Here is a 57,671-nt window from a genome sequence, read left to right on the forward strand (position 1 = left end):
AGCAGTTGAACAGAGTCCGAGACCACTACTCCCGGTTGAGGGCGGTACTCCAACGCAAAGCCAGTAAGGGCACACGCAGTTCGCGGCGCAGATGCCGTCAACTGCTGCAACGGCTGTCTGGCAAGGAGAGGCGCTTTCAAGCGTGGGTCAATCATCGCATCTCCAAAGCTATTGTCTCTAGGGCAAAAGCCACAAACAGCGCTATCGCCCTGGAAGACCTGACAGGGATCCGGAAAAGAGTCAATCAACAACCCCGCAGCAAAGCCGAGCGGCGCAGGACCAACAGTTGGGCGTTCTACCAACTACGTCAATTTCTGGAATACAAGGCAAGGGTTGCAGGGGTTTCTCTGGTTCTTGTGCCGCCTGCTTACACGTCGCAGACCTGTCACAAGTGTTTACACATCCATCCCGATCCTGCGCAATCCTACCGCAGTGGAAAGAAGTTTAAGTGTGGGCACTGTGGATGGGAAGGGGATGCGGATTTGAATGGTGCGAATGTGATTGCGCTCTTGGGGGCTGCCGTAAACCAGCCTAGAGGTTCGGGCCTGTTTTGTTCTCTGGTAGAGCAGAGCAGGCTCAGGGCTACTGAAAGCCCGCTCCGTACCGCTTAGCGGTCGGAGCCGGGTAGTTTACACGCCCGTCCATTCCAAGCCCCGCTACAGCTATCTGCAAAACTATCCGCTCTCTCCCACCCCCAAGGCAACAACAGGCGGTCAGGGAAAGAGCGGTCTAGCGGGCCTTCAACTGGAACCTGACTGCCGGGAGGAACTCCAAGCGAGCCAGAACGCGAAGACTCTTCAGCAGACTGAAGGATCTAAGTTCAGACCGTTAGAGAACAGCCCCGGCGCACAGCCGGCTGAACCCAACTTGACGACCCTTACAACTACTACTATCTGGCATCCGCAGGAACCTCCCTTACTAAACGACACCCTGAGACTAGCACAAATCTTTTCTTGTTTTCTCGATCAGGGAGTTCATGCGGTGGTTTGTTGGAGCCGTTTGAGAGCTCCAGGCGCTCTGGGTGACCGTGGGCTTCGGATCCCCTGTCCCACAAGAGGGGTGAGGGATGGACTGCTGAGGATAAGGCAACAGCGTAGGATAGAAGGACGCCCTCTAGTTGGCTCGAGTTGCCGTGGACTACAAAAGTACCCTCAACCTGCCCCAAACTCAGTTTCCCATGCGGGCAGAGGCCGCCAAGAGAGAACCCGCCATTCAAGCCTTTTGGCAGGAAGAGCAAATCTACCAGCGCCTTGCCGACCACAATCCTGGGGATCCCTTTGTCCTGCACGATGGACCGCCCTACGCCAATGGCGATATCCACATGGGCACCACCCTCAACAAGATCCTCAAGGATATCGTCAACAAGTACCACATCCTGCAGGGGCGCAAGGTGCGCTACGTGCCCGGCTGGGATTGCCACGGCCTGCCCATCGAACTGAAAGTGTTGCAAAGCCTCACCCCGCAGGAGCGGGAAAACCTCACCCCTCTGCAGCTGCGACAAAAAGCCAAGGAGTACGCCCTGCACTACGTTGATGTGCAGCGGGCCAGTTTTCAGCGCCTGGGGGTATGGGGATCCTGGGATCGGCCCTACCTGACGCTGTCGCCGGAGTACGAAGCCGCACAAATTGAGGTGTTTGGACAAATGGCCCTCAAGGGCTACATCTACCGCGGCCTCAAACCCGTCCACTGGAGCCCCAGCTCCCAGACGGCTCTGGCGGAAGCCGAGCTGGAGTACCCCGACAACCACATCTCCCCCAGCATCTACGTGGCCTTTCCCCTGCAGAGCCTCAGCCCGGCGGCGCAGCCGGTTTTGGAGCCTTTCATGCCGGGCCTGCGGGCAGCCATCTGGACCACCACCCCTTGGACGATCCCGGCCAACCTGGCTCTCTGCTTTAACCCCAAGCTCACCTATGCAGTGGTGGAGTCTCCCCGCTTCGGCCTGCTGTTGATCGCTGCCGATCTGCGGGAGCGGCTGGAGAAGGTTCTGGAGACGCCTCTGGAGATCAAGGCCACCCTGCCGGGATCCGCCCTGGAATACAGTCAAGGACGGCACCCCCTCTTTGACCGCGCCAGCCTCTGCGTGCTGGGGGACTATGTCACCACCGAGTCCGGCACCGGCATTGTGCACACAGCTCCGGGGCATGGGGAAGATGACTTTAAAACCGGCCAAAAGTACGGTCTGCCCATTCTCAGCCCTGTGGACGATCAGGGGAGATTTACCGCCGAGGCCGGATCCCAGTTCGTCGGGTTGGATGTGCTCTCCAAGAAGCCGGAGACCAGCGGCAATGCTGCTGTCATCCAGGCTCTGCAGGCTGCGGGGGCTTTGCTCAAGGAAGAGCCCTACAACCACAAATATCCCTACGACTGGCGCACGAAAGAGCCAACGATTTTCCGGGCCACCGAGCAGTGGTTTGCGTCTGTAGCTGGCTTCCGGGAGCTGGCCCTGCAGGCCATTAAAACCGTGAAATGGATCCCGGCCATCGGGGAGAACCGCATCACTGCTATGGTGTCGGAGCGCTCGGATTGGTGTATTTCCCGCCAGCGGGCTTGGGGCGTGCCCATCCCCGTCTTTTACGACGAAGAAACCGGCGAGGTTCTGCTCACCGCCGAGACCCTCGACCACATCAAGGCCATCTTCGCCCAAGAGGGATCCGACGCCTGGTGGAAGCGCCCGGTGGAGGAGTTGCTGCCGGAGAAGTACCGCCACAATGGCCGCACCTACCGCAAAGGGATGGACACCATGGATGTCTGGTTTGACTCCGGCTCTTCCTGGGCGGCAGTGGCCAAGGCGCAGGGGTTGGGCTACCCGGTGGATCTGTATTTGGAAGGCTCCGACCAACACCGAGGCTGGTTCCAATCCAGTTTGCTCACCTCCGTGGCCGTCAACGGCCATGCCCCCTACAAGGCGGTGCTCACCCATGGGTTTGTGCTGGACGAGAAGGGCCAGAAAATGAGCAAGTCCCTGGGGAATGTCATCGATCCGCTGGTGTTAATCAACGGCGGCAAAGATCCCCAGACGGATCCCGCCTATGGGGCAGATGTGCTGCGCCTATGGGTCTCCAGTGTGGACTACTCCGGGGATGTGCCGCTGGGTAAGACCATTCTTGGGCAAATGGCGGATGTATATCGCAAAATCCGCAACACAGCTCGCTTTTTGCTGAGCAACCTCTACGACTTCAATCCAACTCAGGATGCCGTTCCTTTTGCAGCCTTGACGGAGCTAGACCGCTACATTTTGCACCGCCTGCACGAGGTAGGATCCGAGATCGGCGAATCTTTTGCCAGCTATCAGTTCTACCGCTTTTTCCAGGCGATTCAGAACTTTTGTGTGGTGGATCTCTCCAACTTTTACCTGGATATTGGCAAGGATCGCCTCTACATCAGCCATGCCCAAAGTCTACGGCGGCGCCAATGTCAAACGGTGCTCTCCCTGTTGCTGGAGAACTTGGCCAAGGCCATCGCCCCCGTTCTCTCCCACCTGGCCGAAGAGATTTGGAGCCATCTGCCCTATCCCAAGCCCACCCGTTCGGTGTTTGAGGGGGGGTGGATGAAGCTGCCGGAGCACTGGCGGGATCCCCAGTTGGCGGCCATTTGGGAGCAGCTGCGAGAGGTGCGCCAAGAGGTGAACAAGGCTCTGGAGCAAGCCCGTACCGGTCGCGTTAGCGGGACGGAGTCCTTTAAGCCCATCGGCGCTTCCACCGAGGCCAAGGTAATCCTGAAGGTAGCGGATCCCAGCCTATACGCTCTTTTGCAGGAGCGGGCTGCCGAGTTGCGCTACTTGTTCATCACCTCACAGGTGGAACTGGAGAAAACCTCAGGTCAAGGCTTGCAGATCTCTGTTTTTCCGGCTGACGGCCAAAAGTGCGTGCGCTGCTGGAACTATTCCACCCGTGTGGGGGAATTTGCCGAGCATCCAGAGCTGTGTGAGCGTTGCGTAGCCGCTCTGGCCGGGGAGTTTTGAATTCGGGACCCCGTCCCGCTGGCGGGAAGGGATCCCCCTCTTTGAATTGGCTCTTTCTCCGGACAGGTCTTGTCGGCCTTCTTCGGGATCAAGGGGCAGAGCTGCGGGATGGGATCCCCTCGACATGGGTGTGCAACACCTTGCCGCACAGGGTTTTCTCCAGCCAGGGAGTCGCTGGCGATCGGGAGTGGAGGGTGGCCGCAGAAACCGTCCAAGGGTGGGTGGGATCAAACAGCACCCAGTCGCTGTGGGGGGTAAGGGTGGGCGGATCTAGGTTTAGGCAGCGGGCCGGGTACAGGCTAAGGGCAGACCACAGTTGCAGCGCTGTCAGGGATCCCGTTGCCACCAAATGTTGCCACAGCAGCGGCAGAGCCAGCTCCAGGCCCATCGCCCCCGGCGGGGCATCGGCAAAGGGCAGGGTTTTCTCTTCATGGGTGTAGGGGTGGTGATCCGTCGCGATCCCCAGGCTGCCGGAACGGATCCCGGCGATCAGAGCCTCCCGGTCGCCGGCGCTGGGAAGAGGGGGCAGGAGACGAAGGTGGGGATCGTAGCGATGCTCAAGGACGGCCTCTTCGGACAAGATCAGGTGCATCCAAGTGGCACTGGCGGTAACCGGCAGTCCTTCGGCTTGGGCCTGTTGGATCAGCTCCAGGCTGCGGGCTTGGCTCAGGCGCATAATATGCACAGGCGGAGGGGAAGGAACGCTCCTGATCACCTCCAAGAGACGGGCCAGAGCGGCAGTTTCGGCACTGGCAGGGATCCCTTTCAGCCCCAGGCGCAGCGCCCAGATCCCTTCGTAGAGGCTACCTTGCCCGGCCAAGGTGGGATCCCAGGCCCAGAGCAGCAGGGGTTTCTTCCCCGGCCGCAAATACTCCAGAGCCCGCCGCACCAAAGCCAGGGAGCGCAGCGGCTGAACTTCTGCAAAACCAACTGCTCCCGCTTGCGCCAGTTCTCCCCAGGGGGTTGGAGTTTCTCCCTGGCCACCCACGCTCAGGGCAGCCCAGGGCAGCCAGCGGGGATCCCCACGTTGGCGGGGGTAGCGGTTCAGGTGTTCCGGGTGATCCAGCACCGGAAATAGGCCGGTTCCAGGAAGGGGGGTGGGCAGAAGCCCCACCTGGGTAAAGCCTCCCGCCAAAGCCGCTGCAGCCAAAGAGGTCAGGGTTTCCCGACTGTGGGCCAGAAAGTGCTCCGCACCGCTTACGCGACCGCTGCCAACCATCTCGCCGCTGTGGGCATACAGATCCAGCAAACCCGGCCCCACCACCCAACCTGAGCCATTGATGGTGGGGATATCGGCAGGGATCCCTGCTGGCTCGGTGGCCCGCAGGCGACCCTCTTGCAACCACACATCGGTTACTTCATCCCGCTGGCGCAAGGGATCCAATAGGCGCACTCTCTGGAGACACACATCTGGTAAGGACTCCGTCCCGCTAACGCGACCGGTCAGCTTGCGGAGAGGAGAGGATCCCATCTTCACAAAGCTCCGGCAGTGGTGCAGTCCAGGATCTGGCCGGACAGATGGGTGGTGAGGTTCAACACCTTCAAAACCGGGGCACCCTCCTTGCCTTCTGGATAGTCGATCACCGTAATGGCGCCATTCCCCTGCTTGAAGATCCAAAAGGCTTGGGGGGAAAGGTCGAACAACTGACAGATGATCGCCTTGTTGATGGCATCGTGGGCAACAACAACCGCCGTGCCCTGAGGAAACTGGGCTGCGGTGATGGCCAAAAGCTCCTGCCAAGCGGAGCGAGTGCGCTCCCACACCTGGTGAAGGTTTTCCCCATTGGGCATTTGCACACTGGCGGGATCCCGTTGCCAGCGCTCCAGCTCGCCGGGGTATTCGGCTTCGACTTCGCTTTGCAGCTTGCCCTCCCAGTCCCCGTGGCAGATCTCCTGCAAGTCGGGCATTGGGCGCAAAATGAGGTTGCTGTGGTTGCTGCAGATGGCATCGGCTGTGGCCCAAGGGCGCTTCAGGGGGCTGGAGAAGGCCAGTTGCAGAGGTTGAGTGGCCAAAAATTCTGCCACCTTGGCTGCCTGTTCCTCCCCGGTGGCATTGAGGGGGATATCCCGCTGCCCCTGAAAACGGCGCTCTCGGTTCCATTGGGTTTCCCCATGCCGCACCAGCAAGATGCGCATCCCCTGCTTGCGCTTGGGCAGGGCTTGGCCGAGGTGAGCGGTGATGTTCAGAGATTCCAGTTGTGGTGGCCCCTGCAGGCCCTCGGGAAAATTGAGAACGCTGATGGCGCAGTTATCCTGCCCAAGGCGGTGATAGTGGTGTGGCCCCAGGCCGATGGCGGTGCTGACCAGGGCGCGATTGATGCCGCTGTGGCCCACGATGAGGATATTGAGGGGCTGCCTTGGGGAGGGATCCGCTCCATGGTTCCAGGGGCCCGAAGCCGATTGCAGATGGAAAGCCAGCATTTCCCAAAACCCCTGCGCCTGCTGCCAGAGATCCCGCACCGGAAAGCGGCCCTCTAGCTCCAGGGTGTCGGGATGGTGCCGCCACAGGTGGTAATCTTCGGGGTATTTCTCCTGCACCTCGGCAAAGGTCAGCCCTTCCCAGGCCGTCAGGTCGATCTCCCGCAGTTGATCGGTAACGTGCAGAGGGATCCCTTCTCGGTCTTTCAAAAGGATGCGAGCTGTCTCGAGGGCGCGAGACAGGGGGCTGCAATAGGCGCAATCCAACGGGATCCCGGCCAGGGCCTCGGCTACACGCTGCGCCTGCACTTCTCCAGTGGGGGTGAGCCGGGAGAGATCGGAGCGGCCTTGGATGCGATTTTCCAGGTTGAAGGTGCTCTCACCATGGCGCACGATCAAGATGCGCAGGGCAGGCTGGTCGCGGTAGCGGGACGGAGTCCTTGCCATCGCTTGCATGGACTTACTCATCGCAGTAGCGGGACGGAGTCCTTAGAACACCTTCTAGAGTACCGCCACTGGGCGGCGCTCGCCTTCGTCAATTCACCGGTTGGGCTGCCGACTGAGGCGTATTTGGGCTGGTCGCCGCTTGTGATGGGGGCATCTTTGGAGAATGGCCGCGCTGCGTTTCCGCTGGCAGAGGTTTTGGTTGAATGGACGTTGGCGAAGGGGGCCGGCTTGGTGCTCCTTGCCCTTGTTGTGGTGCTGTTGGCGCAGTTTTTCCCTCCACTGCTCCCTCAGGAGAGCCCCCTGCCACCGATAGAATCCGAGAAGACAAAGTGTAGGATCCCTGAAGGCGGATCCCTCTTGCCTGGACAAGCGCTGCCATGGTTTCTCCACAATTGGCTTGGGATCCCGGATCCCTGACCGAAAGCCCCAACCCGGCCACAGCCGAGATCGACCGTCTCAGCACCTGGGAACTGGTGAAACGGATCAACGCTGAGGATCGGCGGGTGCCGGAAGCGGTGGCTGCTCAAGCAGAGCCGATTGCCCAAGCCATCGATGCCATTGCCGAGCGGATGAGTCGCGGCGGGCGGCTGATCTATATCGGGGCAGGAACCTCAGGTCGGCTGGGGGTGCTGGATGCGGCTGAGTGCCCGCCCACTTTTGGCACTTCCCCCACCCAGGTAGTGGCTTTGATTGCCGGGGGGGAAAGGGCCCTGACCCAGGCGGTAGAAGGCGCAGAGGATGACGCGGAAGCGGCTGCCCGCGCTCTGGAGAGTCTCCACCTCCAAGCTCAAGATAGTGTGGTGGGAATTGCCGCCAGCGGTCGTACCCCCTATGTGCTGGGTGGGATCCAAGCCGCCAGAAGTATTGGGGCGCTCACGATTGGCCTGGCCTGCAATCACCCTTCTCCTCTAACCGAGCAGGTGGATATTGCTATTGCCCCTTTGGTGGGGCCGGAGGTAATCCTCGGATCCACCCGTATGAAAGCCGGCACAGCCCAAAAGCTGGTGTTGAACACGATCTCCACCGGGGTGATGATCCGCTTGGGCAAGACTTATGGCAACCTGATGGTGGATCTCCAGGCCAGCAATGCCAAGCTCAAGCAACGGGCGGAGCGAATAGTGGCTTTGGCCTGCGATCTGGATCCCACTACGGCTGCCCAATTGCTGCAGGCTTGTGATGGAGAGGTGAAAACCGCGATCCTTGTGGCCTTGATGGGGTGCTCTGCTCAGGAAGCTCGTCAGCACTTGCAACAGGCCCAGGGCAACATTCGCCAGGTGCTTGATTCCGTTCTGGCGCAGCGGCGGTGACAATAGTTGAATGGCTTGTCCATGAGCGTTTGCGGCTACCTCTACACGCCTTCCCATGCCCCTTTGCCGGAACAGGAGTTGGCCTGGCTCAAGTTGCGAGGGGCCGATCCCATCCTGCACGATTGGGGATCCCGAACCTATCTGGAGGAGCTGTTCCGGCGCATCACAGCCGGCTGGGTGCAGGAAGTGCTGCTCTTGCGCCTGTCGGATCTGGGGGATCGGGCGGATGAAATCCACGAGCGGCTGCTGCAAATCCAACACTCCGGGATCCGCCTCAGCTTGGTCACCGAATCCGGCCTGCAAACCCCCACCAAGGCTGCCGATTGGATCCCGCTGCTGGCCGAGATCCCCCATCAGTTGCAAAGCCGCCGCCTCTGCTGCAGCCAAGCCCAAAACCGCCTGGCGGGCAAACCCCCCCCTGGCCCTGCCCCCTTTGGCTACCGCCGCGAAGGGGAACGCTACGTGCTGGATCGCCGGCAGGCCAGCATCGTTCAGGATTTTTTCCAGCACTTTCTCCTCTACGGATCCCTGCGGCAGGCGGTGCGCTTCTTGGAGGAAAAACACCACAAGCGGATTTCTGTGGCCACCGGACGCAACTGGCTGCTCAACCCGGTATACCGCGGGGATCTGGCCTATGCCGACGGCACCACCCTGCGGGACACTCACCCGGCCCTTCTCAGCCGCACGGAAGCCGCCCAGATCGATCGCTGGCTCAAACGCAACCAAGGGATCCCGCGTCGCAGCGCCAGTGCTCCCCGCGCTTTGGCCGGCCTGGTTCATTGCTGCGCTTGTGGCAGCCTTCTGCGCATTGTGCAAACCACCCCTCGCAAGGGGAAAAAGAACGGATCCCCCTACCTCTATCTGCGCTGCCAAACCTGTCGCTACAGCCTCCCCTACACCGAAGTCCTGCAGGAGGTGATCCGGCAGGTGTGCGAACAACTGCCCCAACGCGCCCAGACGCTGGATCGACAAGCCCTCACCCAAGTCCGCCAAGAGCTGCAAGCCCAAATCCAGGCCAACGCCGAGCGGCTGCGGCAATTGGAAGAGCTGCAGCAATCTGGACTAATGGACGAGGCCTCCCTGGCCCAGCGTCGCTACCAGTTGCGAGCAGAGACGGCCCGCTTGGCCCAAAAGCTGGAGCAACTCCCCCCCGCCAACCTCACCCAGACCATCCAAACCCTCTCCATCCCGCCCTTCTGGCAAGACCTCAGCGAGACCGAACGGCGTGCCTACCTGCGGGAATTCCTGCGCCGTATCGAGGTGGATTCTGCAGGAGCGGTGCGAGTTACTTTTGCCTTCGATCCCTGAGAGCGAAGGGTTCTCCCCACCTTCCCCGGAGAATTGAGATCATTCTTGATTCTTTCTCGACTCAGCCCTGCCTCAGCGCCAAGCCAAGAGGACGGGATCAGCGCCATGGCATAGCTGAATCCTTCCCGATTTGGGTGAATTGTCATCTAGAATTGTTTTCTTTTGATCACTGATGAAAGTATATCTAAAACTAAAATCGGGAAAAACATCAAAAATCGACTTGAGAAGCCCTGGGAACTTTCTTAGAACCATTTGCAAGATCTGGGAACTTCTAGCTTTTTGAGGGATCCACCTTTATCCTTCGCAACAGTTCTCAGGGAGCGGGTTGGCTGCCGATAATGTCCCTTGTCTGCCCCATGGAGGAACGCGCTGTGAAATTGGCGGTTTACGGAAAAGGTGGGATCGGCAAATCCACCACCAGTTGCAACATCTCGGTGGCCTTGGCCAGGCGGGGCAAAAAGGTCTTGCAGATTGGCTGTGATCCCAAGCACGACAGCACCTTCACCCTGACCGGCTTTCTCATCCCCACCATCATCGACACCCTGGAAGCCAAGGGCTATCACCACGAAGACATCTACCCAGAAGATGTGATCTACCGCGGCTACGGCGGCGTGGACTGCGTGGAAGCGGGTGGGCCCCCGGCAGGGGCCGGCTGTGGCGGCTATGTGGTGGGGGAAACCGTCAAACTCCTGAAGGAGCTGAACGCCTTCGATGAGTACGATGTCATCCTCTTCGATGTGCTGGGGGATGTGGTGTGCGGCGGTTTTGCGGCTCCCCTCAACTACGCCGACTACTGCCTGATCGTAACCGACAACGGCTTTGATGCCCTGTTTGCCGCCAATCGGATTGCTGCCTCGGTGCGAGAAAAGGCCAAAACCCGCAAGCTGCGGTTGGCCGGGCTGATCGGCAATCGCACCAGTAAGCGGGATCTGATTGACAAATACGTCTCGGCAGTTCCCATGCCGGTTATCGAGGTGCTTCCCCTCATTGAAGATATTCGCGTCTCGCGGGTCAAGGGCAAAACCCTCTTCGAGATGGCGGAAACCGATCCCAGCCTGGAGCCTGTCTGCCAGTACTACCTGAACATCGCCGATGAGCTGCTGGCCCGCCCGGAAGGGATCGTGCCCCAACCTGCCGAAGATCGGGAGCTGTTTGCTTTGCTCTCCGACTTTTACAACACTCCAGCCCGTCAACTGGCCCTGGTGTGACGGATCCCCTGCCAGCGGGGGCAGTGTGTCCAAAAATGAAGCCACTGTTTCGGAAGACTGTCGCAAACCTTATCAATTTGTTGTCCGATCCGCTTTCCCCCCCAAGATGGATCCTGTAGGGATCTCGCTTTGGGAAGGAAATGGCACAGGAGTTGGATATGCAAGGACAAGAGCAACCCACCGTCGTGATTACCGGAGCTTCCTCGGGTGTTGGCCTATACTCAGCTTTGGCCTTGGCCAAGCGCGGCTGGCACGTGGTGATGGCCTGTCGGGATCTGGACAAAGCCTACCGGGTGGCCCAACAAGTGGGGATCCCCCAGGGCAGCTATACCCTGATGCAGATCGATCTGGCCAGCTTGGCCAGCGTGCGGCGGTTTGTCGAGCAGTTCCGCAACTGGGGCCGTTCCTTGGACGCCTTGGTCTGCAATGCCGCCATCTACATGCCCCTGCTCAAGCAGCCCCTGCGCAGCCCGGAAGGATATGAGCTGACCATGGCCACCAACCATCTGGGGCATTTCTTGCTCTGCCACTTGATGCTGGAGGATCTGAAACGCTCCACCTATCCAGATCGGCGGCTGGTGATCTTGGGCACGGTTACCCACAATCCCAAAGAGCTGGGGGGTAAGATTCCACCCCAACCCCACCTGGGGGATCTGCGGGGGTTTGCCCAGGGCTTCAAGGATCCCATCAGCATGGCCGATGGCGGCAAATTCGATCCGGTGAAAGCCTACAAAGACAGCAAAGTCTGCAATATCCTCACCATGCGCGAGCTGCACCGCCGCTTCCACGAGAGCACAGGCATCACGTTCCTCTCTCTCTATCCGGGGTGTGTAGCCACCACGGCTCTGTTCCGCCATCACTATCCCCTGTTTCAAAAACTTTTCCCCTGGTTTCAAAAAAACATCACGGGCGGATTTGTTTCTCAGGAATTGGCCGGAGAGCGGGTGGCCCAAGTGGTGGCCGATCCCGAGTTTCGTCGGTCGGGGTTCTACTGGAGCTGGGGCAACCGGCAACGCAAGAATGCCAAGCCCTTTAACCAAGAAGTCTCTGACGAGGCGGCGGACGATGCCAAGGCCAAACTGCTTTGGGATCTCAGCGAAAAATTGGTGGGTGTGCCCCAGTTGGCGGCCCTTTAGCCCGAAATGTTCCCCTCTTTATATGTTGTTAGGAGACGAGCATGAATGCTGCTTTGGATAGTGCCAACGCCCTTAACTTCCAGTGCGAAACCGGCAACTACCATACCTTTTGCCCGATTAGCTGTGTAGCCTGGCTTTATCAAAAAATTGAAGACAGCTTCTTTTTGGTCATCGGCACCAAAACCTGTGGCTACTTTCTGCAAAACGCCATGGGGGTGATGATCTTTGCCGAGCCCCGCTATGCCATGGCCGAGCTGGAAGAGGGGGATATTAGCGCCAAGCTCAACGACTATGAGGAGCTGAAGCGGCTGTGCCTGCAAATTCAACGAGATCGCAATCCCAGCGTGATTGTCTGGATCGGCACCTGCACCACCGAGATCATCAAAATGGATCTGGAGGGCCTAGCCCAGAAGCTGGAGGGGGAGATTGGGATCCCGATTGTGGTGGCCCGGGCCAATGGCCTCGACTACGCCTTTACCCAAGGGGAAGATACGGTTTTGGCCTCGATGGCTCAACGCTGCCCAGAGCAGGTGCGGGCAGAGGAGCAGGAAACCCGCGGGGGTCTCCAGGCGCTTTTTTACGGGCTCCGCTCTGGAACAAAGAAAGAGGAGGAAGGCTTCCACAAGCATCCTCCCTTGGTGATCTTCGGCTCGGTGCCCGATCCGGTGGTTACCCAACTCACCCTGGAGCTGAAAAAACACGGGATCCGCGTCTCCGGCTGGTTGCCGGCCAAACGCTATGGAGAGCTGCCGGCCATCGAGCCGGGCACCTATGTGGTGGGGGTGAATCCTTTCCTCAGCCGCACAGCCACCACGCTGGTACGCCGCAAAAAGGCTAAGCTCATCACCGCTCCTTTTCCCATCGGGCCGGATGGCACCCGCGCCTGGATAGAAGCCATTGCCCGCGAATTGGGGATCCCAACTCAAGGCTTGGCAGAGCGGGAAGCGGAAGTGTGGAACCATCCCCAGGTTCGGGATTATCGGGAGCTGCTGCGGGGCAAGAGCGTTTTCTTCATGGGCGATAACCTGCTGGAGATCTCGCTGGCCCGTTTCCTGGTGCGCTGTGGCATGACGGTGCAGGAAATTGGGATCCCTTACATGGACAAACGCTACCAAGCGGCTGAGCTGGCCCTCTTGGAGCGCACCTGCGAAGAGATGGGAGTGCCCAAGCCCACCATCGTAGAAAAGCCGGATAACTACAACCAAATCCAGCGCATCAAGGCCCTGCAGCCGGATCTGGTGATCACAGGTATGGCCCACGCCAACCCCCTAGAGGCACGGGGGATAACCACCAAGTGGTCGGTGGAGTTCACCTTCGCCCAGATCCACGGCTTCGGCAACACCCAGGCTCTGCTGGAGCTGGTGACCCGACCGCTGCGGCGCAATGCTGCCCTCAAAGGCTTGGGTTGGGAACGGTTGGTGCGGGAAGAAGCCCCTGTCTAATTCTCCGGCTCTTCGTTGTCGAACAGTAGGCCGTCCAGGTGATCCGGCAGTTGCTGCCGGTCGATCCAGACCATGCCCGCCAGAATAGCTTCGGCCTCGTTTTGAAAGTAGCCGTAGGCTTTGGTGCCAATCTCCGACTCGCAAGAGCCATCTTGCTGGAGCAGCCGGCAGCGAAAGATAAACCCCTTCTCTGTAGCTTGGGTGGTGATGCTCCAGTTGCGATGGATATGCTCGGCCATAGCAGGGATCCCGGCTCGAAAGAGGGTGAATTGCAGACTCAGAGGGTGCTCAACACCTCTCGCGCGGCGGCTAGAGTTTTCTCCACATCGGCCTCTGTGTGGGCCAGGGAGGTGAAGCCGGCCTCAAATTGCGAGGGCGCCAGATAGACTCCCCGCTCCAACATGCCGCGATGGAAGCGGGCAAATTTCTGCAGATCGGAAGTCTTGGCCTCTTCGTAGTTGCGCACCGGGCCGGCAGTAAAAAAGAAGCCAAACATGCCGGGCAGATAGCCCCCGCACATCTCATGCCCCGTTTCCCGCGCGATCTGCAATAGCCCCGTCGCCAACTTCTCGGTAATCCGCTCCAGATACTCGTAGGTGCCCGGGCGGCGCAAAATGTCCAGTGTCTGGATCCCTGCTGTCATGGCCAGGGGGTTGCCGGAAAGAGTCCCTGCCTGATACATCGGCCCCGCTGGAGCCACCATCTCCATAATTTCTCGCCGACCGCCATAGGCCCCCACCGGCAGGCCGCCGCCGATGACCTTGCCCAGGGTCGTTAAATCGGGGATGACCCCAAACTTGGCCTGTACACCGCCATAGCTGATGCGAAAGCCGGTCATCACCTCGTCAAATACCAGCAGGGCCCCGTACTTTTGGGTGAGATCTCGCAAGCCTTCCAAGAAGCCCGGCTGGGGGGGAATAAAGCCGGCATTGCCCACCACCGGCTCTAGGATGACTCCGGCAATGGAGTCAGGGTGCTGTTCAAACAGGGCCTTGACTGCCTCCAGGTCGTTGTAGGGAGCCGTCAGCGTAGCGCTGGTAGCTGCCTTGGGCACCCCCGGCGAGTCTGGCAAGCCCAGCGTGGCCACCCCCGAACCGGCCTTCACCAAGAACATGTCCGCATGGCCGTGGTAGCAGCCCTCAAACTTGATCACCTTTTCCCGACCGGTATAGGCCCGCATCAGGCGCAGCACCGCCATGCAAGCTTCGGTGCCGGAATTGACAAAGCGCACCATCTCCACACTGGGCACCGCCTCAATGACCCGCTCCGCCAGCTCATTTTCCAGAACGCAAGGGGCGCCGAAGCTGGTGCCTTTCTCCAAAGCTCGGCGCAGAGCCTCAATGACCTCGGGGTGAGCGTGGCCGACAATGGCAGGCCCCCAACTGCCGATATAGTCGATGTATTGGTTGCCGTCCACATCCCAGGCGTAGGCCCCTGAGACGCGGTCGAACACGACGGGATCCCCGCCCACCGACTTGAAGGCGCGCACCGGAGAACTCACTCCCCCCGGCATGAGGCTTTGTGCCCGGGCAAAAATCTGTTTGGAGCGGGCGGTGTTAAACGAAGTGGAGTGGAGAGTGCTGGTCATAGAGCAGGAGCTTTCAACGCATTACCAAGGCTAGCAAGCAAGGGAGCTTTCTGGTGAGCCCTTTTACGGACCCTGAACCTACAAACCCATTCCTGCCAGCGTGTCGATCACCTGCTCCAGGATCAGGGTAAGGTTGGGATGCGAGGTCTCGAACAGGCCCAGCGCCTCTCCGATGCGATCCCTGGGGCCTTGGCTCGGTTTGCTCTCGGTCGGGGATCCCAGATCGGCCAGCACCGCCTCCACTTCCTGGCGAATGGCGGCAATGTGCTGTCGCTGCTTTTCATCCAGGCCAGGGGTTTTTTGCAGCTCAACATCCAGATCGCGCAGCAGTTGTCGCAGTTTCGATTCGGCCATTCTTAAAGAGACCTTAACAAATTGAGAACAAATTAAGTTTTGACCACCCTGCCTCGATCATACGGCCTGATGGGTTGAAGCAGGGATCCCTCTACCTAGGGTCTAAGAGCGGGTAAGCGGCGAAGGTTAACTTTTGCAGCCGGGGATCCCAGCATTGGAGCAACTCACATAGGATGGGCAGTAGCCTTGCTGTCTACCCCCATGTCTGAGCTGGCATTGACCCTAGTATGGGTAGCGGTTGCTGTTGCCCTTTTCATGGGAATTTTTGTCTGGGAACAAAGACGCAGCCAAGAGCTGCTGCAGCGGTGGGCGGCAAAGCATGGCTACTCCATTTTGAGCCAGGAGGCACGGTACTGGCGGCTGGGGCCTTTTTCCGGGAGCACTTCCAAGTATCAACGGGTGTTCCACGTGCGGATACGGGATCCGTGGGGGCAAGAACGCACCGGCTGGGTGAGGTTAGGGAACTGGTGGCTGGGGCTTTTGTCGGATCAGGCTGAGGAGCGGTGGGAGTAGGCTGGGATTGAACCATGGAAAGGGAAAGCGATGAACGGGATCAAGGGGTGGAAAAAGCTGAAGGGGGTGGCGTGGCTGGGCCTGGTACTGGCGGTGGCACTGTTGGGTTGGAACATAATCGCCGGAGGTGGAGCGATGGCCAGTCCTGGTGAGGGATCCCGAATGTTGACGGTTACAGGACAGGGATCGGTCTCCGTAGAGAACTCCATTGCCCTCATTCGCTTGGGGGTGGTGATCCAGGGGGAGACGGCGCAATCGGTACAACAACAGGTGGCAGAACGCTCAGAGCGGCTGGTCAATCGCCTCAAGGAGCTGCAAGTAGGCGCTCTACAAACCACCGGCATTTCCCTCTACCCGCAATACGACTATCGGGATGGCCAACCTCGCCTAACGGGTGTACAGGGGCAAAACAGTCTGCAATTCGAGGTGCCTGTGGCCAGAGCTGGGCAAGTGCTGGACGAAGCTGTGGCCGCCGGAGCCACCCAGGTGGAATCGGTCAGTTTCCGGGCCGATGAAGCCACCCTGTTGGAGGCGCGCAGCCGCGCCCTAACCCAAGCCGTGCAAGATGCCCAACGTCAAGCCCAGGATGTGCTGGGGGCCTTGAACCTGAGCATCCGTTCCGTCGAGCGCATCCAGATTCAGAGCGATGGCTACATGATCCCGCCGCCGATCCCCTTTGCCCGCGCCGACTATGCCCGTCTAGAAACAGCATCCACACCGGTGGAGGGGGGACAGCAAACCGTGCGCGCCCAAGTCACCCTCGAGCTCCGTTACTGAGCCTCTGCTTTGCTGCCTCGAATAATTCACAAATGTTCACCACATAGATTTCAGCTCTCCCGCCAAAGGGCTTCTGGTCAGAGCAAGCCTTGGGCAGCAACAGACAGCGGCTCTGGACGAGCGAAGTCTCAGTGATTCAAGAGTGATTCAATCCATCTAACCAACTCGGCAAAGTTGAAGCGGCTGCTGTTTGCTACCGCATTAGAATAACGATGGAAAGTTGCGGGTAGTTTGCTTTCCCGGATTTTCTCGCCATCCTGCCTCAGTTTGTCTATGGATCCCAGACCGGAGAGCGCTAGTGCAGCTCCTGCGCCTGAGAAGGCGAAACTCGTCTCTGGCAGAAGTCAAGACGGCAGTCTGCAAGCCCGTGTACTGATTGTGGATGATAGCTACATGGTGGCAGAGATGCTGTCCAACTTTTTGGGCAAGCAGGGCTGCAGTATTTCTTATGCTTTGGATGGCCTCTCCGCGCTGGAGCAAATTCGCCGCCAACCCCCAGATCTGATCATTGCCGATTGGGTCATGCCCTCCCTGAACGGCCTAGACCTGTGCCGTCAACTGCGGCAACTGCCGGAATATGCTTGGGTGTACTACATCATTATGACTGCCCGCGAGGGCAACGATAGCATGGAGCGGGCTTTGGAGGCAGGCGCCGATGAGTTTCTTTCCAAACCCTTTCAGGCTGCAGAGCTGCTGACGCGGGTGCGGGCAGGGCTGCGCATTGTAGAAAGTCGCCGCCAGCAATATCTGCTCAAAACTGGGCAAAAATCTCCTCCCTCTCCCCCCAAGTCGATTGGTTTGGAGGTGGGTAACCGTCAGGATTTGGTGGCTCGTTTGCCGCTGCGGGTGGCCCAGGCCCGTGCCCAATCGGAACCCCTCAGCTTGTTTGTGCTGCGCTTGGCCAACCTCGGTTCTCTGGCACAAGGGCTGGATGCTGACGGTCGGGCTGATCTGCTCAAACTGTTTAGGGAGCGTTTGGCCAATAACCTGCGCGATGGAGACGACCTGTTTTGCTACGACGAGGGGCAGTTTATCATTCTGCTCTCCGGGAGCACCTTGGCTGCTGCGCAAATTGCTGCCGAACGCTGCTGTCAGCGGATGATTCAGGATCCCTTTGTGGTGAATGGACGGGCGCTGCCGGTACAGCTCCAGTTTGGAGCGGCCAGCCTCATGGACAGCGATGACCCCAAGGGGGTGGCTCTGTTGCGTCGGGCTGCCCAGGCTATGCGAGATAGCAGGAATGTGCACAGCTCGGTGGTGACTGCTCCCCATCCCATCCCAGTTTCCGACCGCGTCAGCGGAACGGAGTCCTCAGAGCTGCTGAAACGCCTGCAGCGTCTGGAAAAAGAAAACGCCGAACTGCGCCGAGAGCTGGAGACTCGCCTCAGGCAGATTGAGGATCTCCGCCAACACCATCAAGAGCTGAGTCGAAAGATGCAGGCTCCTGCACTGGAGTCAACCACAGCGGGATCCCTGGCCCATAGACCCTTCCGCTTGCGGCGGCGAAAACTCCGGCAGCTTTGTCTGAAGCGTCAACTGAGCCGTAGAAGACCGCGCCTGGCCTTGGGGCGGCTGAGCAGGTAGTGATGGGCTGAGCGAACGGGAGAGACGGAAGGGAGGTGCAAAAGGCTATGATGGGCATTCTTCAGGGTCAAGTGGCCGGATCTGGGATCTGGAGACCAGCAGGAAGATGGTTCCTAAACAACATTGAGCTCATCTTGACGGCGGTAGGAATAGGGGTGATTCTGCTAAGTGGTTTTGTGGCCAGCCGCAGCGCTTTTTCGCTAGAAACGGCAACGGCGGTCAGCGCCACTTTGGTAGGGGTCGTCCACGGGATCCTCTTTTGGCTGTTGCGACGGCGACAAAGATGGGTAAGGCAGGAGGCAATCCGACAGATTCGGGAAATGCTGGAAGATTTGGGCAAAAACCGCCTGCAAACCATCAAGATGAGCTTGTACATGGTGCAGGCGCGTCAACCGGAACAGGAAGAGCGAACCCGAAAAAGCTTTGACCGCGTTTATCAGATCCTGGCGGAGATGAGCACCTTGATCGACCACATTTCGGAAGAATCGTTGGCCGACTGGCGCCATCGCTACCGGCAGACTCTGCAGCGGGTTGAGTCGGAGTCTCAGTAGTTTTTAAATCGTCTTTAAATCTTGAGTGGCTTAAGGGATCCCTTGAGGAGTTGGCTGAGCCGGTGGACGGTCGGATTTCGGGAAGCACCCAATTGCTTGGTCTGGTTGGGGATCCGGTGGCCCACAGCTTATCCCCAGCCATGCACAATGCTGCTTTGGCGGCTATGGGGGAAAACTATTGCTATGTGCCGTTTCCGGTGGCTCCAAAACACTTGGCGGCGGCGGTGGCAGGGCTGGCGGCCATTGGGGTGCGGGGGTTTAATGTGACGATTCCTCACAAACAGGCCATTCTCCCTTTGCTCGATCAGATTGAATCGCGGGCAGCAGCGGTGGGGGCGGTGAATACGGTTTACCCCTTGCCAGAGGGCGGGTGGGCGGGCACCAATACCGATATCGATGGCTTTGTGCAGCCTTTGCTGGGTCTGGAAAAAGGGATCCCCACCCTCATTCTGGGATCCGGGGGGGCAGCGCGGGCGGCCATCCAAGGCTGTTTGGAGTTGGGGCTGGGGCCGGTGCGGGTGGCGGGGCGATCCCCCAACTCATTGCTGGCCTTGCGACAGACTTGGCCGCAGGTGGAGACGGTGAACTGGGCGGAGTTGGATTGCTATCTACCTCAGACGCGGCTTTTGGTCAACACCACCCCTGTGGGTATGCACAAGCCGGGATCCCCCGCCGGTCAAGGGCTTTCCCCCCTGAGCCGAGAGCAACTGTGCCTGCTGTCTCCAGGTGCCATCGTCTACGACCTGATCTATGTGCCGGATCCCACTCCTCTGCTGCGGATGGCCGCCGAGTTGGGACATACCCCCATCAGTGGACTAGAGATGCTGGTTCACCAGGGGGCCAAGGCTCTATCGCTTTGGCTGGGAGGCAAGCCTGTGCCAGTAGAGGTGATGCGGCAGGCAGCTCAACACCAGTTGGCCCAGGTTTAGGGTCACTCCAGGCCAGTTGGAAGCCCTCTCTCAAGGTGTAATGAGATAACAACAACTACCGGGCTAGCAATCCAAGGTTGTTTCCCGCTCCCAGGGCGTGATCTGACGGTTGTATTCCTGCCACTGTTGGCGTTTGAGCTTGAGGTAGGCATTCACAAAGGGATCCCCAAGCCTGCTACGGAACAGGGTGTTTTGGTCTAAATGGTTGAGGGCTTCGACCAAAGAGCCGGGCAACGTTTGGGCATTGGGGAGGGGATCGGTGTAGGCGTTGTTGTCACAGCGGGGGCCAGGATCCCGTTGGTGTTGGATCCCGTCCAGGCCGGCGGCAATGAGACCGGCAGCCAAAAGATAGGGATTGGCGGCAGCATCGGCCAAACGCAGTTCAAACCGCCCGGCATCCGGGATCCGAATGGCGTGGGTGCGATTATTGCCGCTGTAGCTGATCGTGTTGGGAGACCAGGTGGCCCCAGAGAGGGTGACAGGGGCATTGAGGCGACGATAAGAATTGACCGTTGGGTTGGTGAGGGCACACAAAGCAGGCGCATGGTGCAGCACCCCGCCGATGAAGTGATAGACCAGTTGAGAAAGCCCCAATTCCCCTTGAGGATCGGCAAACAGGTTTTGTTCGCCTTGCCAAAGAGAAATATGGGTGTGGCAGCCGTTGCCTGTCAGATGAGCAAAGGGTTTGGGCATAAAGGTGGCCCGGTAGCCATGCTTTTCGGCAATGCTTTTCACCATGTATTTGAAAAAGGCGTGGCGGTCAGCAGTGAGCAGGGCGTCGTCAAACCGCCAGTTCATCTCAAACTGGCCGTTGGCATCCTCGTGATCGTTTTGATAGGGATCCCAGCCCAGCTTCTGCATGCCATCGCAGATGTCCCGGATCACCGAAAAACGCCGCATCAAACTTTGCTGGTCATAGCAGGGCTTGGCCTGCTGGTCGCGCTCATCGGAAATGGCCCACTCTTCGGGCGACAGAAGCATGAACTCGCATTCGATCCCCGTCTTGACTTGAAAGCCCATGGCTTCTGCTTGGGACAACACCTTCTTCAATACCCAGCGGGGGGTTTGTGGCAAGGGATCCCCGTTGACCTGAATTAGATCGGCAGGCATCCAGGCCACTTCCGGCTGCCAGGGCAGTTGAAACAAGCGCTCGCGCTCCGGCTGGGCAAACACATCGGGGTCTGCAGGCGTCAAGTCCAACCAGGCGGCAAACCCGGCAAATCCAGCCTGACCCTCTGCCATGAAGTCGATAACTGAGGCAGGCACCAGCTTGGCCCGTTGGATCCCAAGCAGGTCGGTAAAAGAGAGCAGAAAGTAGTTGATCCCTTGGGCGCGGGCAATTTCAGAAAGCGGCTGTGTCATGTACCCAAGCTAGGTCTTGGCCTCAGGTAGAGGTGTGTCTTTCCGCACAAAAATAGATCTTTATCAAAAGAAACGGCCAGGAAGACAAACACCGCCATTTGTATTCGCCCAGGGTTGCGCAGCAATGGGAAAATTCTCCCCTGGCCAACAATTACCCGTTGATGTTCCTTCCCGCTTTTGAGTCAGCCCAGATGGTTGCCAAGGCGGGGTGGAAGTTGAATGCCAAGAGGGCCAGCAAGCCATCGTTTCGAGCAGTACCTCTGGGCATGAAGGCCGGGGCGTCTGCGCCGTGGCTCCCTCAGTGAATTAGGATGGGAAAGCGTGGTTTTGCCGTGTCGGCCCGCTTGTTCTTCTCTTGGGTAGATCTGGAGCAGCGTAGATGGCAGTTTACGAGGGCAATTTTGTTCAGACGGAGGATCTGCGTCTGGCCATTGTCATCGGTCGGTTTAACGACCTAATCACCGGCAAATTGTTAGAAGGGTGCCAGGACGCGCTGAAGCGGCATGGTGTGGATGTCGGCCCGGAGAGCAAGCAAGTGGACTACTACTGGGTGCCCGGCAGTTTTGAGGTGCCTTTGCTGGCCCACCAACTGGCCCAATCTCGCCGTTATGACGCCATCATCTGTCTGGGGGCAGTGATTCGCGGGCAAACTCCCCACTTCGACTATGTGGCAGCGGAGGTCTCCAAGGGCATTGCGGCGGCAGGATTTCGTACCGGCGTGCCGGTTATTTTCGGGATCATCACCGCCGATACCCTGCAGCAGGCTCTGGAGCGGGCCGGGGTCAAGAGCAACAAAGGTTGGGAATACGCCATGAGTGCCCTGGAGATGGCGACGCTGATGCGCCAAGTTGCCCCCGTGCTCCAAGGCAGCTACGGCCACAGCGGCAACGGGGCCGGATCCCGTCCGTCTCTGCCCGGTGGAGCGGAAGCCCTGCAGTCTACCCTGGACAGCGCTGCCTATTGAGGGCGGGTGAGCCGAGTCAGCACTTCGTTGGAGCGCTGCACAAAGGCCCGCGCGGCTGCTGGATCAAAGCTTTTCTGGGTAATCAAAGCCAGATCGTAGATGTGATTGCAGATGAGGTGAACCAAGTCGGGATCCCGACCCTGATCGGCAAGAGACTGCAGGTTTTGGATAAGGGGATGGGCCGTGTTCAGAACCAGGGTGTGCTCTTCCAGAAACTCCAGCGGCTTTTGCTGGATGACGGCGTTGAGCTCCTGCAGGCGCCGCAGCGTCTCCGGTAGCAAGATCATGGCCGGAACCGACTCTGATTTAAGAGCTTCTGCTTTGATCTGCAACTTGTCTTTGCCCAGGGCCTGCCGAAAGAGATCGACCAACTTTTGGCTGCGGGTTTTTTGCGTGACCGGATCCACAATTTCGGCGGCTTTGTCTTTATCTACCAGCGTTTCATCCAGCTCAGAATCTACCCGCTTAAATTGGATCCCTTCTTCTTTGTATTCCCGCTCCAAAAAGCTGCTGAAGTGGCTGTCGATCCAGCTATCCAGCATGATCACTTCCAGTCCTTGAGAGCGGTGGAGATCGATGTAGGCACTCTGGCCAGCCTCATCGGTGGCGTAGTAAACTCGCTTGTTTTGCCTATCGCGGGTGCGCTCCAGGTACGCTTTCAGGGTCACATATTCGGGTTTATCGGCAGGGGATCCGGCCACTCGGAAAATGAGAATATCCTTAATCTGGGCAAAGAACTTGTCGTTGTTCATCGCCCCAAACTTCATAAAGAGGCTGATGTCGGGCCAGACCTTGACGTATTTTTCGTAATCTTCCCTGTACAGTTCATTGAGACGATCCGCCACCTTTTTGGCAACGTGATCCCCAATGCGCCTTACGGTGCGGTCATTTTGCAAGAAGCTGCGAGAGACGTTGAGGGGAATATCCGGGCTGTCGATGGCCCCCCGCAGAGGTAGGAGGAACTTGGGGATAACTTCCTCACAGTTATCTTGGACAAAGACTTGATTGCAGAACAGCTTGACTTGACCCTTGGTGGGATCAATATCCGGGCGCAACTTGGGAAAATAGAGGATCCCTTGCACGATGAAGGGATAGTCGGTGTTGATGTGCACCCAGAAGTGGGGATCCTCTTGAAAGGGATAGAGGTAGCGATAAAACTCTAGGTAATCCTCATCTTTGAGTTCGGAAGGTGAAGTTCTCCACAGGGGCTTTTGCTTGTTGATCACTTCCCCGTTTAATTTGATGGGAACGGGGATGAAATCGCAGTATTTACGAACCAATTCCCGAATGCGGCTTGGCTCCAGGTATTCTTCGTTTTCGGGGGTGATGTAAAGGGTAACGGTGGTGCCGATGCTGGAGCGCTCAGAATCGGAGAGGGTAAAAGTAGTGGTGCCGTCACAAGCCCACTTCACCGGCGTGCTGCCGGGCCGATAGGAGAGGGTGTCGATCTCCACTCGCTGCGACACCATAAAAGAGGAGTAGAATCCTAGACCAAAGTGGCCAATGATTGCTTGCTCTGCGTCTTTGCCCTTGTACTTTTGAATGAACTCTTCAGCGCTGGAAAAAGCCACCTGGTTGATGTATTTTTTCACTTCCTCGGCAGTCATGCCAATGCCGTTATCGGCCACCGCTAAGGTCTTGGCCTCCTTGTTGAGGGCAATCGTAATCTCCGGCTCTGGGAGATCTGCCACTTCGCCGGCAAGGCTGGCCATCTTCAGCTTGGTGATGGCATCAGCAGCATTGGAGATCAGCTCCCGCAAGAAGATCTCTCGATCCGAGTAGAGAGACTGCTTGATGATGGGAAAGATGTTCTCGGTGTGGATGGTGATGGATCCCTGTTCCAGCACGGTCATAGGTGGCTCAGCACTCAAACAAGCTCAGTGCTAATCTACAGAGACCGAAAAGTCCCCGACAAGCAGGCTCTTTTTCGGAAATCCGTACTCGCAACCGAACCGGCTCTCTAGAGCTGAGCGGCTCCGGGCGGAGCTTGGGTTTGGCCGTTGGCGTCAGCGGCGCGGAGTGCTTCATCCAAAGCCAACTGTTGAGCCCAATCTTGGCCGACTCGAATGGTGACATCGGAGTTGAGAACGCCAGTAGATTCTACCCGCACTTCTCCCAGGCCAATGGCGGCGCGGATCTGTTTAGCCCCCTCCCGATCCCCGCTCTGGGCGAGGATCTCCGTTTGCTGCAGCACCTGAGTGCTGTCTTCCACGGCAAAAGCATGGGCGTATCCTTGTCTCACCAATTCTTGCACCATACGGCGGGCCATCCCGGGCTCTCCGGTCGCGTTTTGCACGGCTATGCGCAGGCGGTGTGGAGGAATGCGGGCTACCTCTGCCTCCAGGCCAAAGTGGGAGACGGCCACCCGTCGGATCCCGGCTGGATCCGGCAGCCAGTAGCTGGTGGAAAATTCTCCCGGCTGGCTGAAGCGGCCCGGCAACAGCACCAGGTCGATGCGATCGCCCCCAGAGGTGAGGACAAACTTGGCCAAGCTCAGAACCTCTTCCCAGGTGAGGTTGGTATCGAGGTTGGTGCGGATAACCTGCAAAATCTTTGGGATCCGCGGCCAGACGGCAGGAGAGAGCAGTTCCCGGCTCAGGGCCCGCAGCAATTCCTGTTGCCGTTGCACCCGACCGATATCCCCCAATCCCAGGTGATCGCGGCGAAAGCGGGCAAAGTGGTGGGCTTGTTCTCCATTGAGGCGTTGCCAGCCGGGCTCCAGGTGGATGAACAACTGCTGGGTGTGATCTGCGTACTGCATCGGTTCCGGCACGTAGATTTCCACGCCGCCCACCGCGTCGATCAGCTCTTCCAGAGCATCGGTATTGAGGCGAATGTAGCGGTCAATCGGGATCCCACCCATCAAGTGGCTGACCACCTGGGCCGCCAGCGCCGGGCCCCCTGCCAAGTTGGCAGCATTGATCTTGGTCACGCCAAAGCCGGGCAAGCGCACACGAGTGTCGCGGGGGATGGACAAAACGGTAATCCGCCGCGCCTGGGGATCAAAGCGGGCCAAGAGAATGGTGTCGCTGCGGGTGTGGAAGCGATCTCGCTCTGTGGGCAAGGGCAGGGTGGGATCCGGGTTGTCCGTGCCGAGAATGAGGATATGCAACGAGCGATCCAGAGCCGCAGCCCGTAAGGCATCGGGACGGAAGGCTTCTTGTTCTGCAGGAGTGAGGGAAGTTGGGATCACCTGACGGGGCAACATCACGGCCAAGAGGGCACCGGCAGAACCCGCCAACACAGCCGTGAACCCCAACAACAGCCAGAGGATCCCCTGACGAATAGCCTGCTGACGAGCTGCGCGGACACGGTCAGGACGGGGGGGATAGTGGAAGGAGGGCATCAGGTCAGACCAGGCCTCGCGAGCGCGTACAGGAAAGGGTGTACTGTCTGGGTGGTGTTGCCAACCCCACCAATTCAAGGCCATGTTACCCTATCCTCAGTTTTCAGAGTTGTCTGGATCCAACTTCAGCGAGGTAGCAGTCGCCACAGGGGGATCCCTGCAGCCGTTGTCGGGAAAGTCAGAGGTGCATCTTTGGCTGCAGACAGTCCCCCCGTTGGAGAAGTTGCTCCCCCAGCTCGGCCTTCTTTCCCCTGAAGAATGTCGGCGGGCAGAGCGTTTACAACTGCCGGCAGATCGGCGCCGCTTTCTGGCCGGTCGTCTTGGGTTGCGGAGCTTGCTTAGCCGCTACAGCGGCATTCCGCCCCAGGGGATCCCCCTCGACCACAGTTCTACCGGCAAACCCTACTGGCGGGATCCACCCCTGCCGCTGCAGTTTAACCTCAGCCACTCCCACGAGCGCGTCCTGATCGGCCTGAGATGGCAATACCGCATTGGAGTGGATCTGGAATGGGTTCGACCTGTGCTCCGCTGGCAGCGCATCGCCCAACGCTATTTTTCGGCTGCTGAGCAGGGCCGTTTGGCCAGCTGTCCAGCTCCAGAGCGGGATGCCCTTTTCTTTCAAATGTGGACACAAAAGGAGGCGCTCCTGAAGGGAACAGGCAGGGGTCTGGCCGGCTCCAGAGCTTTGGACGGGGACTCTTGCTGGGTAACCCTACCCCTTCGGGTTGCCGGTGGCTACGCCGCTGCGGTAGCCCTTGAAATAAGGAAAGACGGAGAGGAAGCCCCAGCCGTGCGGCTCTACGAGGATGTGGATGGCTAGACAGGGCAGAAGGGAATCAAAACCTCTCCGCCTAGAGATGCTATCTTGAGTTTCCAGGCTACTCGCAGAGGAGTGAGAAGGGAGGAGTGAGAAGTGAGAAGGAGGAATCTCTTCTCTTTGCTCTTTTCTCTCTCCTCGTTGTTGCAATGTTAAACAGGTTCTGTCATTTCCTGGTGCTGGGAATCTGGCTATCGGCCCTCATGATTGGGATCCCTGGCCTGGCGCAGGCGCGGGATCTCTCCAGACAAACGCCGCAGGAGAAGGTTATTGAGTTGGGCACTGCCGACAATCAGTTGGTGTTTGCGCCCAAGGAACTGTCTTTTCGCAACGGCAGCCTCTACCGTCTTCGCCTGAGCAACCCCAGCCAATTGAAACATTATTTCAGCGCCAAAGATTTTGCCGATGCCGTTTGGACCCGTAAGTTGGAAGTGGCCGGTGTGGAAATCAAGGGCCAGATCCGAGAACTGGAGCTGAAGCCAGGCGCTTCGGTGGAGTGGCAATTTATTCCTCTGAAATCTGGGGTCTATTCTCTGGTTTGCACCATCCCCGGCCACGCTGAGGCGGGCATGATTGGGCAGATTACCATTGGCGATTGAGATCCTCTTCCTGGGCTACCCGGCCAAAAGGGGATAGAAAAGAGAAAGACGCTGCCAGGCCAATCCATGAAAAACCCGCTCACGCCCAAAGCCCTTCGCGCTGCCGACGCGAACGCGGAACACTGGACTCGGGGATGCCAGGCAGCCCCCCCTCGAAAGAGCAGGCTCTCCCTTTCGGAACGGGTTGCTGGCTATGCCATAGCGCTTCTCTCCCTCACTGCTGTCCACGGGATCCGCTACTACAACGAACCACAACTGACCGTCGGCAGCCGCTCCCCGCAGACGTTTCTCGCCCCTGCTGCGGCGGAGATCGAAGATGTGGAGGCTACCCAGGCCCGACAAGCTGAGGCGCGACGGCGGGTGGTTCAGGCCCTCAAAATCAACAGCACCGCCAACGACAGCATGCGGCAAAATCTGGAGGCTCTCCTGGCTGAGGTGGAGGCCATCCGCCAAGAGGCAGGTTCTCTGCCCTATGTTTCTGTCCAGTTGCTGTCTCTGCCAACGCAGATCTATCTGCGCCAGCTTTCCCCAGAGGAGTGGGAACTCCTTCAGGCTCGCGCCCGACAAGAGGCCATCCGCGCCCGTGCAGCCACCCCATCTCCTTTGGAAGAGCCTTCTTCGGGGCGACCGGAGCAGCTTCCTCCGGAGCAGCGGGCCAAGCAAGAGCTTGTCGAGGTTTGGCAGCGGGTCTGGTTGGACGGATCGGCCACCCAGATGGCGGCGACGGATCCCTATACTCAGCTAATTGCCCAGGTGGAAGCGGCGCAGCAGCGCTATCGGGCAGCTTTGCCGGCTCTGGAGCAGCTCACCCCCCCTGTTCCGGCCACCGTTCTCAACTTGGCAGATGCGGATTGGCAGCATTTGCAAACCTTGAGCCGGCGGGTCTTAGAGCGCCTGCAGAAGATAGGGATCGTGGATGGCCTGCCCCGCGAAGTTCGCGCCGAAGGGATCCAAGCCCAACTGGACGATTTGATTTTTCCGGGCAGCGCCGCCCAACGACAGGAGCTGCAGGCCCTGGTCTATCAGTGGCTGCAGCAGGTGCTCATTCCCAACGTGGAGGTGGATCCCCAGCGCACCGAGCAGCGCATCCGCGCCGAGCTGGAAAAAGTCGAGCCGGTTCTGATCTCGGTTGCCGAGAACCAGGTGATCGTGCGAGCAGATCAGCTCATCACTCCCGAAATTTTTCTCATCTTGGACCACTTTGGGCTTACCCAGCGCGGGATCAACATCTGGGGCTTGGTGGGAGTGGCCGGAGTGATGGGCATGGGCCTGGCTGTCTTTGTGCCTCTGCAACAACGCTTGAGGCCGGGATTGCGCCGCCGGGATCGGGTGTTGATCCTCATAGTTTCCCTGACCGCTCCCCTTTTGGCGGCCTTGTTCAAGCTGGAGTTCAGCTCCCTGCCGGCAGTGGGGCTGTTGCTGGGCAGTTTTTACGGGGCAGGGCTGGGCTTGGTGGTGGTGGTAGGCCAGGCGCTGTTTTTGCCCTTGGTCTCCCCTGTCAACCTGCTCACCCTTGTACCCTTGCTCTCCGGCAGCGTGGTGGCCTCTGCCCTGGCCGGGCGTTCCCGTTCCCGCGAAGAGCTGGCCTTGTTGGGAGGAGGAGCGGCAGCGGTGCAGATGCTGGCCTACGGGGCGGTTAGCTTGGCCACCACCGGTGGCATCGACCTGTTGGCCATGGCTTTGGCAGGGGGAACCAGCTTGGGATGGAGCATTGTTGCCCTGGGAGCCAGCCCCTACCTGGAGCGCCTGTTTGACTTGGCCACCCCCATTCGTCTGATCGAGTTGAGCAATCCCAATCGCACGCTGCTGCGGCGGCTGGCTGCAGAGGCCCCCGGCACCTTCCAGCACACTCTGCTTGTGGCCACTTTGGCAGAACGGGCTGCCCAGAAGCTGAACCTCAACGTGGAGCTGGTGCGCACCGGCACTCTTTACCACGACATCGGCAAGATGCTGCAGGCCCGCTACTTCATCGAGAACCAGATGGGCAGCCTCAACCCCCACACCCAACTGGACGATCCCTATCGCAGTGCTCAGATTATCAAGGCCCACGTCAGCGATGGCTTGCGCCTGGCCAAGCAATATAATCTGCCTACCGCCGTCCAGGCGTTTATCCCTGAGCACCAGGGGACGATCCTGATTGCCTATTTCTACCATCAAGCCCAGATGAAAGCCGGGGGTCAGCCCGTACCCGAAGAGCCGTTCCGCTACGATGGCCCGATCCCCCAGAGCAAGGAGACGGGGGTGGTGATGATGGCCGATGCCTGTGAAGCCGCCCTGCGCAGCATGACTCTGAGCGATGGCTTCGGCCCCGATGTGGTCGAGCGGGCAAAAGCTGTTGTCCGCAAAATTGCCCAGGCCCGCTGGCAAGATGGCCAGTTGGTTGATAGTGGGCTGACGCTGGAGGATTTGGAGGTGGTGGCAGACGCTTTCGTGGAGGTCTGGCGGGAATCCAACCACGAGCGCATCCCCTACCCCAGTTTCACCCCTGCCCCCTCGCTGCCTGAGACTGCCTCTGCTCAGGCCCAGATCCCGGTGTTGATGAGCCACTCCACGGGATCCCCTTAGCCAGGTGACCTCTCCCGTTCGCGTCAGTGAGACGGAGTCCTCAGAAGCTAAGTAGGTAGAGAAAGGTCTAGCCCTGCGGCTCATCGATCAGTACGATAGGGGATCGTTCTGTGGACCCAGTATGAACCAAGGCAGTCCTAGGATTTGCAGCCCTAGGCGGAGGATTTTTGTTTTATTGTTTTTGGATGGCCTGCTGAATGCTTCATGAAGCTCCTACTTCCTCTGCCGATCCCAAAGCTTCTGCAGCTCCTTTTCAGATTTCACCTCTGTCTCAGTCCAGCCCTGTCCAACTGTCGCTGGTCATTCCCACCTACAACGAAGCCTCCAGTATCTGCAGCCTGATCCGGCAGTTGTGTGCCCACCTAGACACGATTCTGCCTGGAAGCTATGAGTTGATTGTGGTGGATGACAATAGCCCCGATTACACTGCCAAAGTGGCCCAAGGATTGCAAAAAGAATTCCCTCAACTGCAAGTCATTTGTCGCCACCACGAACGAGGCCTGGCCACTGCCGTGCTGCGGGGATGGCAAGCTGCCCGCGGCGAGGTGTTGGGGGTTATGGATGGGGATTTGCAGCATCCGCCGGAGATTGTCCTCAAATTGTGGCCGCTCATCCAGAAAGGGGCAGATTTGGTGGTGGGCAGCCGCTATGCACCATCGGGAGGGGTGAGCCACTGGAGCCTGGGCCGGCGCATTGTCTCCCGCGGGGCCCAATGGATCGGGTTGGCTCTGCTGCCAGGGATCTTCAGCCGTGTTTCCGATCCGTTGAGCGGACTGTTTCTGGTCAGACGCCAAGCCATTGCCGGGATCCCGCTCAACCCCAAGGGTTACAAGCTGCTGATCGAGGTGCTGGCGCGGGGCCGGGTGAAAACCATTGCTGAAGTCGGCTACATCTTTCAGGAGCGCCAAAACGGGGAGAGCAAAATCCAACTGCAAACTTGTCTCCAATATCTCCACCACCTGATGGTGCTGCGCTTTTCGCTAGGGCAGGTGGGATCCTTTTTGCGCTTCAGCACGGTTGGCCTATCCGGCACCTTGGTGGACATGGCTTTGCTCTATGTTTTGCACGATCCCACCAACTTAGGATGGGATCTCATAACCAGTAAGCTGGTTGCTTCGGAGGTGGCCATTCTCAATAACTTCCTCTGGAACGACCTGTGGACTTTTCGCCATGTGACCCGCTTGCAGCCGGGGCTCTTGAATCGCCTGAAGCGGTTGGCGAAGTTTAACGTTATCTGCTTAATTGGCTTGGTTCTCAACACTTCACTGGTGACCTTGCTGAGCGAGCGCTTGGGCATTCATTATTTGTTGGCCAACTTAATTGCCATCGGTATTGTTGTATTCTGGAACTTCTACCTCAACTCCAAGCTGAGCTGGAGGAGTGCAGAGGTTAAGTCGGACTCTGTGGGTGGCCAGTCTTGAGTAGGGCTTTTTCCAGGAAGAGCCAATCCGGAGGTATGGGCATTTCGCTCATTTCCTCACGGTCTGGGCCCCCTTTGGCATCCACCTTCGCCCCTTGTTCCTATGGCTGCGCTAAGTAGAGTTAGGGCGGATCCCCTCTAGGGCGATGATCTCCTGGATCACCGAGCGAACAACGGGAGCAGCCGTCGTCGAGCCGAAGGCATCTTCCCCCTGGGGCTCGTCGATCACCGCCAAGATCACGTAATTGGGGCGAATGGCCGGGAAATAGCCCACAAAACTGGTGATGCGCTTGCCGGGCAAATAGCCCCCCCGTGGCCCGGCTTTCTGGGCAGTGCCGGTTTTGCCGCCGATCTCATACCCCTCGATCTTGGCCGATTGCCCCGTGCCAAAGTCCACCACATCCCGCATTTGGATACGCACTGCCAGGGTGGCTTGCTCGGATAGTACCCGCACCGGCTGGGGCTGCGGGGATCCCCAAACCAGAGTATCCGTATCCTTTTCCACCAAGCCTCGCACCACATGGGGCTGCACTTTCAGTCCGCCATTGGCAATGATGCAATGCATGGCAGCCAACTGTAGAGGGGTAAGGGCCAGCCCCTGGCCGAAAGCGACAGTGGCCCGCTCCACCGGCACCGTAACAAACTGTCGCAGCGGTTTCAAACGGCTGGCCGGCTCAAAGGGCAAATCCACGCCACTGCGCTCGTTGAACCCCAGCCGCACCAAGGCATTGTAGTACTGGCGGGGATCCAGCTTGCGCATTAGATGTACCATGCCCACATTGCTGGATTGCCGCAGGATATCCGTGACGCTCATCCAGCCATGGGCCCCTCGTTGGTGGTAGTCGTAATTTTGAATGGGCCACTGACCGATGAGAATCCGACCCTCGTCATAGACCCGTTCATCTGCTGTAAAGGCTCCAGCATCCAACCCAATGGCAATGTTGATGGGCTTGAAGGTGGATCCCGGCTCATACAAATCCGTTACTGCCCAGTTGCGAAAAAGACCGGGGTCATACTCAAAGTAGCGGTTGGGGTCATAGGTGGGCTCGCTCACCAGAGCCAAAATCTCCCCCGTGTGGGGCTGCAAGATGATCACCGTACCCCGCAGCGCTCGAAACCGTTGCAGTTGGGCTTTCAGGGCAGCGCGGGCAGCTCTTTGCAGGCGCATATCTAGGGTAAGTTGCAGCACCGTCTCGCCAGATTGCAGCAGCCCTTCCGGCACCTCGGCAGCCAACAGTCGTCCGTAGCCATCGCGAGGAATAGTAACAGGCTGAACAGTACGCTCCAGCAGCTCTTGCCGGGAATATTCCACTCCCGCTTGGCCCTGATGATCCAGATCCACATAGCCCACCACCTCGGCGGCCATCTCTTTTTGGGGGTAAATGCGTTGCCGCTCGCTCACCAGCTCCAGGCCATCCAGATGCAGAGCCTGAATTTGATCCGCCACCTCCTGGGATACCCAGCGCTCCACCCGCACTGCCTGATTGGCCGACAGCCGCTGCGTCAGTTGCTCCACCGGACGCCGCAACAGGGGAGCAAGGGCAGTGGCAATTTCCTCTGGAGTGCGTTTGCCAAAGAGGCGGGGATGGGCCCAGAGAGTATAGACGGGGCGATCTACGGCCAGCAATTCTGCCTGCTGCTTGGCAATAGAATGACGATCCAGAATCGAGCGACGAGGAATGAAAGGTCTTAGCTGGGCTCGCTGCTGGGCTTCGGCTCGCTGCTGCAATAGGGGTGCCTGTTGATGTTGCAAATAAACCAGACGTGCTCCTGTTACAAATACGGCGATGATCAAAGCCAGTCCGGTCATGCCGGCGCGAAAGTCAAGCTGGCGGGCCGTCGGGATCCGCTCCCCCAAGAGCCATCCCAGCGCTGTTCCCCACTGCCTAGAGCTTCGCGGTGAAGGGATCCAAGAACCTCTGCGTCGGCGCCGTTGAGCAAGTTGCCGGCCATTTTGCCTTGTCTCCAGAGATTTCGGCACAGGCCGCCCTACCCTAGCCCTAGGTCTGCCTTCCATTGCAATCCTCACATGAGCACCACCGCTAGTTTGGCGCTCATCCCACTGTTATGCCACCCCACAGCTTCTGGGAAAGACCTTGGGATCCCGAAAAGCAGCCCAAGAAATTTTAGAGGTGTTGGAGATAATTTAAGTGTTGGAGATAACTTAATTAATGCCTCAGAACATGAATTAGGTGCGGGCAAGTCCTCAGACTTTTCGCACTTGGATCCGCAGTTTTAAATCACATTCAAAAGAAACTGGGAGGACATGAAAAACCCAACTCACTTGCGTACATTCAACAGCTCAAACCTTTAACTTGCTTGATTTAAAACCTCTTCCCGGCGCCTCGTGCAGTCAGCCACTCAATTTCCGCTCCTGGTTGGAGAGAGGGGAAGTTGAATACAGCACAGCGAAAACCGGAGGACTTACTGCTTTTCATAATTTTTTAAACGCTTCGTATTCTCGGAAACAGACGACCGGCAGACTAGCAAGCCATAATCTAAACAAATCCAGCTTTCTCGGAGTTAAGTCTATGAAATGCGTGGAGGAGAGCCACAACAAGCGCGTGTACCAAGAGCCTCCCAAGGATTTATCTTTTGGGCTACTTCTTGCCTTCATTCCTCTATCTTTTGCCTTCATTCCTCTATCTGTCTCGACTTTACTTTGGTTGCACCAAGGCGATCGCCACTTCACCTGCTTTCGAGTTGCCCAGTCTGCGGTTAACTGCGAAGTGTTTTTCCAGCCGTTGCTGCCTTTGCCAAGTACGACTAAACTCTACAAGGACGTGAGAGAGGCTGGAACCAAAACCGAAATCGAGACAGATGAAGATGGAGACAGAACAACCTACTATGTCACGCTGAAAACTCCTGCAGGAGAAAGGAAAGCCTGGTCGGCTTCCAGTGAGAGTGAGGCTCAGGAACTGGCAAGGCGCGTTCAGTCTTTTGTGAACGGCACAGAGAGTCAGCTCTTAGTATATAGCAGTAAGCCCTCAGTGAATTTGATTATAATCTTTTTCCTCTTCTTCCTTTTGCCAGAGGAAGAGATTTTTACACTGATATCGGCAGGGATTGTTACACTGATATTGGCTTTTTGGTGCCGCCACCTAACCTTTGACCGCTCCCTGTACCAAATCCAGGAGGAGTACCTCACTCCTTTTGGATCACGAGGGCAGAAAACTTATTCCTTCCGAGATGTGCAGCAGGTCACGGTTCAGGCCAGGACAGATTCTGATGGCGATACTAGCTTTTCGGTAGAGGTGACATTGCAATCCCAGGAGCCTTTGCTATCCATCTTCAGTAGCAGTGAACGGGAGGCGCGGGCAGAGGCCGAGAAGCTGGGTCAATTTTTGGGGTGTCCGGTCATTTTTTTGCGGGAAACAAATTCATAGTGCTAGAGGGACGTAGCCCCGAGAGGTATTCGAGAGGTATTCAAGGTAAGTTAGATCTGTCCATCTGCCCATAGGGATCCCCTCCATTGCCTAGAGCGGTTTGGCTAATCCTGGGGTTGGGCTTGTTCATGCGGGGCCTGGTGGCTGCCCTTTTGCCGCCGGGCTTTGACGAAGCCTACTACTACCTCTACACCCGCCATCTGGATTGGAGCTATTTTGACCATCCGCCGCTGGTGGCCTGGACAACGGGCTTGGGGCCTGCCTTGACCGGCCAGGTGTCGGCTTTTTCTATTCGACTGGGATCCCTGCTGCTCTATTCTGGCTCTTCCCTATTCCTCTACTACACCGGAGCGCGCCTTTTCTCTGATCGGGCAGGACTGATCAGCTTGGCGGCCATCAGCATCGCGCCGATCCTTTGGATTGGGTTTGGGGTGCTGACCTTGCCGGATAGCCCGCTGATCTTTTTTACGGCAGCAACCCTATGGGTGGCCAGCCAGGAGTTTTTCCCGGTGCCTTTGGGGCAGGGGAAATTGGGAGTCTATGGGGCGGCTCGCTATCGGCCAGGGCCTAGGCTAGCGCTCATAGGTCTCTTGGTGGGGCTGGCCTGCTTGGGGAAGTACCACGGCTTGGCTTTGGGGTTCGGCCTGGTACTCTTTTGTCTGCTCAGCCCAGTTCATCGCTGTGCCTTGAGGTCGGGCTGGACGGTGCTGGCGGTGCTGGGTTTTGTGCTGGCCTTCAGCCCGGTGCTGATCTGGAACGCCCAGCAGGATTGGGTCTCCTTTCGCTTTCAGGCGGGGCGGGCGGTGCCGGAGGCAGGGTATCAACTGCAAGCGCTGGGGCTGACGATCCTTTCTGAAATCTTTTACCTGTTCCCCAGCTTGGGGATCCCTTTGGGGTGGGCGAGTTTGGCAGGGACGGGTCGGGTGGCCCTGCAGATTCTCCGCGGGATGCGGCTGACGGATGAAGAGCTCAAGCACCTTTTGATCCTGGCCTGTGGATTACCGCTGGTGTTGGCCTTTACCTTGATGGGAGGCTACCGGCCCATCTTGCCCACCTGGCCCATGCCGGGGTTTTGGGTGCTGACGCTGCTGCTGGGATCCTTCTGGGAACGGTGGCCGGGAGCGAAGCGAACCTTGGTGGGGACGGCAGTGATGGTCAGCTTGGTGGTGGGGGTGGGGCTGGCCCATGTGCGCTATGGCCTGCTGCAGGCTCCTGGCGGGCTGGGCCTGTGGCCGGTGGAGAGGGATCCCTCTACTCAGCTCATTGAAATTGAGCAGTTGCGGCAGCGCTTTCGGACGGATCCCCGCCTGGCTCAGGCCCTTGAGGAGGCAGAGTTCGTTTTTACCAATGCCTATTTTTTGGGCGGTCAGATCGCCATGGCCCTGGCTCCGCTGACGGACAAGCCTCTGACCTGCCTGGATGCGGATTTGCGGGGCTTTGCCTTTTGGTCGCAGCCGCAGGACTGGCTGGGGCAGGATGGGCTGCTCATCACTTCCAAGTTGTTCCAGCCGAGGGCAGGGATCCCAGCCACCTATGGCGACTACTTTGCCCAAATCGAGCCTGTGGCCGAGGTTCCCCTGGTGCGGGCAGGGGCGGTGGCGCAAACCTTTCAGGTGTACCTGGCTCGACAGATGCGCAAGCCCTATCCCCGCCCTTATTCCCGCCTGCAATAACAGCAGAGGACATCCTGGGCAAAGCTAGAGGGGGCGATGTCTGTCGAACCAGCGCATCAGCATTGCAGCCAAGCGTTCGGGGTTGTGGCGCACCAAGCCGGTCTCTGGATCCTCTTGCATGACGTTAGCCAAAACGGCACGGCAGCCCAGGTAAGCCAGTTTGTCGGGATCCAGCACCACAAACTCAGAACCGCTGCGGCGGTAATGCTCCAAAGCGCGCGGGGAGGGTGGCTCCCGCTGCACCAGCACGCCGTCAAATAGGCGCACTCCTGCCACCCGATCCAGAGCCATGACGTGATCCCCAACGGTATAGCCGTCGGTTTCCCCCGGCTCGGTCATGATGTTGCAGACGTAGATGTGGGGGGCCATATTTCTGGCGATGGCCTCGACAATTTCCGGCACCAACAGGTTGGGAATGATGCTGGTGTAGAGGCTACCCGGCCCCAGCACCACAAACTCTGCCGCCTCAATAGCCTCGATGACTTCCGGTAGGGCGGGAGGGTTGGGGGGGTCACAGCCGATTCGGCAAATGCGTCCTCCGGCTTTGGCAATGTTGGACTCTCCCACCACGCGGCGGCCATCGCTCAGCTCCGCCCAGAGAGTAACATCCGCCAGGGTGGCCGGCAGCACCCGCCCCTGAATGGCCAAGACTTGCGAGGTGGCAGTGATGGCCCGAATCAAGTCGCCGCCGGTTACCGCGGTGAGGGCAGTGATGAACAAATTGCCGAAGCTGTGGCCGCTCAACCCTTCCCCCGACTGGAAGCGATATTGAAACAGCTCGGTGAGCAGCTTTTCTTCGTTGGCCAGAGCAGTGAGGCAGTTGCGGATATCGCCGGGGGGCAAAACGCCGATCTCCCGCCGCAGACGCCCTGAGGATCCCCCGTCATCGGCCACCGTGACAATGGCTGTGATGTTGGAGCTGTAGCGCTTCAGACCCCGCAGCAGGTTGGAGAGGCCGGTGCCGCCCCCCAGTACCACAATGCGGGGACCACGGCTGAGACGCCGCCGCGACAAGAGCTTATCCACCAGCGCTTCATCTCCCTCGGGGATCAGCACATCCTCGATGGAGCGCATGGCGCTGCGAAACCCCAGCACCACCATCACCAGCCCGATCCCGGTCACCAGGGGGCCACTGATGTTGTTCGGGATCCAAGTGGTAATCAAGCGCAGGGTGATGTCGATCAGCCGCTTCAGGCGAAAGATGGGGGTCAACTCCGTCCAGATGGCAATGCCCAGCACCATCAGCAGCACGCCCCCAACCGCCAGGCTCAGCCAGCGTTTAACGGCTAAACCGGGAAAGAGCCATTTCCAGCCACTTCCCGGCCAAGCAGCCTTGCGGCGACGAATGCCCCAAACAGGGGACTTGTTGCTGGGCACAGGCTTAGCCATGGGAAGGTGCAGGAACGCCGGCCAAAGGGATCCTAACCTGTTGCTGGGCAACGCCGGCTTCGCCGGGCGCCGGGCCAAAGCGGGCTTCCAGCTCCCGCTGAGAGTCGAGCAGATGGCGATGCTGAACCTGAACATTCAGGTCGGGAAGAACGTGGTTGCCGGCAGGGACAGTCCAAGGCTGCAAATCCTGGGCCAGGCGCTCCACCAGGGCCACCGAGCGGTGCTGACCGCCGGTACAGCCGATAGCCAAAGTCAGGTGGGGGCGACGCTCTGCGCGGTAGTGGGGCCAAAACGCTTTGACCAAGGACAAGATGTGCTGGTAGGTGGATTGTGTGATGGGATCCGCAAACAAGAACTCCTGCAGCAGGGGATCCTGCCCAGTGAGGCGACGCAGATGGGGCTGAAAGAAGGGGTTGGGCAAAAAACGCACATCGAACAGCAAGTTGGCATCGGGGGGAACGCCGTATTTGAAACCGAAGCTGACCAGCCTTAGGTTGAGGGGCTGGGGGATCCCTTGCACCAAAGCTTGCAATTGCTGCCGCAGTTGCTGGGCATTGAGGTCGGAGGTATCCAACCAGTGGGTGCAGCGTTCCCGCACCGGGGCCAGAGCCAGCCGCTCTTGCTCAATGGCCTCCCACAAACCCGCAGCTTCCCCGTAGGGATGGGGACGGCGGTGGGCGCTGAGACGGTTGAGCAACACTGGGGAGCGGGCCTCCAAGAATAGGAAAGGGATCCCTTGCGATTGCACCCAAGCAGCCAGGGTGGGAACTTGATCCCGGTACTCCTGGGCGTGGAGATTCAAGCTGATGGCCAAAGCAGCGTGATGGGTCCGCATCGCCTCAACCAAGGGGATCACCTGGGCAGGCGGGATCCCTTCTAGGCTGGTGTACCCCAGTTGTTCCAACTGCTGGATGGCCAAAGTTTTCCCGGCTCCCGTCAGGCCGGCAATGACCAGAACGGGGGGCGCGACTGACATGGGTTTATCCTGCATGGAGCTTATTCTAGGGCGAGAGGCGGCCAAAACAAGTGCTGCAAGGGAGGGATCCCTGCCGGCTCAGCCATACAGGGCGCCCAGAAACCATCCTCTCAGGTTGGCGAGGCTTTGGTAGCTTTTTTATCCATTTTCTCATCCGGTGCCGCCGATCCCAGAAGAGGAGCGCTGGGGCAGAGATCCGCCAAAAAACATTGCTGGCACAGAGGCCTGCGGGCAGTGCAGATGGCCCGCCCGTGGTCGATCAGACGGATAGACCAGTTCTCCCAATCCGCCTGCGGCAACAACTGCATCAGATCCTTTTCGATGCGCACGGGATCCTCGTGCTCAGTGAGGCCGAGGCGGCGGCTGAGGCGCTTAACATGGGTATCGACGGTAACCCCGGCATTGATGCCAAAAGCATGAGCCAACACCACATTGGCCGTCTTGCGGGCTACGCCGGGTAGGGTGAGCAGCTCCGGCATGGTGCGGGGCACTTGACCACCGAAATCGCTCAAGATCTTGCGGCAGGCTTCCTGAATGTGTTTGGCCTTGTTGCGATAGAAGCCGGTGGAATGGATGAGAGCCTCGATCTCCTCTCGCGGCGCTGTCGCCAGGGCCTGGGCATCCGGGAAGCGACGAAACAGCTCCGGCGTCACCTGATTCACCCGCTCATCCGTACACTGAGCCGAGAGGATGGTTGCCACCAAAAGTTGCAGCGGCGTCTGGTAGTGGAGGGCACAGGTGGAGTTGGGGTAGTGGCGCTTCAGCCGGAGCAGGATCTCCAAAGCTCGCTGGCGCAAGGCCCGTTTGCTGGCCATCTTCCCCTAGCCCGACCCGGTGACAATGGCGAGGGTGTCTTTGAAGAGCAGCACCACCCCCAATCCCAGCAACAACACCAAGCCCGTCTGCATCACCCGCTCCTCCAGATGCTTGGGCAGCCGTTTGCCGCGAATCGCCTCCAGGATCAAAAAGGCAATGTGTCCCCCGTCCAAGGCGGGCAGGGGCAACAGGTTGAGAAAGGCCAGGTTAATGCTAATCAAAGCGGTGAAATTAAACAGGCTGGCGGCGTCATCGCGGGCCAGATCCGCCCCGATCTTGACGATCCCCACCGGGCCGGAGACCTGAGCAGCCGTGCTTTGGAAATTCTGCAGCAACTGCCGCAAGCCGTTCAGATTGAGCATCACCACCCGCTGGTAGGCATTTCCCGCCTCCGTGAGGATCTCGGCCACGCTCTGGGCGGGGCGCAAGGTCACCTCCTGGTGGGGGGCCAAGGTCACTCCAATGGCCACCGTCTCTCCCCGCACCTCTGGGATCACCGTCAATTGCAGGGGATCCCCTTCCCCACGCTGCACCTCCAGGGGAATGGGCCGGTTCTCGCTGCTGCGGATCAGCACCTGAAAATCGTTCAGGGCTGCCAAGGCCGCCGTCTCGTCGGCAATCCCCCTGTAATCGCGATCGGCTGCCTGCAACACCACATCCCCTGCCTTCAGGCCGGCCCGCTCCGCCGGGCTATCGGGCATCACCTGAGGGATGAGAATGCCGGGATGGAGGCGCGTTACCGAGGGGATCCCCACCGAGGCGAACATCAACACCAGCACCAGATAGGCGAAGATCAGGTTGGCCATCACCCCTGCACTCATCACCACCAGGCGATCCAGCACGGGGCGGTTTTTCAGCAGATCCGGGTCGTCGGGGGGGTAGGGAGAATGTTCATCCTCGTCAGGAAAGCCCACGTAGCCCCCCAGCGGCAGGGCGCGAATGGCGTACTCTGTCTCCCTGCCCTGGTATCGCCACAGCACCGGCCCAAACCCCAGCGAGAAGCGGTTGACATGGATCCCTTGGAGTTTGGCTGCCGCAAAGTGCCCTGCCTCATGCACCAGGATCAGCAGGGCGAGAATGGCGATGGAGAGGAGAACAGACATGCGCTAGCTCTGAAGAAGGCACAGAAGAAAGAAGTGGGGAGCAGAGAGCCACCCGAGGCTATTTATCAAGGCACATAATCCAACACATGATAAAGAACCCTAAAGGAATCTCACAAAAACCTACAGGGCCCCTCAGAATACCTGCTCCACCTCCAAAATATCGGGGATGCTTTCCCGCAACTTGCGCTCAATGCCCATCTTTAGAGTCATGGTCGAGCTGGGGCAGGCTCCACAGGCCCCTTGCAGGCGCAGCTTGACCACCGGGCCATCGATTTCCACCAATTCCACATTGCCCCCATCGGCCATCAAGTAAGGACGCAGCTCGTTCAGGACTTTCTCGACGTTCTCGGTATTGAGTTCCAGTGCTTGTGCCATGGTTGCTTTTAGCCTCGTTGAGATTTGGATTGTAGCGGTTTCTCCACAGATCCCTCAAGCTGGCAAGGGATCGCTATGATTTCAGCATAGTCTGAATCCTTCTGGGGGAGGGCTGGTTGGGTTGTCCGGATCCCTCCAACACCAGACGACTAGAATGAGTAGGAAGCAGATTTGCCTATTCCCAGCAGCATCACCCACTCAGCAGGGCCGTCTTTTTTCTTATGCTAGACGCTTTACTGATCGCGATCTTCATGTTGGCCGGGGCTGGTCTCGGGTTTTACGGCCTGGATTTGCTCCCTCCTGCCGCCATTCAGGGGGCCAATGTGGAAGGAGCCCGTGTCGTCACCAGCGGCTTTGGCGTGCTGGCAGGACTGGCTTTGGGATCCCTGGTGCGCTGGAGCTACCGTCGCTTCGAGGCCAATGTGCGCTCCCTGCCGCCGGACGTGTTGATCAGCCGCTCGGTGGGGTTGGTGATCGGCTTGGTGATCGCCAATCTGGCCATGGCTCCTGTGTACTTGCTGCCCTTGCCTCCCCAACTCAACAGGTTCCTCGAGCCACTGGCTTCGGTCTTTTTCAGCTTGGCCTTTGCCTATCTGGGGGTCAGCCTGGCCGATACCCACGGCCCCTCGCTGCTGCGGCTGTTTAACCCCAACTATGCTTTGCAGGCAGCCCTCTGGGCGGAGGGCAATGTGGTGGCTGCCAGCGCCAAGGTTTTGGACACCAGCTCCATCATCGATGGCCGAGTGGCCCAGTTGATCGAGACGGGCTTCTTGGAAGGAACCCTGGTGGTTCCTCGCTTTGTGCTGACGGAATTGCAAACCATCGCCGACAAGGCCGATGCCCAAAAACGAGAGCGGGGCCGCAAAGGCTTGGATACCCTGCAGTCTTTGCGAGAGGCCTACCCCGATCGTTTCGTTATTCACGAAGCCAACTATCCAGATCTGACCACTGTCGATGAAAAGCTGGTGCGCCTCACCCAAACCGTGGGGGGAACGCTGCTCACCACCGATTACAACCTGAAGAAGGTGGCGGCTCTGCAGGGGGTCAAGGTGCTGAATGTGAATGAGTTGGCCGAGGCGCTGCGGCCCATCTATGTTGCCGGCGACAGCTTTGATATCAAGATCACCCGCGAAGGAAAAGAGCCAGGTCAAGGGGTAGGCTACTTGGAAGACGGCACCATGGTGGTGGTGGAAGAAGGGCAGCGCTCTGTGGGCAAAACCCGCTCTGTGGTTGTGACCAGCGCCATTCAAACCTCAGCAGGCCGCATGATCTTCGCCCGCCTCAACAAGGACTCTGCCCCACTAACCCGCCCGGCCTCTGATCCGGCCAGCCCGGCTTCCTCTGGAAAAACCTGAGTTTTGGCCTACGTTCCCCTAGCGCAATGGTGGCTTCATCCCAAATGGGCGCCCTCCGACCCACTCCGATGTTCTACACGCAGGATCGCCAGAGGCGCTTCTGGAGTTTTTACTGGGAAGATGCCGAGAAATATGGCATCCACCCTCAGCACATCGTGAGCGGACAGCAAATCTGGGAGGTGGCCAACGCTGGAGAGTACGAAGCCAAGCTCAACCAGGTCTTTGCAAGCGGGGATCCCCTCTCCTACGAATGTCAGGTGCTCTCGCCCCGCTACAAGTTGCATCTGCATCTTTCTCTCAACCCTGTACGGGACATGGAAGGGGAGGTGGTGGCGGTTGCGGCAGTGGGCAAGTTGCTGGGGGCTACGCCTTTTGCGTTGGCCGGAGGAACCAGCAGCCCCAACAGCCAGCCCCATGCTCTCCCGGCCGATCCGGTACAGGGGATCACGACGCAGTTGGTGCGCAACATCCGGCATTCCCTGGATATCCGGCAACTGTGCCAGCAGACCGTGGAGCAGTTGGGGCAACTGTTTGGGGTAGACCGCTGCCTAATGGCCCTCTACGAGGTGGGGCAAGACTCCCTCACGGTCAATGCCGAGTACCGCCGCCATCCTGGGGATCCCTCCCTCCTCAACCAGACCCTGAAGCTGGCAGATTACCCCCATTTGTTGCAGGCCCTCAGACAGGAAGAACCGGTGGAGGCGGGGCGACATCTGGCCATTGCCATGTCTTACCAGGGCTACGCCAACAGCCTGCTCTGGCTGGAAATGCTGGATCCGAACAGGGTTCCTGTTTGGCAGCCAAGCCACATTCAGGTACTCCAGAGCATTGCCACCTACCTGGGCGCAGCCATTGCCCACGCCATTTTGCTGGATCAAAGTCGCCAACTGGCAACCCGCTTGCAGTTAGCCAACCAGACGCTGCGCCAGAAAAATAAGGAGCTGGAGCAGGCCCGTGCCCAAGCAGAATCGGCCAACCAACTGAAAAGCCAATTCTTGGCTAACACCTCCCACGAGCTGCGCACCCCTCTCAACGGGATCATCGGCTTTATCAAGCTGGTGCTGGACGGGATGGCCGAAAACCGCGAAGAGGAGCTGGACTTCTTGCAGGAGGCCTATCGCTCTGCCCTGCACCTGCTGGCCCTAATCAACGATGTGCTGGATATCGCCAAGATCGAGGCGGGCAAAATGCAGTTGGAGTTCCAGCCCTGCGACCTGCGAGCTTTGTTTAAGGATGTGGAGGCCAAGACTAGCCTGCAGGCCAGCCAAAAGGGCCTACAACTGAGCTTCCACCTGCCCAACACCTCGGATCAGATTTTGCTCTTGGGCGATTACCAACGCCTGTTGCAGGTCATGCTCAATTTGGTGGGGAATGCCATCAAGTTTACCCCCAAAGGCTCAGTAACCGTGCGGGCGGATATCCTGCCCGGCAACCCGGGTTTGGCCCGCATCCGCGTCATCGACACCGGGATCGGCGTGTCGCTGGAAAAGCAGCAAAAACTGTTTCAGGCCTTCACACAGGTGGATGGTTCCACCACCCGCCAATATGGGGGGACGGGCTTGGGCCTGGCCATCAGCCAACGCCTGGTGGAGGCGATGGGAGGGGAAATCAATTTCTACAGCCTGGGCGAAGGGCTGGGATCCACCGTCACCTTTACGGTGCCCCTCTACCGCAAGCCGCTCCTGAGCGGGGATCCGAACCCAGAGGCGCTCCCTGCTCAACCCGCCCGAGATAGACCTGAGGATGCGGATCCCACCTTGATTTCTGTTCCCAACTCAGTCCAGCGATGACCCACCCGGCCATTTCTCCTTCAACCGCTCTGGGTACCTCTCGGTTGCGGCGCAGCACTGCGCGAACATTCCCCCATGCCCTATCCTCGTAAACGGTTTGGTCAGCATTGGCTCAAGGATCCCGCTGTTCACGAGGCGATTGTGCGGGCTGCCCAGTTGAATGATCTGGAGAGAGGGGCGGATCCCACTTGGGTGCTGGAGATCGGCCCCGGCACCGGCCAACTGACGCGGCGATTGCTGGCCCAGGGCGCCCAGGTGGTGGCGGTGGAGATCGACCGGGATCTGTGCCGACTGCTGCGAAAGCGCTTCGCCGACCAGCCCCGCTTCCACCTGGTGGAAGGGGATTTTCTTCGCCTGCCGCTGCCTCCTCAACCCCGCCTGCTGGTGGCCAATATCCCCTACAACCTGACCGGCCCCATTTTGGAAAAGGTGCTCGGATCCCCAGCCCAGCCAGTTCGGCAGTTCGAGCGCATTGTCCTTCTGGTGCAAAAAGAGCTGGCCGAGCGCTTGCAGGCCGGCCCCGGCAGCAAAGCCTATGGTGCTCTGAGCCTGCGGACGCAGTATTTGGCCGATTGCGAGCTGATCTGCAGGGTGCCCCCCACCGCTTTCAAGCCCGCCCCCAAGGTGGAATCTGCTGTGATTCGCCTCACCCCCCGCCCCGCCCCCACCCCCGTCCGGGATCCCCGCTGGTTTCACCAACTCCTTCGACAGGGGTTCTCCACCCGCCGCAAGAAGCTCGTCAATGCCCTGGGAAGCTTGGTGGAGCGAGAAGCGGTTGCAGCAGCTTTGGCTCAGCTCCGCCTCAACCCCGATGCCCGCGCCGAAGAGCTGGCCCTGCCCCACTGGCTGGCCTTGAGCGACCTGCTGCTGGAGAAAGCGCCCAAAAGGGCTGTTGTTCTTCAAGAGGGGCAGGAACCGGGGTAGGGTGAGAGAGGGAAGCTCAGTTGGACGAACCCAAACATCCTCTGGGGTTTTTGAAGTCCCTTCCCGATCTTGTTCTGGATCCCCTTCGCCAATGCAGGTGCATCCATGCAAAGCAACCAAGGCAAGCAAATCCTCTTGACCGGCGGCACAGGCGGGCTGGGTTTGGGGGTGGTTCCCGTGGTGCTGGCCAGCGGCGCAGAGCTGACCTTGACCTATCGCCAAGAGAAAGATCTTGCCATTTTGCGGGAGCGCCTGCCGGCCAATGCTCTGGATCGGGTTCGCTTTGTGCAAGTGGATTTAACAGATGAGGCGGCGGTTGCCCGCGTCATTGCCGACCTACCCCGCGTGGATGGGCTGATCCACCTGGTGGGGGGCTTTGCCATGGGCCCAACCCACGAGTACAGCTTGGCGGACTGGTATCGCGACTTCGACCTCAACCTCACCACCACTTTTCTGACCTGCAAGCACAGCCTGCGCAGAATGTGGCAACAGGGCTATGGGAGGATTGTAACGGTGGGATCCCGCGGAGCGGTGGAGCCGGGCCCGCAATTGGCCGCCTACTGCGCTTCCAAAGCGGGGGTGGTGGCCCTGACCCGCACCATTGCCGCCGAAACCCAAGGCACCGACATCACGGCCAACGTCATCCTGCCCAGCATCATCGACACGCCGGCCAACCGAGCTGCCATGGGATCCGAGCGAGCCAAGCTGTGGGTCAAGCCAGAGTCCATCGGGCAGGTGATCGCCTTTTTGGTCTCAGAAGCAGCGCGGGATCTGCGAGGGGCGGTGATCCCGGTGTATGGCAACGTCTAGGCAACTGGTTGACCAAGCCATGAGCCGCCATTCATGATACAGAATATGCACTTATCCCTATCCAGTTTTTTTCCATGCTGAAGCGGTTATTCTTGGGTGGCTTGCGCCGGCAAATCGGCCGCATTGAGGTGGCAGGGGCTATTGATGGCAAAACTCGCGAGCGGGTTCTCAAGGCCCTGAAAGAGGCGGAAGAAAACCAGATCCCTGCTGTGGTGCTGCGCATCGATAGTCCAGGTGGGACGGTGGCCGACTCCCAAGAAATCTACAATGCCCTCTTGCGTTTGCGAGAGAAAAAGGGCACCCGTATTGTCGCCAGCTTTGGCAACATTGCTGCCTCTGGGGGGGTTTATATTGCCATGGGAGCCGAAAAAATTGTTGCCAACCCAGGAACAATCACCGGTAGCATTGGTGTGATCATTCGAGGCAACAATATCGAACGCCTCCTGGATAAGGTGGGGATTTCATTTAAGGTAATTAAGTCTGGCCCCTACAAAGATATTCTCTCGTTTGATCGCGAGCTGACCCCAGAAGAGCGAAACATCCTGCAAGAGTTGATCGACATTACCTACGGCCAGTTTGTGCAGACGGTTGCTGCTGCCCGCAAGTTGAGTTTGAATGTGGTCAAAACTTTTGCCGATGGCCGCATTTTCAGCGGAGAGCAGGCCCTCCACTTGGGTGTGGTGGATCGCTTGGGCACAGAAGAAGATGCCCGCCTTTGGGCGGCAGAGCTGGCGGGTTTGCCGACGGATGCGAAGTTCTACGACCTGCTCCCGCGGCGCAGAGGTTGGTCTCGATTTCTGCCGGCAGCAGAAGCCTTGGCCCGTCTGCAGTTTGAAGTGAGCACCTCGGGCTTGCCCCTGTGGCTTTACACAGGTTCTTGAGGCAGTTCGCGGACAGCTATTCCGGGAAGTTTAGCGTTCTGTACCGCACAGCCCCCACCCCCGGCCCCTCTTCCAGAGGGAGAGGGAGTTTAACTAAAGTAGCCCAACTCCAATTGCCGGGCCAGATCCAGCAGCCGGTGGGCCAGGGTTGGCTTGGTTGCCAATGGGATCCGCTCTGGACTTCCCTGCTGGGGGATCCAATAGCCTTGGTTGTGGCTGCTGCCAAAGCCGCTATCCGGTTGGTCGATGGGGTTGGCCACAATAGCATCCAGGCCCTTCTGGCGGAGCTTCTCTCTGGCCGGTGGCAAGGGATCCCCACTTTGGGCGGCAAAGCCGATGAGGCGTTGGCCAGGGCGTTTGTGGCGGGCCAGAGCTGCCAGCAGGTCAGGGATCGGCTCCAACGGCAACATCTGGGGTAGATCGGCTTTGGGCAGCTTCCCCGCGTAAACCTGAGAGGGGCGCACATCCCCCACAGCAGCAGCCATCCACAAGAGATCCGCCTGGGGAAATTCCGCCTGCAAAGCCGCTTCCAGTTGGGCTGCCGTTTCCACTCGAATGGCCCGAATGCCAAAGGGTTCCGGCTCAAAAGGGATCCCCAACGGCCCATGGACCAGCGTCACTGTCGCCCCCCGGCAGGCTGCCGCCACCGCCAGCGCCACTCCCATCCGACCACTGGCCGGGTTGCCGATAAAACGCACCGCGTCGATGGGCTCCCGTGTACCCCCCGCCGTCACCAACACCCGCTTGCCCTGCCAATCTTTTTTCCCCCCTGTCCAGAGCAAAGCCCGCACATACTCCTGCAGCGCCTCCGGCTCCAACATGCGCCCTTCCCCCACCGCATCACAGGCCAGGCGGCCACTGGCCGTCGGCAAGGCCCAAAAACGGGGATCCTGGTGTAGCCGCTGCCAATTCTCGGCTACCTTCTCTGCCTTCCACATCTGCGTATTCATAGCCGGTGCCACCGCCACCGGACACCGGGAAGCCAAAACCACATTGGTGAGCAAGTTATCCGCCAGCCCATGAGCCAACTTGCCCAAGGTGTTGGCCGACAAGGGTGCAATGAGGAGAGCCTCCGCCCATTCCCCCAACTCGATGTGCAGCGGTCGTCCTCGTGTTGCTTGCCAAAAGGCGGCATCCGTAAAAGCCGGCTGGCGGGACAAGGTGGCAAAAGTCAAAGGAGAAATAAAATGTTCCGCAGCTTTTGTCAAAACCACCTTGAGCTCTGCTCCCTGCTGCACCAGAGCAGACACCAAAGCTGCCGTTTTGTAAGCAGCAATCCCCCCGCTCACCCCAATGAGGAGACGCCGCCCCGACCAAAAGGGATCCATATTGAGTGACACGCAAACAGCCTTGTTTCCAGTTTCCCTGCTTTTGCTCAATTCCGGCGGCGAAGCGGGGATCCCTCGCCCAAAGATACTTTTGACCCTGTCGAGAATAGGGCCTGAGGATCTGTCATTACCCAATTTCAGCCAAAGTCTCCCCCACAGGTTCTGGCCTTTAGAGGGAATTCCCCACTGCTGTTTTGCGCAACCACCCCTCAGATCCCATTGCGGTCGCTGACTTATTCCCTGTAATAAGAAGGAATTGGATCAAACTCTGTTGCAATCCCTGTTTGTTTCTGGCTACACTAACAGTTGTCCCTAAAACCATCTCGATATGGCTACAACCAGTAAACCAAAACCACTCACTGGCCAAGAGCTCCTCGACAAGGTAACTTCAATGGGAAATGCGGATCGCAAGGAAAAAGCTCGCGCCTGTGGTTATGTCACCTACACCAAGAATGGTCAGGAGCGAGTGAATCTGATGCAGTTTAACAACGCCCTGTTGAAGGCCGTTGGCGTGGATCTCGGCGCTAGTGACGAAAATGGATCCCGTGGCCGCGCTCCTACCTTCCGGGTTTCGGTTCATAAGAATGGCAATCTCCTGATCGGAGCTGCCTACACCAAGAAGATGGGCCTCAAGCCCGGAGATGAGTTTGAGATCAAGCTGGGCCACCACAACATCAAGCTGGAGCGGGTCAACTGATTTGCTGCCTCCCTGTGCCGCTTTTCCCTGCTGGTGATCTCATCTCAGCCAGGGTAAAGCCCTCGGTATTCCTTTCGGCCTCTAGGGGCTTGGGAGCAGCGACCTCTTCCCTTCGCTCCGGTGCTCATTGTCTTTCTACTTTTCAGAACAAGGGATCCTCATGATCCGCTGGGGATCCCTGGCAGTTTGTACCTCATCAATGGCTGAAGTGTGGGCAAGTTCGCTATTCTGACAACAGTTGAATTGGGTCTGCAACAATGAACACTCCGACCGTGCCAAATGTCTTTCGCCATTGGCGGCGGTGGCGAACTTGGGCGGGGCTGTTGTTGTTGGCAGCAGCGTTCTTTGTCATCGAGTCTCATCGGCAAGTTTGGCCTCAGTCGAATGCTTCTCAAAGTCAGGCATTTTTGGAGTGGGTGTCTTCCCAGCCTACCCCCGAACAGCAGGATGTTTTTGTGGATAGAGTCATTCGGCTGCAATTCAATCGGCCACTGGATCCCAATCTACAACGTCTGGCGGTTCAGTTGGATCCGCCGGCAGCGGTTATTTTTGATGTGCAGGGAGACGAGTTGTTGCTTAAGCCTCGGGATCCCTTGCGCTTTAGCACCCGTTACACCCTCACGCTTTCTCCCCAAGAGGGGCTGCCCCTCGAGCAGGCCATTCAGCTGAGTTTTCGCACCGAACCGCAATTTACCTACGAACGGGATGTCAAACCGCTGCTAGAAGCCAGTTGTGTGGGTTGCCATCAGCCGGCAGGACGGCAGCGCACCCAGTTGCTGGACAGTTATGAGGCCACGATGGCCTATGTCAAGCCCGGGGATCCCAATAGCGAGTTGATCAATCCCCGGTGGACGAGCCGCCACGCCTACATCCTCAACGCCAATAACCCCAACCGCCCCCAAGCTCGCGGCGGATCCCCTGAGATTGCCTACATTCAAGCCCGTGGGCTGCCCCTATCCCGTCTGGGTTTTTGGACACCCGAGGAAGTGGAGATCGTCCGCACCTGGATTGTGCAGGATGGCGCCCCCCGCACCAGCGCCCGCTTACAGATGGGCAACTGAATAAGGCATCTGGAACCCAACCCCCACTGCCATGACCCCTCCTCAACCTTTGGCCACCGTGATTCAGGGATCCCTGAGTCGAGGGCTGGAAGCTCGCCTCAATCCCGGTGTCTCGGTAGAAGACTTGCGGGTGGGCAAATTCGTGGTGATCCAGGGGCAGCGCAACCGCTTCTTTGGCCTGCTTACTGACGTTACCCTAGAAACCAGCAACCCCCAAATTCTGGTCAATCCCCCCCGCCCGGAAGAGACCTTGCTGCAGGAGGTGCTGGCAGGTACCGGCACCTACGGCATTATTGCCCTCACCCCGATGCTGATGTTGGTGCCGCGGCAGACGGAAGGGGAAAGGCTGTATCCCCTGGTCAATCCCGAACGGCCAGAAGCGTTGGCAGCTCCCCTCGGCCAAGAACCCCCTTCCGCTGGCGCCATGGAGCTGCTGCCCGTGAAAACAGTGCCCGCCCATTTTTCGCAAGTGTATGAGGCACGGGAACTGGACTTTCGCACCGTCTTCGGCTGGGAAGACGACCCGGAGCGGCGCAACTTTGCTATCGGCCAGCCCCTCGACATGGCTGTGCCCATCTGTTTGGACTTGGATCGCTGGGTGGAGCGCAGCAACGGCATTTTCGGCAAATCGGGCACCGGAAAGTCCTTTCTGGCCCGCCTGATCCTGGCCGGTATCATCCGCAAACGGGCGGCGGTGAACCTGATCTTTGACATGCACTCCGAGTATGGCTGGGAGGCAGCCAGCGAAGACAAGCACGCCACTACTGTGAAAGGCTTGCGGCAGCTCTTTCCCGGTCAGGTGCAAATCTACACCCTGGATCCCGATTCCACCCGGCGGCGAGGGGTGCGGGATGCGCAGGAGCTCTTCATCGCCTACAACCAGATCGAGGTGGAGGATCTGGCCCTGTTGGCAGAGGAGCTGAACCTATCGGAAGCCAGCCTGGAAAACGCCATTATCCTGCGCAACGAGTTTGGCCGCGACTGGATCAGCCGCCTCTTGAGCCTTTCCAACACCGAGATTCAAGAGTTTTGCGAACAGAAAATGGGCAACAAAGCCTCGATGATGGCCCTGCAGCGCAAGCTCACCCGCCTTGACAACCTCAAGTACATCCGCAGCACCCTGCCCCACAACTACATCGGCCAGATTTTGGATGCCCTCAGCCGCGGCATTCACGTGGTTATCGAGTTTGGATCCCAGTCCAACCTGCTCTCCTACATGTTGGCGGCCAACGTCATCACCCGCCGCATTCACCAGGCCTACGTGCACCAGACGGAGCGGTACTTGCAATCCAAAAATCCCCTCGACCGGCCCCGTCAACTGTGCATCACCATCGAGGAGGCCCACCGCTTTCTAAATCCGCGGGCGGCCAAGCAGACCATCTTCGGCACCATTGCCCGCGAGATGCGCAAGTACTTTGTCACGCTGCTGGTGGTGGATCAACGCCCTTCCAGCATCGATAGCGAAGTGATGTCGCAGTTGGGCACTCGCATTACGGCGCTGCTCAACGACGACCAAGATATCGAGGCGGTGTTCACAGGGGTGGCGGGTAGCCAGAACCTGAAAACGGTGTTGGCCAAGCTGGATTCCAAACAACAGGCCCTCCTTCTCGGCCACGCCGTGCCTATGCCGGTGGTGGTGCAAACCCGCTCCTACGACCAAAGGTTCTACGCCGAGATCGCCGACCCCGACTGGTCGCAGGCCGAAGATGCGGAGGTGCTCCTGGCCGCCCAACAGGCTAAGTCCGAGCTGGGGCTGTGAGCACAAGCTGCCCGCACCGCTCGGAACATGCCAAAGCGACACAGCCCTGTGCCGAAAGCCAGCCGCATCAGCAAAAAGGTGGGTACCTCCCGCAAGGACTTCACCAAGCCGACCAAGCCAAACCTGAGAAAGCCCTCAGGGCGGACAACACCCTGCCAGATGGAATCCAGCCAAGAGGGAAGGGTCTCCTGAGTCCAGTCGGCGGTTTCTACCCGTCCCGCCACCAGGCCAGTAGCCTCCAACTGCTCGGCAAAGCCTTCGATGCTGGAGAAGGAAGGGTGCGACCATTGATCCAACAATTGCCGCATCACCAGCCGTTCCCACAGGTTGAGGGGCTTTTGCCGGTCGTCCCGCTGGTTCCAGTCGGCCACCACCAGGATCCCCCCTGGCTTCAACACCCGCAGCATCTCTTGGGCATAGCGGGCCTTGTCCGGCATGTGAGGCCCTGCCTCAATGGACCACACCACATCGAAGCTGGCATCGGGGAAGGGCAGGTCGAGGGCATCTGCCACCTGAAACTGGACAGGCAGATCAGGGGGGGTGAGCTCCTGGGCCCGCTTCACCTGCTGAGGACTGATGGTGATACCGGTTACAACAAAGCCGTAGTCGCGGGCCAAGATGCGGCAGCTCCCACCAATGCCGCAGCCCACATCCAACACGGTTGTCCCTGCAGGCAGTCGATCCAACCCCCCCCAGCGCACCATCTCGTGGACAAAGTCGTGCTTGGCCTGCAGAAAATTTTTTCGTTGGGGAGGAGAGCCGTAGTGGCCTAGGTGAATGTGTTCGCCCCAGTAAAACTCTAGGATCCCATCCCGAGTCCACTCGTCGTAAGACTTGGCCACAGAGGCGGGAGACTCGTATTTGCGAGCAGTCAACAGATAGGCTGCCAAGCCCACGGCCAGCAGCACAGCTATGCCCAAAGCCCAAAAGATTGGATTCATCGGATCAACCATGAAGTTTCTATGAAGTCCCTCTGCGTGGTGGCGATCATTGTCAGTTGGATGGCGGAGCCACAGGCAGAGTGCTTTCCGGTGTGGGGTCTGCCAATCCAGCCCAGCAAAGGCGCAATCCCATCTTGCCCCATCTGCTGGCTCAAGATGGAGTCTGGGATCCCGGCAAAGGGCAGCTGGGCGAGATTTTCCAGCACCCATTGGGATTGCTGCGATCGCCTGCTGGGCCGGGGCGGCAACCTCAGTAGCAGCGGCTGCTCCCTACCAAAGGTTGGCGGCGTAGCGAGCAGCTCCCCTCAGCCCCACCTGCGCATTCACCACCACCTGCACCGACAGTTGCTCCAGAAGAGGACGCATCCGCCCCTTATCCAAAAACGAGGACAAAAACTCCCCTTGATGCAGTAGGCGCAAGAGCTTGGGCGCGATCCCCCCGGCGATGAACAGGCCCCCGCGCGGCAATAGGTGTAGGGCAAAGTTCCCGACTGCAGCCCCGTACAGGCTGATGAAAAGCCGCAGACACTCCACCGCCAGGGGATCCCGTGCTTCCATGGCAGCATTGGCAATTTGGGCTGCCGGGTCAATATGCTTAGCTCCCTTTTCCCAAGCCTCAATTTGGGCCAGCAGCTGTTCTTCTCCTGAGCCCCACTGGCTATCCCGCAAAAATTGATAAATGGCAACGATCCCCTGCCCCGAGACCACCCGCTCGGTGGAGACACGTCCGTGCCGTTTTTGCAAATACCTCAAGAGCTCCCACTCCAGAGGGGTGCGCGGGGAAAAGTCCACGTGACCGCCCTCGCTGGCATGAACTTGGTAACCCCCTTCTCCCCAGGTAAGGTAAGCCTGCCCCAAACCCGTGCCTGCTCCCATCACGCCAATCGGAGCCCGCGGTTGACGCTCACCCACTTGCAAGGTGTCCAGATCCTGGTCGCCGAGGGCAAGCACGCCATACCCCACGGCGCTGAAGTCGTTGATCAAGGCTACGCGCGGGATCCCCAGCTCTGCGGCCAATTGGCTCGACTGCAGATCCCAGGGCAAGTTGGTCACTTTGGCAGTCTGTCCCTCAGACCCTGAGCCCCTTGTTTCCATGACGGGGCCGGCCACTGCAAAACAGGCGGCAGCAGGCTGTGGATCTCGCCCCAGCTCCCGCCGAGCCTGGGCCAGAAACTCTCCCACCATTGGGGCGAGGTTGGCGTAATCTTGGCTGGCATAGCGGCAGTGGTAAAGGCTGTGCTCGGGATCCTCGGCATTGACAAGGCTGAGGCTGGTTTTGGTGCCCCCGATGTCTCCTGCCAACAACAAGTCCATACAGTTTCCTCCGGCCAGCACCTCCTTCCCACCCTGACATCTCTGGAGAGAGAATGCCAGGCCCCCAAGGCTTCCCCGCTCCTGCTGGGGAGAAGAGGGAAGGGCAAAGAAGGTGCTATGTTAACTGATGTAAAGGTTTTTAATATTGCATTTTGTCTTCTACACCTTTTTTACCCCCTCTCCAAGATGAGCCTCTGCTGTCCTCTGAGCGTTTGGCCGGGCTGGATCCCCGCCCTCTCTCGGCTCAAAGGCGTTTTCGATCCCACTATGCCATTGGGGGAGTGGCAGCTCTGCTCGTGAGTCTGCCCGTTTTTGTGCAAGCGCCCCTGGTGCGGTATGCCCCTTGGGTCAGCTTGGTGATGTCTTTGGGCTGGCTGGGCCTTAGCTTGCATCTCTACTCCCAGCCCCGTACCCGCCTGTGGGGAGATTTGCTGTACGGCTTTACCCTGACTTGGCTGGCAGGATCCCTGTATTGGGGATGGCTGCGCTTTGAGCCTCTTTGGCACATGCCCATGGAAGCCTTGGGGATCCCGATTGTCTGGTGGGGGACACGGCGACGGTTTGCCCGCATCGGTACCTGGTTTTATCTCGGCTCCCTGTGGGGTACGGCGGTTACAGATCTCTACATTCACTCGGTGGGGCTGCTGCCTGAGTGGCGGCAGGCGATGCAGTTTGACCGGTTGGAGCAGGCGGTTGTCCCTTTTAGGGCGGCCCTCGACAAAATGGCTACCCCCTGGGGCCTGGGTTGGGGCATCGGCTTGGGCCTTCTGTTGCTGGGTGTTGGATTGTGGAGAGTCCAGGGATCCCGCCGCTTGCACCATTGGGCATTTGCGGGAGCAGTGCTGAATACCCTGTTGGTGGATGGGCTATTTGGCTGGGGGGCAGCTCTGCTGCGGTGAGCTGGGACATCCCCATAACTCTGCTTCAGGTGGGAGTAGAAGTATTGGTAGGGCTGGGAGCTCCATCGGACTCCGTCCTGCCAACGTCGGCGGCAGCAGGTGCAGTTGCCGGCAGTGTAGGTTCTGGCCCGGCAGGAGGCAACTCCGGTGCCGGTGCGGGCTGAGGCAGAAAGTCGATGACCTCCCAAGTCTTGGAATCCGGTGAGCTGTAGGCCAGCAGCCACCGTTCGGGCACGGTTTTGACGCGGTCGGGCGAGCGTTGTGTAGCAACAGTTTGTGCCTTTTGGTGGGCCAGGGTGATCTGGAAGGGATCCCCTTTGCGGCGATAGGGGCGGCGGGATCCCGGCGGCTGCACGATTAGGGTGTAGGTACCGCTGAGGTGATGGCCTTCCAGGGTTTCTCCTGAGACTAACAGCAAGGGTTCACGGCGATCCTGGCGGATTTTCACATCCTGCAATTGCAGGCGGGCTGCTAGCTGGTCACTGCCCACCAAGGATCCCACCGGCCCGGACAAATGAGCGATCTGATAGGCGAGGGCCTGCTGCACAATCGGCTTTGGCGGTCTAGGGCCGCAGCCGGCCAGCAGCCCCACCAGCACAATAGCCACAAGGCTAATCGTGCCCCGCAGAACCGATCCCCTACAACTCCACCCCAGTTTTGGCATCGCTTCCCCTGAGGCCATCAGACGGTAACTAAGGTGGGGTGTTGCTTCAGGTATTCCGTATTCACGCCGGACTCGCGGGTGAGAGCCACCAGGCCGGTACGGGCGATCTCGCGGATGCCAAAGCTGGTCAACATCTTGATGATGGCCACCATTTTGCCGGGATCCCCGGTTACCTCGAGAGTCAAAGACTCCTCCGCCACATCCACAATCCGGGCGCGAAACATTTGGGCCACATCCATAATGGCGGAGCGGGTATCGGGGCTGGCATTGACCTTGACCAGCATCAGCTCCCGTTCCACGCAGGGAACATGGGTGATATCGGTAACTTTCAGCACGTCGATGAGCTTGTAGAGCTGCTTCGTCATCTGCTCCACATCGTGTTCATCTCCCTGCACCACCATGGTGATGCGAGAGATCCCCGGTCGTTCGGTGGGGCCAACGGTGAGGCTGTCGATGTTAAAGCCGCGACGGGCAAACATCCCCGCAATGCGGGTTAAAACGCCAGGCTGATCCTGCACGAGGGCGCTGAGGGTGTGTTTCACGGCAACCAGAGGATAGAGAAAAAGCTGAGAAGAGGTTGGGGAAGCACCTGGGAATAACAATACCCTGAGGAAATTTTACGCCAACTTTGCCGGAATGTTTTTCGCATTGCTCCGGTCGGAGCACAGCTGCAGAGCCGGCGCCCTAGAGAAAGACAGCGCAGCCGTTAACTCTCCAAAGACCCGCGCGTAACCCCCAATTGGCTGTGTAGCTTCAGCTCCTGCCACAGTTGGGATCCGCTGAGTTGACCTTGTAGGAGTTGCTGATAGCGATGCAGCGTTTGTTGAATCTCGGCGGGGGATTCATGCAAAAATTCGATGCGCAGATAGCGCAGGCCCAAGGCCAATAATTTCGGCACATATTCTGCCCCCGTTTGGGCCTTGCCGTTGTAGAGGGTATTCCGACAGCCGGCATCGGCCTTCAAAATATGCTCGACATTGGCCCTGTCCCTCAGCTTCACTTCATGTTTTTCGCAAGGGCGACCACAATTGGTGTAATCCGTTCCGCTGGATAAAAAGGCGCAAAAGACGCAGTGCTCCATGTGGAACAGGGGCATATGTTGATGAAGGGTAACCTCGTACCCACCGGCGGGGCCGGCTTGCAGCAGGGATCCCAGTTGCTCGTGGTTGAGGTCATAGGAAGCCGTCAAGCGCTCTAGGTTGTAGCGGGTTTTGAGATAGTAGGCTGTGATGGGATTGGCCACATTTAACGAAAAATCCCCAATGCAGCGCTGCCCGGCAAAGAAACGGAGATGATCGTAATTTCTCACCAAGTAGCCATCGGCTCCGCCGACCAACACTTGCTTTAGGATCCAGGTTTCTCCTGGCTTGGTGATGCGGGGCGGAGCGACCCACAGTTCCACCTCGGGATGGGCGGCTTTGGTTGTGCGGATCACCTCCCGATAGCGGCGGGGATCCTCAAACTCCAGATAGATCTGCCTAATACCGCTGGCTATCGCCGCCGGCAGTTGCGCCGGATCCCGCACCAACACCACCAACTGCGGGGATCCCCTTGCGGGCTCCTCCTGAGAAGGCACCAGATCTTGCCAGCGAGCTTCAGGGTTGAGTTGCCAGCGCGGGGGCTGAGCTCGCAGAGCTTGTAGGCGTTCCACCGCTTGTCGGCGCATCTGGTTGAGCAGGCTCACCGGCAGCATTACCTCCCCCTGCAAGGCATTGTGCAGGGATCCCAACTTGAAGGGAGTGGAGCCCAAACGGCCCAGTTGCTGTCGCAGTTTTTCGGTGGTGAGGGGTTGGCGGTGGGCAGCTTCCAGGGGCAGCGGCGAATCCACCTGCACCGTATGGCCTTGCTCATCCCGCAGGATCAGCGTCAGCGGGGATCCCACTTGGCCGTGAACCTCCATGTGGACAGGCCGCTGAAAGCGGGGGTGATCCCCGGCGTAGCTTTGGCGCAGGCGCTTTTCCAGTTCCGGGTCGCTGGTCTTCCAGAGGCGATCCCCCACCCGCAGACGTTTGAGATCAATGACCCCCTCTCCGAAGCTGATCCAGGCCAGCCCCTGCTTCTCTTGCACCCGGTAAACCCGTCCCCCCTGCTCCGGTAACTCCGGCTGCCCCTGATCAAACACCACGCCGTCCCCGGCTTTGAGGGGTGCCTCCAGCCGGATCCCCACCTGATCCTGTTGGATCCCCACCACTTGCCCCAGGTAAACCCCCCGTTTCTTGCCAAACCGCGCGTGCACCAGCTCCTGGTTGTTGATGCCCCGCAGCCAGCCTGTGTAGAGCCCACGAGAAAAGCTCATCTCCAGCTCGTAGCGTTCCTGTTGCGAGGGCTGCCACGGCTGTCCCACCCCCAGCGCATCCAAGGCCTGCCGATACACCCGCGTTACATTGGCTACATATTCTGGGGATTTCAGCCGGCCCTCAATTTTCAGACAGCGGATCCCCAGCTTCACCAGCTCCGGCAGCACCTCCAGCCCGGCCAAATCTTGAGGGCTGAGCAGATACCGCTTTTCGCCTAAGTCGCGGCGGATCCCATCTACCACCAGCTCATAGGGCATGCGGCAGGCTTGAGCACATTCGCCTCGGTTGGCCGAACGCCCCCCCAGCGCCTCGCTGGTCAGACATTGCCCCGAGTAGGCCACACACAACGCCCCATGCACAAAGACCTCCAGAGATAGGGAGGATCCCTTCTCTTGCAGATAGGCCTGGATCTGGGCGATTTCCTGGAGGGAACATTCCCGCGCCAGCACCACCACCTCACAGCCCAGCTCGGCGGCAAACTCCGCTCCCACTCCGCTGGTAATGGTCATTTGCGTAGAAGCGTGGATGGGAAAGTCGGGAGAAAGATGCCGGATCAGGCGGGCTATGCCGATATCCTGCACAATCACCGCATCCACCCCCGCCGCGATCATCGAGCGGATGTATCCCTCGGCTTCCG

General features: G+C 59.0%; 49 protein-coding genes (1 of these 49 running past the window's edge). 28 read left to right on the forward strand and 21 right to left on the reverse strand.

Going from position 1 to position 57,671, the window contains the following annotated elements:
• The coding region (locus ACVWZG_RS05855) for an RNA-guided endonuclease InsQ/TnpB family protein (RefSeq protein ID WP_457405586.1) at nt 1-611 on the forward strand (611 nt) is incomplete at its 5' end.
• 506 nt (nt 612-1,117) lie between these two features.
• A complete protein-coding gene (gene ileS, locus ACVWZG_RS05860; protein WP_457405587.1) occupies nt 1,118-3,961 on the forward strand; it encodes an isoleucine--tRNA ligase in 2,844 nt (947 codons plus the stop codon).
• 88 nt (nt 3,962-4,049) lie between these two features.
• On the opposite strand, the gene ACVWZG_RS05865 is transcribed toward ileS, so the two are convergent.
• Nucleotides 4,050-5,432, reverse strand: coding sequence for a dihydroorotase (locus ACVWZG_RS05865; RefSeq protein ID WP_457405589.1), 1,383 nt, complete (start codon nt 5,430-5,432; stop codon nt 4,050-4,052).
• 2 nt (nt 5,433-5,434) lie between these two features.
• Nucleotides 5,435-6,835 (reverse strand): histidine phosphatase family protein, encoded by a 1,401-nt coding sequence (locus ACVWZG_RS05870; RefSeq protein ID WP_414373576.1) that lies wholly within the window; start codon nt 6,833-6,835, stop codon nt 5,435-5,437.
• Between the two features lie 368 nt (nt 6,836-7,203).
• Between ACVWZG_RS05870 and murQ the strand changes: the two genes are divergently transcribed.
• The 5 genes from murQ to ACVWZG_RS05895 all read left to right on the forward strand — a co-directional run bounded on the left by murQ (nt 7,204) and on the right by ACVWZG_RS05895 (nt 13,227).
• Nucleotides 7,204-8,133: an N-acetylmuramic acid 6-phosphate etherase gene (murQ, locus tag ACVWZG_RS05875; RefSeq protein ID WP_457405590.1), complete on the forward strand. Its 930-nt coding sequence runs from the start codon at nt 7,204-7,206 to the stop codon at nt 8,131-8,133.
• 21 nt (nt 8,134-8,154) lie between these two features.
• Nucleotides 8,155-9,441 carry a recombinase family protein gene (locus ACVWZG_RS05880; protein ID WP_457405591.1) on the forward strand — a complete coding sequence of 429 codons (1,287 nt, stop codon included), beginning with the start codon at nt 8,155-8,157 and terminating at the stop codon, nt 9,439-9,441.
• A gap of 371 nt (nt 9,442-9,812) precedes the next feature.
• Nucleotides 9,813-10,649, forward strand: coding sequence for a ferredoxin:protochlorophyllide reductase (ATP-dependent) iron-sulfur ATP-binding protein (gene bchL / locus ACVWZG_RS05885; RefSeq protein ID WP_041437180.1), 837 nt, complete (start codon nt 9,813-9,815; stop codon nt 10,647-10,649).
• 158 nt (nt 10,650-10,807) lie between these two features.
• Nucleotides 10,808-11,785, forward strand: coding sequence for a protochlorophyllide reductase (locus ACVWZG_RS05890; protein ID WP_457384748.1), 978 nt, complete (start codon nt 10,808-10,810; stop codon nt 11,783-11,785).
• Between the two features lie 41 nt (nt 11,786-11,826).
• The gene (locus ACVWZG_RS05895) at nt 11,827-13,227 is read left to right on the forward strand and encodes a ferredoxin:protochlorophyllide reductase (ATP-dependent) subunit N (RefSeq protein WP_457405592.1); all 1,401 of its coding nucleotides are present in this window, start codon (nt 11,827-11,829) and stop codon (nt 13,225-13,227) included.
• On the opposite strand, the gene ACVWZG_RS05900 is transcribed toward ACVWZG_RS05895, so the two are convergent.
• The 3 genes from ACVWZG_RS05900 to ACVWZG_RS05910 form a co-directional block, all read right to left on the reverse strand.
• A complete protein-coding gene (locus tag ACVWZG_RS05900) occupies nt 13,224-13,466 on the reverse strand; it encodes a hypothetical protein (RefSeq protein ID WP_414406701.1) in 243 nt (80 codons plus the stop codon). The two genes, ACVWZG_RS05895 and ACVWZG_RS05900, sit on opposite strands and share 4 nt — an antisense overlap.
• Nucleotides 13,467-13,504: 38 nt before the next feature.
• A complete protein-coding gene (gene hemL, locus ACVWZG_RS05905; protein ID WP_414399924.1) occupies nt 13,505-14,815 on the reverse strand; it encodes a glutamate-1-semialdehyde 2,1-aminomutase in 1,311 nt (436 codons plus the stop codon).
• Nucleotides 14,816-14,893: 78 nt separating this feature from the next.
• A complete protein-coding gene (locus ACVWZG_RS05910; RefSeq protein WP_457405595.1) occupies nt 14,894-15,169 on the reverse strand; it encodes a DUF4404 family protein in 276 nt (91 codons plus the stop codon).
• 201 nt (nt 15,170-15,370) lie between these two features.
• Here ACVWZG_RS05910 and ACVWZG_RS05915 point away from each other — a divergent pair, with 201 nt between their 5' ends.
• The 5 genes from ACVWZG_RS05915 (at nt 15,371) to ACVWZG_RS05935 (ending at nt 19,523) form a co-directional block, all read left to right on the forward strand.
• On the forward strand, nt 15,371-15,682 hold the full coding sequence (locus tag ACVWZG_RS05915) for a hypothetical protein (protein ID WP_457405597.1): 312 nt from the start codon (nt 15,371-15,373) through the stop codon (nt 15,680-15,682).
• A gap of 30 nt (nt 15,683-15,712) precedes the next feature.
• Nucleotides 15,713-16,459: an SIMPL domain-containing protein gene (locus ACVWZG_RS05920; RefSeq protein ID WP_457405599.1), complete on the forward strand. Its 747-nt coding sequence runs from the start codon at nt 15,713-15,715 to the stop codon at nt 16,457-16,459.
• A gap of 405 nt (nt 16,460-16,864) precedes the next feature.
• Nucleotides 16,865-18,043: a response regulator gene (locus ACVWZG_RS05925; RefSeq protein ID WP_457415297.1), complete on the forward strand. Its 1,179-nt coding sequence runs from the start codon at nt 16,865-16,867 to the stop codon at nt 18,041-18,043.
• 47 nt (nt 18,044-18,090) lie between these two features.
• Nucleotides 18,091-18,594 (forward strand): hypothetical protein, encoded by a 504-nt coding sequence (locus tag ACVWZG_RS05930; protein ID WP_457405605.1) that lies wholly within the window; start codon nt 18,091-18,093, stop codon nt 18,592-18,594.
• 62 nt (nt 18,595-18,656) lie between these two features.
• A complete protein-coding gene (locus ACVWZG_RS05935; RefSeq protein WP_457405777.1) occupies nt 18,657-19,523 on the forward strand; it encodes a shikimate dehydrogenase in 867 nt (288 codons plus the stop codon).
• 63 nt (nt 19,524-19,586) lie between these two features.
• Here the strand turns inward: ACVWZG_RS05935 and glnT are convergent, their stop codons facing one another.
• A complete protein-coding gene (gene glnT, locus ACVWZG_RS05940) occupies nt 19,587-20,885 on the reverse strand; it encodes a type III glutamate--ammonia ligase (RefSeq protein WP_457405608.1) in 1,299 nt (432 codons plus the stop codon).
• A 379-nt stretch (nt 20,886-21,264) separates the two neighbouring features.
• Here glnT and ribH point away from each other — a divergent pair, with 379 nt between their 5' ends.
• Complete coding sequence (gene ribH / locus ACVWZG_RS05945) at nt 21,265-21,849, forward strand: 6,7-dimethyl-8-ribityllumazine synthase (RefSeq protein WP_414330323.1); 585 nt, start codon at nt 21,265-21,267, stop codon at nt 21,847-21,849.
• Here the strand turns inward: ribH and htpG are convergent.
• Together htpG and ACVWZG_RS05955 are read right to left on the reverse strand one after the other, a co-directional pair.
• The gene (gene htpG / locus ACVWZG_RS05950; RefSeq protein ID WP_457405612.1) at nt 21,843-23,702 is read right to left on the reverse strand and encodes a molecular chaperone HtpG; all 1,860 of its coding nucleotides are present in this window, start codon (nt 23,700-23,702) and stop codon (nt 21,843-21,845) included. The two genes, ribH and htpG, sit on opposite strands and share 7 nt — an antisense overlap.
• 107 nt (nt 23,703-23,809) lie before the next feature.
• A complete protein-coding gene (locus ACVWZG_RS05955) occupies nt 23,810-25,279 on the reverse strand; it encodes an LCP family protein (RefSeq protein WP_457405615.1) in 1,470 nt (489 codons plus the stop codon).
• Here ACVWZG_RS05955 and ACVWZG_RS05960 point away from each other — a divergent pair.
• The 4 genes from ACVWZG_RS05960 (at nt 25,278) to ACVWZG_RS05975 (ending at nt 30,597) form a co-directional block, all read left to right on the forward strand.
• Complete coding sequence (locus tag ACVWZG_RS05960; RefSeq protein ID WP_071818151.1) at nt 25,278-26,015, forward strand: 4'-phosphopantetheinyl transferase family protein; 738 nt, start codon at nt 25,278-25,280, stop codon at nt 26,013-26,015. The two genes, ACVWZG_RS05955 and ACVWZG_RS05960, sit on opposite strands and share 2 nt — an antisense overlap.
• Nucleotides 26,016-26,215: 200 nt before the next feature.
• A complete protein-coding gene (locus tag ACVWZG_RS05965; RefSeq protein ID WP_457405779.1) occupies nt 26,216-26,611 on the forward strand; it encodes a plastocyanin/azurin family copper-binding protein in 396 nt (131 codons plus the stop codon).
• Between the two features lie 66 nt (nt 26,612-26,677).
• Nucleotides 26,678-29,176, forward strand: a complete 2,499-nt coding sequence (locus tag ACVWZG_RS05970; protein WP_457405619.1) for an HD family phosphohydrolase — start codon at nt 26,678-26,680, stop codon at nt 29,174-29,176.
• Between the two features lie 197 nt (nt 29,177-29,373).
• Nucleotides 29,374-30,597 carry a glycosyltransferase gene (locus ACVWZG_RS05975; RefSeq protein WP_457405622.1) on the forward strand — a complete coding sequence of 408 codons (1,224 nt, stop codon included), beginning with the start codon at nt 29,374-29,376 and terminating at the stop codon, nt 30,595-30,597.
• 111 nt (nt 30,598-30,708) lie between these two features.
• On the opposite strand, the gene ACVWZG_RS05980 is transcribed toward ACVWZG_RS05975, so the two are convergent.
• Together ACVWZG_RS05980 and ACVWZG_RS05985 are read right to left on the reverse strand one after the other, a co-directional pair.
• Nucleotides 30,709-32,454, reverse strand: a complete 1,746-nt coding sequence (locus ACVWZG_RS05980; protein ID WP_457405625.1) for a peptidoglycan D,D-transpeptidase FtsI family protein — start codon at nt 32,452-32,454, stop codon at nt 30,709-30,711.
• Nucleotides 32,403-32,549, reverse strand: a complete 147-nt coding sequence (locus ACVWZG_RS05985; protein WP_414344636.1) for a hypothetical protein — start codon at nt 32,547-32,549, stop codon at nt 32,403-32,405. Before ACVWZG_RS05985 ends, ACVWZG_RS05980 begins: the two co-directional genes overlap by 52 nt.
• 611 nt (nt 32,550-33,160) lie before the next feature.
• Here ACVWZG_RS05985 and ACVWZG_RS05990 point away from each other — a divergent pair.
• Entirely contained in the window at nt 33,161-33,982 is an 822-nt protein-coding gene (locus tag ACVWZG_RS05990; RefSeq protein WP_457415300.1) for a hypothetical protein, read from the forward strand.
• 86 nt (nt 33,983-34,068) lie between these two features.
• Entirely contained in the window at nt 34,069-35,655 is a 1,587-nt protein-coding gene (locus tag ACVWZG_RS05995; protein ID WP_457405631.1) for an ArnT family glycosyltransferase, read from the forward strand.
• Nucleotides 35,656-35,679: 24 nt separating this feature from the next.
• Here the strand turns inward: ACVWZG_RS05995 and ACVWZG_RS06000 are convergent, their stop codons facing one another.
• The 5 genes from ACVWZG_RS06000 to ACVWZG_RS06020 all read right to left on the reverse strand — a co-directional run bounded on the left by ACVWZG_RS06000 (nt 35,680) and on the right by ACVWZG_RS06020 (nt 40,314).
• The gene (locus tag ACVWZG_RS06000; RefSeq protein WP_457405633.1) at nt 35,680-37,044 is read right to left on the reverse strand and encodes a gluconeogenesis factor YvcK family protein; all 1,365 of its coding nucleotides are present in this window, start codon (nt 37,042-37,044) and stop codon (nt 35,680-35,682) included.
• Nucleotides 37,037-38,020, reverse strand: a complete 984-nt coding sequence (rapZ, locus tag ACVWZG_RS06005; protein ID WP_457405635.1) for an RNase adapter RapZ — start codon at nt 38,018-38,020, stop codon at nt 37,037-37,039. Before rapZ ends, ACVWZG_RS06000 begins: the two co-directional genes overlap by 8 nt.
• Before the next feature lie 110 nt (nt 38,021-38,130).
• The gene (gene nth / locus ACVWZG_RS06010) at nt 38,131-38,835 is read right to left on the reverse strand and encodes an endonuclease III (RefSeq protein WP_457405638.1); all 705 of its coding nucleotides are present in this window, start codon (nt 38,833-38,835) and stop codon (nt 38,131-38,133) included.
• A gap of 6 nt (nt 38,836-38,841) precedes the next feature.
• Nucleotides 38,842-39,939 carry an RIP metalloprotease RseP gene (gene rseP / locus ACVWZG_RS06015; RefSeq protein ID WP_457405640.1) on the reverse strand — a complete coding sequence of 366 codons (1,098 nt, stop codon included), beginning with the start codon at nt 39,937-39,939 and terminating at the stop codon, nt 38,842-38,844.
• A gap of 132 nt (nt 39,940-40,071) precedes the next feature.
• On the reverse strand, nt 40,072-40,314 hold the full coding sequence (locus ACVWZG_RS06020) for a NifU family protein (RefSeq protein ID WP_011432622.1): 243 nt from the start codon (nt 40,312-40,314) through the stop codon (nt 40,072-40,074).
• A 221-nt stretch (nt 40,315-40,535) separates the two neighbouring features.
• Between ACVWZG_RS06020 and ACVWZG_RS06025 the strand changes: the two genes are divergently transcribed.
• From ACVWZG_RS06025 to sppA, 5 genes are all read left to right on the forward strand, one after another.
• Nucleotides 40,536-41,669 carry a PIN/TRAM domain-containing protein gene (locus ACVWZG_RS06025; RefSeq protein WP_414406649.1) on the forward strand — a complete coding sequence of 378 codons (1,134 nt, stop codon included), beginning with the start codon at nt 40,536-40,538 and terminating at the stop codon, nt 41,667-41,669.
• 44 nt (nt 41,670-41,713) lie between these two features.
• A complete protein-coding gene (locus ACVWZG_RS06030; RefSeq protein ID WP_457405644.1) occupies nt 41,714-43,459 on the forward strand; it encodes a sensor histidine kinase in 1,746 nt (581 codons plus the stop codon).
• Nucleotides 43,460-43,534: 75 nt separating this feature from the next.
• A complete protein-coding gene (gene rsmA / locus ACVWZG_RS06035; protein ID WP_457405646.1) occupies nt 43,535-44,383 on the forward strand; it encodes a 16S rRNA (adenine(1518)-N(6)/adenine(1519)-N(6))-dimethyltransferase RsmA in 849 nt (282 codons plus the stop codon).
• A 105-nt stretch (nt 44,384-44,488) separates the two neighbouring features.
• Complete coding sequence (gene fabG, locus ACVWZG_RS06040) at nt 44,489-45,193, forward strand: 3-oxoacyl-ACP reductase FabG (protein WP_414373529.1); 705 nt, start codon at nt 44,489-44,491, stop codon at nt 45,191-45,193.
• Nucleotides 45,194-45,267: 74 nt separating this feature from the next.
• Entirely contained in the window at nt 45,268-46,074 is an 807-nt protein-coding gene (gene sppA, locus ACVWZG_RS06045; protein WP_457405648.1) for a signal peptide peptidase SppA, read from the forward strand.
• Nucleotides 46,075-46,163: 89 nt separating this feature from the next.
• On the opposite strand, the gene coaBC is transcribed toward sppA, so the two are convergent.
• Nucleotides 46,164-47,402, reverse strand: a complete 1,239-nt coding sequence (gene coaBC, locus ACVWZG_RS06050; protein ID WP_011432616.1) for a bifunctional phosphopantothenoylcysteine decarboxylase/phosphopantothenate--cysteine ligase CoaBC — start codon at nt 47,400-47,402, stop codon at nt 46,164-46,166.
• A gap of 328 nt (nt 47,403-47,730) precedes the next feature.
• Here coaBC and ACVWZG_RS06055 point away from each other — a divergent pair, with 328 nt between their 5' ends.
• From ACVWZG_RS06055 to ACVWZG_RS06065, 3 genes are all read left to right on the forward strand, one after another.
• Nucleotides 47,731-48,099 (forward strand): AbrB family transcriptional regulator, encoded by a 369-nt coding sequence (locus ACVWZG_RS06055; protein ID WP_011432615.1) that lies wholly within the window; start codon nt 47,731-47,733, stop codon nt 48,097-48,099.
• A 257-nt stretch (nt 48,100-48,356) separates the two neighbouring features.
• Nucleotides 48,357-49,160, forward strand: a complete 804-nt coding sequence (locus tag ACVWZG_RS06060) for an Ig-like domain-containing protein (RefSeq protein WP_457405651.1) — start codon at nt 48,357-48,359, stop codon at nt 49,158-49,160.
• Nucleotides 49,161-49,191: 31 nt separating this feature from the next.
• Entirely contained in the window at nt 49,192-50,919 is a 1,728-nt protein-coding gene (locus ACVWZG_RS06065; RefSeq protein WP_457405654.1) for a helicase HerA domain-containing protein, read from the forward strand.
• Here the strand turns inward: ACVWZG_RS06065 and ACVWZG_RS06070 are convergent.
• Both ACVWZG_RS06070 and ACVWZG_RS06075 read right to left on the reverse strand, forming a co-directional pair.
• Nucleotides 50,826-51,860: a methyltransferase domain-containing protein gene (locus tag ACVWZG_RS06070; protein WP_457405656.1), complete on the reverse strand. Its 1,035-nt coding sequence runs from the start codon at nt 51,858-51,860 to the stop codon at nt 50,826-50,828. The genes ACVWZG_RS06065 and ACVWZG_RS06070 overlap by 94 nt on opposite strands.
• Before the next feature lie 270 nt (nt 51,861-52,130).
• The gene (locus ACVWZG_RS06075) at nt 52,131-53,174 is read right to left on the reverse strand and encodes a glucokinase (RefSeq protein ID WP_414344654.1); all 1,044 of its coding nucleotides are present in this window, start codon (nt 53,172-53,174) and stop codon (nt 52,131-52,133) included.
• A gap of 152 nt (nt 53,175-53,326) precedes the next feature.
• On the opposite strand from ACVWZG_RS06075, the gene ACVWZG_RS06080 reads away from it, so the two are divergent.
• On the forward strand, nt 53,327-54,073 hold the full coding sequence (locus tag ACVWZG_RS06080) for a DUF3120 domain-containing protein (protein ID WP_457405658.1): 747 nt from the start codon (nt 53,327-53,329) through the stop codon (nt 54,071-54,073).
• 25 nt (nt 54,074-54,098) lie between these two features.
• Here ACVWZG_RS06080 and ACVWZG_RS06085 read toward each other — a convergent pair whose 3' ends face one another.
• The 3 genes from ACVWZG_RS06085 to ACVWZG_RS06095 form a co-directional block, all read right to left on the reverse strand.
• A complete protein-coding gene (locus ACVWZG_RS06085; RefSeq protein WP_457405661.1) occupies nt 54,099-54,680 on the reverse strand; it encodes a hypothetical protein in 582 nt (193 codons plus the stop codon).
• A 74-nt stretch (nt 54,681-54,754) separates the two neighbouring features.
• The gene (gene ilvN, locus ACVWZG_RS06090) at nt 54,755-55,279 is read right to left on the reverse strand and encodes an acetolactate synthase small subunit (RefSeq protein WP_011432604.1); all 525 of its coding nucleotides are present in this window, start codon (nt 55,277-55,279) and stop codon (nt 54,755-54,757) included.
• Between the two features lie 164 nt (nt 55,280-55,443).
• Nucleotides 55,444-57,671, reverse strand: the 3' portion of a protein-coding gene (locus ACVWZG_RS06095) for a peptidase U32 family protein (protein WP_457405664.1). It continues 286 nt past the right edge of the window; only the last 2,228 of its 2,514 coding nucleotides appear in the window; its start codon lies off the right edge, out of view; its stop codon occupies nt 55,444-55,446.

This window comes from Thermostichus sp. OS-CIW-33, assembly GCF_054059615.1.

Coding starts and splice junctions, on each gene's coding strand:
- ACVWZG_RS05865 (WP_457405589.1), bottom strand. CDS start 5,432: ATGGGATCCTCTCCTCTCCGCAAGCTGACCGGTCGCGTTAGCGGGACG.
- ACVWZG_RS05870 (WP_414373576.1), bottom strand. CDS start 6,835: ATGCAAGCGATGGCAAGGACTCCGTCCCGCTACCGCGACCAGCCTGCC.
- murQ (WP_457405590.1), top strand. CDS start 7,204: ATGGTTTCTCCACAATTGGCTTGGGATCCCGGATCCCTGACCGAAAGC.
- ACVWZG_RS05880 (WP_457405591.1), top strand. CDS start 8,155: ATGAGCGTTTGCGGCTACCTCTACACGCCTTCCCATGCCCCTTTGCCG.
- ACVWZG_RS05890 (WP_457384748.1), top strand. CDS start 10,808: ATGCAAGGACAAGAGCAACCCACCGTCGTGATTACCGGAGCTTCCTCG.
- ACVWZG_RS05895 (WP_457405592.1), top strand. CDS start 11,827: ATGAATGCTGCTTTGGATAGTGCCAACGCCCTTAACTTCCAGTGCGAA.
- ACVWZG_RS05900 (WP_414406701.1), bottom strand. CDS start 13,466: ATGGCCGAGCATATCCATCGCAACTGGAGCATCACCACCCAAGCTACA.
- hemL (WP_414399924.1), bottom strand. CDS start 14,815: ATGACCAGCACTCTCCACTCCACTTCGTTTAACACCGCCCGCTCCAAA.
- ACVWZG_RS05910 (WP_457405595.1), bottom strand. CDS start 15,169: ATGGCCGAATCGAAACTGCGACAACTGCTGCGCGATCTGGATGTTGAG.
- ACVWZG_RS05915 (WP_457405597.1), top strand. CDS start 15,371: ATGTCTGAGCTGGCATTGACCCTAGTATGGGTAGCGGTTGCTGTTGCC.
- ACVWZG_RS05920 (WP_457405599.1), top strand. CDS start 15,713: ATGAACGGGATCAAGGGGTGGAAAAAGCTGAAGGGGGTGGCGTGGCTG.
- ACVWZG_RS05925 (WP_457415297.1), top strand. CDS start 16,865: ATGCTGTCCAACTTTTTGGGCAAGCAGGGCTGCAGTATTTCTTATGCT.
- ACVWZG_RS05930 (WP_457405605.1), top strand. CDS start 18,091: ATGATGGGCATTCTTCAGGGTCAAGTGGCCGGATCTGGGATCTGGAGA.
- glnT (WP_457405608.1), bottom strand. CDS start 20,885: ATGACACAGCCGCTTTCTGAAATTGCCCGCGCCCAAGGGATCAACTAC.
- ribH (WP_414330323.1), top strand. CDS start 21,265: ATGGCAGTTTACGAGGGCAATTTTGTTCAGACGGAGGATCTGCGTCTG.
- htpG (WP_457405612.1), bottom strand. CDS start 23,702: ATGACCGTGCTGGAACAGGGATCCATCACCATCCACACCGAGAACATC.
- ACVWZG_RS05960 (WP_071818151.1), top strand. CDS start 25,278: ATGTTACCCTATCCTCAGTTTTCAGAGTTGTCTGGATCCAACTTCAGC.
- ACVWZG_RS05955 (WP_457405615.1), bottom strand. CDS start 25,279: ATGGCCTTGAATTGGTGGGGTTGGCAACACCACCCAGACAGTACACCC.
- ACVWZG_RS05965 (WP_457405779.1), top strand. CDS start 26,216: ATGATTGGGATCCCTGGCCTGGCGCAGGCGCGGGATCTCTCCAGACAA.
- ACVWZG_RS05970 (WP_457405619.1), top strand. CDS start 26,678: ATGAAAAACCCGCTCACGCCCAAAGCCCTTCGCGCTGCCGACGCGAAC.
- ACVWZG_RS05975 (WP_457405622.1), top strand. CDS start 29,374: ATGCTTCATGAAGCTCCTACTTCCTCTGCCGATCCCAAAGCTTCTGCA.
- ACVWZG_RS05985 (WP_414344636.1), bottom strand. CDS start 32,549: ATGGCCGGCAACTTGCTCAACGGCGCCGACGCAGAGGTTCTTGGATCC.
- ACVWZG_RS06000 (WP_457405633.1), bottom strand. CDS start 37,044: ATGGCTAAGCCTGTGCCCAGCAACAAGTCCCCTGTTTGGGGCATTCGT.
- rapZ (WP_457405635.1), bottom strand. CDS start 38,020: ATGTCAGTCGCGCCCCCCGTTCTGGTCATTGCCGGCCTGACGGGAGCC.
- nth (WP_457405638.1), bottom strand. CDS start 38,835: ATGGCCAGCAAACGGGCCTTGCGCCAGCGAGCTTTGGAGATCCTGCTC.
- rseP (WP_457405640.1), bottom strand. CDS start 39,939: ATGTCTGTTCTCCTCTCCATCGCCATTCTCGCCCTGCTGATCCTGGTG.
- ACVWZG_RS06020 (WP_011432622.1), bottom strand. CDS start 40,314: ATGGCACAAGCACTGGAACTCAATACCGAGAACGTCGAGAAAGTCCTG.
- ACVWZG_RS06025 (WP_414406649.1), top strand. CDS start 40,536: ATGCTAGACGCTTTACTGATCGCGATCTTCATGTTGGCCGGGGCTGGT.
- ACVWZG_RS06030 (WP_457405644.1), top strand. CDS start 41,714: ATGGGCGCCCTCCGACCCACTCCGATGTTCTACACGCAGGATCGCCAG.
- rsmA (WP_457405646.1), top strand. CDS start 43,535: ATGCCCTATCCTCGTAAACGGTTTGGTCAGCATTGGCTCAAGGATCCC.
- fabG (WP_414373529.1), top strand. CDS start 44,489: ATGCAAAGCAACCAAGGCAAGCAAATCCTCTTGACCGGCGGCACAGGC.
- sppA (WP_457405648.1), top strand. CDS start 45,268: ATGCTGAAGCGGTTATTCTTGGGTGGCTTGCGCCGGCAAATCGGCCGC.
- coaBC (WP_011432616.1), bottom strand. CDS start 47,402: ATGGATCCCTTTTGGTCGGGGCGGCGTCTCCTCATTGGGGTGAGCGGG.
- ACVWZG_RS06055 (WP_011432615.1), top strand. CDS start 47,731: ATGGCTACAACCAGTAAACCAAAACCACTCACTGGCCAAGAGCTCCTC.
- ACVWZG_RS06060 (WP_457405651.1), top strand. CDS start 48,357: ATGAACACTCCGACCGTGCCAAATGTCTTTCGCCATTGGCGGCGGTGG.
- ACVWZG_RS06065 (WP_457405654.1), top strand. CDS start 49,192: ATGACCCCTCCTCAACCTTTGGCCACCGTGATTCAGGGATCCCTGAGT.
- ACVWZG_RS06070 (WP_457405656.1), bottom strand. CDS start 51,860: ATGAATCCAATCTTTTGGGCTTTGGGCATAGCTGTGCTGCTGGCCGTG.
- ACVWZG_RS06075 (WP_414344654.1), bottom strand. CDS start 53,174: ATGGACTTGTTGTTGGCAGGAGACATCGGGGGCACCAAAACCAGCCTC.